At 38.0% G+C, this 57,671-nt stretch carries 67 protein-coding genes (1 of these 67 running past the window's edge); 51 read left to right on the top strand and 16 right to left on the bottom strand.

Going from position 1 to position 57,671, the window contains the following annotated elements:
- The 4 genes in view from HYG89_RS04895 to HYG89_RS04885 are tightly spaced (at most 1 nt apart) and all read right to left on the bottom strand, a layout consistent with a single transcriptional unit that may run on beyond the window.
- A protein-coding gene (locus tag HYG89_RS04895; protein ID WP_178866325.1) for a GspE/PulE family protein crosses the window boundary here: on the bottom strand, window positions 1-156 show its beginning. The gene continues 1,326 nt to the left of window position 1, outside the view; 156 of the gene's 1,482 nt are visible here — the first part of the coding sequence; it begins with the start codon at window positions 154-156; its stop codon lies off the left edge, out of view.
- Complete coding sequence (locus tag HYG89_RS15990) at window positions 153-284, bottom strand: hypothetical protein (protein WP_256733929.1); 132 nt, start codon at window positions 282-284, stop codon at window positions 153-155. The genes HYG89_RS04895 and HYG89_RS15990 overlap by 4 nt, the downstream gene beginning before the upstream one ends.
- A 1-nt stretch (window position 285) precedes the next feature.
- The gene (locus HYG89_RS04890; RefSeq protein WP_178866323.1) at window positions 286-672 is read right to left on the bottom strand and encodes a hypothetical protein; all 387 of its coding nucleotides are present in this window, start codon (window positions 670-672) and stop codon (window positions 286-288) included.
- Entirely contained in the window at window positions 669-1,382 is a 714-nt protein-coding gene (locus HYG89_RS04885) for a lytic transglycosylase domain-containing protein (RefSeq protein ID WP_178866321.1), read from the bottom strand. Before HYG89_RS04885 ends, HYG89_RS04890 begins: the two co-directional genes overlap by 4 nt.
- Window positions 1,383-3,696: 2,314 nt before the next feature.
- Here HYG89_RS04885 and HYG89_RS04880 point away from each other — a divergent pair.
- Window positions 3,697-5,055 carry a hypothetical protein gene (locus HYG89_RS04880; RefSeq protein ID WP_178866319.1) on the top strand — a complete coding sequence of 453 codons (1,359 nt, stop codon included), beginning with the start codon at window positions 3,697-3,699 and terminating at the stop codon, window positions 5,053-5,055.
- Between the two features lie 1,188 nt (window positions 5,056-6,243).
- Here HYG89_RS04880 and HYG89_RS04875 read toward each other — a convergent pair.
- Window positions 6,244-6,714: an IS5/IS1182 family transposase gene (locus HYG89_RS04875; protein ID WP_077165880.1), complete on the bottom strand. Its 471-nt coding sequence runs from the start codon at window positions 6,712-6,714 to the stop codon at window positions 6,244-6,246.
- Window positions 6,606-7,079, bottom strand: a complete 474-nt coding sequence (locus tag HYG89_RS04870) for a transposase family protein (RefSeq protein WP_139113568.1) — start codon at window positions 7,077-7,079, stop codon at window positions 6,606-6,608. Before HYG89_RS04870 ends, HYG89_RS04875 begins: the two co-directional genes overlap by 109 nt.
- A gap of 541 nt (window positions 7,080-7,620) precedes the next feature.
- Here HYG89_RS04870 and HYG89_RS04865 point away from each other — a divergent pair.
- From HYG89_RS04865 to HYG89_RS04670, 40 genes are all read left to right on the top strand, one after another.
- Entirely contained in the window at window positions 7,621-8,034 is a 414-nt protein-coding gene (locus HYG89_RS04865; RefSeq protein ID WP_178866317.1) for a hypothetical protein, read from the top strand.
- An 867-nt stretch (window positions 8,035-8,901) separates the two neighbouring features.
- Window positions 8,902-9,414: a hypothetical protein gene (locus tag HYG89_RS04860; protein WP_178866315.1), complete on the top strand. Its 513-nt coding sequence runs from the start codon at window positions 8,902-8,904 to the stop codon at window positions 9,412-9,414.
- A gap of 375 nt (window positions 9,415-9,789) precedes the next feature.
- The gene (locus HYG89_RS04855; protein ID WP_178866313.1) at window positions 9,790-10,098 is read left to right on the top strand and encodes a DUF2314 domain-containing protein; all 309 of its coding nucleotides are present in this window, start codon (window positions 9,790-9,792) and stop codon (window positions 10,096-10,098) included.
- 38 nt (window positions 10,099-10,136) lie between these two features.
- Window positions 10,137-10,583 (top strand): hypothetical protein, encoded by a 447-nt coding sequence (locus tag HYG89_RS04850; protein ID WP_178866311.1) that lies wholly within the window; start codon window positions 10,137-10,139, stop codon window positions 10,581-10,583.
- Between the two features lie 127 nt (window positions 10,584-10,710).
- Window positions 10,711-11,226 (top strand): hypothetical protein, encoded by a 516-nt coding sequence (locus HYG89_RS04845; RefSeq protein ID WP_178866309.1) that lies wholly within the window; start codon window positions 10,711-10,713, stop codon window positions 11,224-11,226.
- A 12-nt stretch (window positions 11,227-11,238) separates the two neighbouring features.
- A complete protein-coding gene (locus tag HYG89_RS04840; RefSeq protein ID WP_178866307.1) occupies window positions 11,239-11,658 on the top strand; it encodes a hypothetical protein in 420 nt (139 codons plus the stop codon).
- 156 nt (window positions 11,659-11,814) lie between these two features.
- Entirely contained in the window at window positions 11,815-12,732 is a 918-nt protein-coding gene (locus tag HYG89_RS04835; protein WP_178866305.1) for a DUF6685 family protein, read from the top strand.
- Between the two features lie 14 nt (window positions 12,733-12,746).
- Entirely contained in the window at window positions 12,747-13,493 is a 747-nt protein-coding gene (locus HYG89_RS04830) for a hypothetical protein (protein ID WP_178866303.1), read from the top strand.
- Window positions 13,494-14,396 carry a DUF6685 family protein gene (locus HYG89_RS04825; protein WP_178866301.1) on the top strand — a complete coding sequence of 301 codons (903 nt, stop codon included), beginning with the start codon at window positions 13,494-13,496 and terminating at the stop codon, window positions 14,394-14,396. It abuts the gene before it with no gap.
- Window positions 14,397-14,423: 27 nt separating this feature from the next.
- Window positions 14,424-14,642, top strand: coding sequence for a hypothetical protein (locus HYG89_RS04820; protein WP_178866300.1), 219 nt, complete (start codon window positions 14,424-14,426; stop codon window positions 14,640-14,642).
- A 341-nt stretch (window positions 14,643-14,983) separates the two neighbouring features.
- A complete protein-coding gene (locus HYG89_RS04815) occupies window positions 14,984-15,295 on the top strand; it encodes a hypothetical protein (protein WP_178866299.1) in 312 nt (103 codons plus the stop codon).
- Between the two features lie 232 nt (window positions 15,296-15,527).
- Window positions 15,528-15,950, top strand: a complete 423-nt coding sequence (locus HYG89_RS04810) for a hypothetical protein (RefSeq protein WP_178866298.1) — start codon at window positions 15,528-15,530, stop codon at window positions 15,948-15,950.
- A 207-nt stretch (window positions 15,951-16,157) separates the two neighbouring features.
- Window positions 16,158-16,694, top strand: coding sequence for a single-stranded DNA-binding protein (locus HYG89_RS04805; RefSeq protein WP_178866297.1), 537 nt, complete (start codon window positions 16,158-16,160; stop codon window positions 16,692-16,694).
- 489 nt (window positions 16,695-17,183) lie between these two features.
- Window positions 17,184-17,654: a hypothetical protein gene (locus HYG89_RS04800; protein ID WP_178866296.1), complete on the top strand. Its 471-nt coding sequence runs from the start codon at window positions 17,184-17,186 to the stop codon at window positions 17,652-17,654.
- Window positions 17,655-17,865: 211 nt separating this feature from the next.
- Window positions 17,866-18,210, top strand: coding sequence for a hypothetical protein (locus HYG89_RS04795; protein ID WP_178866295.1), 345 nt, complete (start codon window positions 17,866-17,868; stop codon window positions 18,208-18,210).
- A gap of 558 nt (window positions 18,211-18,768) precedes the next feature.
- The gene (locus HYG89_RS04790; protein ID WP_178866294.1) at window positions 18,769-19,275 is read left to right on the top strand and encodes a hypothetical protein; all 507 of its coding nucleotides are present in this window, start codon (window positions 18,769-18,771) and stop codon (window positions 19,273-19,275) included.
- A 462-nt stretch (window positions 19,276-19,737) separates the two neighbouring features.
- The gene (locus HYG89_RS04785) at window positions 19,738-20,379 is read left to right on the top strand and encodes a hypothetical protein (protein ID WP_178866293.1); all 642 of its coding nucleotides are present in this window, start codon (window positions 19,738-19,740) and stop codon (window positions 20,377-20,379) included.
- Window positions 20,380-20,636: 257 nt separating this feature from the next.
- Window positions 20,637-21,284 (top strand): hypothetical protein, encoded by a 648-nt coding sequence (locus HYG89_RS04780; RefSeq protein ID WP_178866291.1) that lies wholly within the window; start codon window positions 20,637-20,639, stop codon window positions 21,282-21,284.
- 347 nt (window positions 21,285-21,631) lie between these two features.
- On the top strand, window positions 21,632-22,180 hold the full coding sequence (locus HYG89_RS04775) for a hypothetical protein (protein ID WP_178866289.1): 549 nt from the start codon (window positions 21,632-21,634) through the stop codon (window positions 22,178-22,180).
- 21 nt (window positions 22,181-22,201) lie between these two features.
- A complete protein-coding gene (locus HYG89_RS04770; protein WP_178866288.1) occupies window positions 22,202-22,726 on the top strand; it encodes a hypothetical protein in 525 nt (174 codons plus the stop codon).
- Between the two features lie 221 nt (window positions 22,727-22,947).
- Window positions 22,948-23,496, top strand: coding sequence for a hypothetical protein (locus HYG89_RS04765; protein ID WP_178866286.1), 549 nt, complete (start codon window positions 22,948-22,950; stop codon window positions 23,494-23,496).
- Window positions 23,497-23,902: 406 nt separating this feature from the next.
- On the top strand, window positions 23,903-24,121 hold the full coding sequence (locus HYG89_RS04760) for a hypothetical protein (RefSeq protein ID WP_178866284.1): 219 nt from the start codon (window positions 23,903-23,905) through the stop codon (window positions 24,119-24,121).
- 13 nt (window positions 24,122-24,134) lie between these two features.
- Entirely contained in the window at window positions 24,135-24,698 is a 564-nt protein-coding gene (locus HYG89_RS04755; RefSeq protein ID WP_178866282.1) for a hypothetical protein, read from the top strand.
- A 325-nt stretch (window positions 24,699-25,023) separates the two neighbouring features.
- Window positions 25,024-25,821 (top strand): hypothetical protein, encoded by a 798-nt coding sequence (locus HYG89_RS04750; protein WP_178866280.1) that lies wholly within the window; start codon window positions 25,024-25,026, stop codon window positions 25,819-25,821.
- 208 nt (window positions 25,822-26,029) lie between these two features.
- Complete coding sequence (locus HYG89_RS04745) at window positions 26,030-26,746, top strand: hypothetical protein (RefSeq protein WP_178866278.1); 717 nt, start codon at window positions 26,030-26,032, stop codon at window positions 26,744-26,746.
- Window positions 26,747-26,757: 11 nt separating this feature from the next.
- On the top strand, window positions 26,758-27,369 hold the full coding sequence (locus HYG89_RS04740) for a hypothetical protein (protein WP_178866276.1): 612 nt from the start codon (window positions 26,758-26,760) through the stop codon (window positions 27,367-27,369).
- Window positions 27,370-27,451: 82 nt separating this feature from the next.
- A complete protein-coding gene (locus HYG89_RS04735; protein WP_178866274.1) occupies window positions 27,452-27,676 on the top strand; it encodes an Arc family DNA-binding protein in 225 nt (74 codons plus the stop codon).
- Window positions 27,677-28,124: 448 nt separating this feature from the next.
- On the top strand, window positions 28,125-28,553 hold the full coding sequence (locus tag HYG89_RS04730; RefSeq protein ID WP_178866273.1) for a hypothetical protein: 429 nt from the start codon (window positions 28,125-28,127) through the stop codon (window positions 28,551-28,553).
- A gap of 137 nt (window positions 28,554-28,690) precedes the next feature.
- Window positions 28,691-29,494 carry a single-stranded DNA-binding protein gene (locus HYG89_RS04725; protein WP_178866272.1) on the top strand — a complete coding sequence of 268 codons (804 nt, stop codon included), beginning with the start codon at window positions 28,691-28,693 and terminating at the stop codon, window positions 29,492-29,494.
- A gap of 129 nt (window positions 29,495-29,623) precedes the next feature.
- Window positions 29,624-30,112 carry a hypothetical protein gene (locus HYG89_RS04720; RefSeq protein WP_178866271.1) on the top strand — a complete coding sequence of 163 codons (489 nt, stop codon included), beginning with the start codon at window positions 29,624-29,626 and terminating at the stop codon, window positions 30,110-30,112.
- A 377-nt stretch (window positions 30,113-30,489) separates the two neighbouring features.
- Complete coding sequence (locus HYG89_RS04715) at window positions 30,490-30,930, top strand: hypothetical protein (protein WP_178866270.1); 441 nt, start codon at window positions 30,490-30,492, stop codon at window positions 30,928-30,930.
- A 9-nt stretch (window positions 30,931-30,939) separates the two neighbouring features.
- On the top strand, window positions 30,940-31,773 hold the full coding sequence (locus HYG89_RS04710) for a hypothetical protein (RefSeq protein ID WP_178866269.1): 834 nt from the start codon (window positions 30,940-30,942) through the stop codon (window positions 31,771-31,773).
- A gap of 364 nt (window positions 31,774-32,137) precedes the next feature.
- Entirely contained in the window at window positions 32,138-32,449 is a 312-nt protein-coding gene (locus HYG89_RS04705; protein WP_178866268.1) for a hypothetical protein, read from the top strand.
- 32 nt (window positions 32,450-32,481) lie between these two features.
- Window positions 32,482-33,114: a hypothetical protein gene (locus tag HYG89_RS04700; protein WP_178866267.1), complete on the top strand. Its 633-nt coding sequence runs from the start codon at window positions 32,482-32,484 to the stop codon at window positions 33,112-33,114.
- Window positions 33,115-33,470: 356 nt separating this feature from the next.
- Window positions 33,471-34,265 carry a hypothetical protein gene (locus HYG89_RS04695; protein ID WP_178866266.1) on the top strand — a complete coding sequence of 265 codons (795 nt, stop codon included), beginning with the start codon at window positions 33,471-33,473 and terminating at the stop codon, window positions 34,263-34,265.
- 328 nt (window positions 34,266-34,593) lie between these two features.
- Window positions 34,594-34,917, top strand: coding sequence for a hypothetical protein (locus HYG89_RS04690; protein WP_178866263.1), 324 nt, complete (start codon window positions 34,594-34,596; stop codon window positions 34,915-34,917).
- Window positions 34,918-35,008: 91 nt separating this feature from the next.
- On the top strand, window positions 35,009-35,419 hold the full coding sequence (locus HYG89_RS04685; protein WP_178866261.1) for a hypothetical protein: 411 nt from the start codon (window positions 35,009-35,011) through the stop codon (window positions 35,417-35,419).
- Window positions 35,420-35,433: 14 nt separating this feature from the next.
- Window positions 35,434-35,997 (top strand): hypothetical protein, encoded by a 564-nt coding sequence (locus HYG89_RS04680; protein ID WP_178866259.1) that lies wholly within the window; start codon window positions 35,434-35,436, stop codon window positions 35,995-35,997.
- Between the two features lie 187 nt (window positions 35,998-36,184).
- The gene (locus tag HYG89_RS04675) at window positions 36,185-37,567 is read left to right on the top strand and encodes a hypothetical protein (protein ID WP_178866257.1); all 1,383 of its coding nucleotides are present in this window, start codon (window positions 36,185-36,187) and stop codon (window positions 37,565-37,567) included.
- Between the two features lie 111 nt (window positions 37,568-37,678).
- A complete protein-coding gene (locus HYG89_RS04670) occupies window positions 37,679-37,816 on the top strand; it encodes a hypothetical protein (protein ID WP_178866255.1) in 138 nt (45 codons plus the stop codon).
- 141 nt (window positions 37,817-37,957) lie between these two features.
- Here HYG89_RS04670 and HYG89_RS04665 read toward each other — a convergent pair whose 3' ends face one another.
- On the bottom strand, window positions 37,958-38,233 hold the full coding sequence (locus HYG89_RS04665; RefSeq protein ID WP_178866253.1) for a hypothetical protein: 276 nt from the start codon (window positions 38,231-38,233) through the stop codon (window positions 37,958-37,960).
- A gap of 501 nt (window positions 38,234-38,734) precedes the next feature.
- Here HYG89_RS04665 and HYG89_RS04660 point away from each other — a divergent pair.
- The 5 genes from HYG89_RS04660 (at window position 38,735) to HYG89_RS04640 (ending at window position 42,811) form a co-directional block, all read left to right on the top strand.
- On the top strand, window positions 38,735-39,352 hold the full coding sequence (locus HYG89_RS04660; protein ID WP_178866251.1) for a hypothetical protein: 618 nt from the start codon (window positions 38,735-38,737) through the stop codon (window positions 39,350-39,352).
- 143 nt (window positions 39,353-39,495) lie between these two features.
- The gene (locus tag HYG89_RS04655; protein WP_178866249.1) at window positions 39,496-39,804 is read left to right on the top strand and encodes a hypothetical protein; all 309 of its coding nucleotides are present in this window, start codon (window positions 39,496-39,498) and stop codon (window positions 39,802-39,804) included.
- 868 nt (window positions 39,805-40,672) lie between these two features.
- The gene (locus HYG89_RS04650; protein WP_178866247.1) at window positions 40,673-41,461 is read left to right on the top strand and encodes a hypothetical protein; all 789 of its coding nucleotides are present in this window, start codon (window positions 40,673-40,675) and stop codon (window positions 41,459-41,461) included.
- 505 nt (window positions 41,462-41,966) lie between these two features.
- On the top strand, window positions 41,967-42,293 hold the full coding sequence (locus HYG89_RS04645) for a hypothetical protein (RefSeq protein WP_178866245.1): 327 nt from the start codon (window positions 41,967-41,969) through the stop codon (window positions 42,291-42,293).
- Window positions 42,294-42,331: 38 nt separating this feature from the next.
- The gene (locus HYG89_RS04640; protein ID WP_178866243.1) at window positions 42,332-42,811 is read left to right on the top strand and encodes a hypothetical protein; all 480 of its coding nucleotides are present in this window, start codon (window positions 42,332-42,334) and stop codon (window positions 42,809-42,811) included.
- Between the two features lie 466 nt (window positions 42,812-43,277).
- On the opposite strand, the gene HYG89_RS04635 is transcribed toward HYG89_RS04640, so the two are convergent.
- From HYG89_RS04635 to HYG89_RS04600, 8 genes are all read right to left on the bottom strand, one after another.
- On the bottom strand, window positions 43,278-43,745 hold the full coding sequence (locus HYG89_RS04635; protein ID WP_178866241.1) for a hypothetical protein: 468 nt from the start codon (window positions 43,743-43,745) through the stop codon (window positions 43,278-43,280).
- 332 nt (window positions 43,746-44,077) lie between these two features.
- Window positions 44,078-45,373 (bottom strand): hypothetical protein, encoded by a 1,296-nt coding sequence (locus HYG89_RS04630; protein ID WP_178866239.1) that lies wholly within the window; start codon window positions 45,371-45,373, stop codon window positions 44,078-44,080.
- A 398-nt stretch (window positions 45,374-45,771) separates the two neighbouring features.
- The gene (locus HYG89_RS04625) at window positions 45,772-46,371 is read right to left on the bottom strand and encodes a TerD family protein (protein ID WP_178866237.1); all 600 of its coding nucleotides are present in this window, start codon (window positions 46,369-46,371) and stop codon (window positions 45,772-45,774) included.
- 27 nt (window positions 46,372-46,398) lie between these two features.
- Entirely contained in the window at window positions 46,399-47,115 is a 717-nt protein-coding gene (locus HYG89_RS04620) for a TIGR00266 family protein (protein ID WP_178866235.1), read from the bottom strand.
- Between the two features lie 18 nt (window positions 47,116-47,133).
- Complete coding sequence (locus HYG89_RS04615; RefSeq protein ID WP_178866233.1) at window positions 47,134-48,351, bottom strand: TerD family protein; 1,218 nt, start codon at window positions 48,349-48,351, stop codon at window positions 47,134-47,136.
- 112 nt (window positions 48,352-48,463) lie between these two features.
- Entirely contained in the window at window positions 48,464-49,042 is a 579-nt protein-coding gene (locus tag HYG89_RS04610; protein ID WP_178866231.1) for a TerD family protein, read from the bottom strand.
- Between the two features lie 20 nt (window positions 49,043-49,062).
- Window positions 49,063-50,166, bottom strand: a complete 1,104-nt coding sequence (locus HYG89_RS04605) for a DUF475 domain-containing protein (RefSeq protein ID WP_178866229.1) — start codon at window positions 50,164-50,166, stop codon at window positions 49,063-49,065.
- An 18-nt stretch (window positions 50,167-50,184) separates the two neighbouring features.
- Window positions 50,185-50,760 carry a TerD family protein gene (locus HYG89_RS04600; RefSeq protein ID WP_178866226.1) on the bottom strand — a complete coding sequence of 192 codons (576 nt, stop codon included), beginning with the start codon at window positions 50,758-50,760 and terminating at the stop codon, window positions 50,185-50,187.
- Window positions 50,761-51,147: 387 nt separating this feature from the next.
- Between HYG89_RS04600 and HYG89_RS04595 the strand changes: the two genes are divergently transcribed.
- The 4 genes from HYG89_RS04595 to HYG89_RS04580 are packed head-to-tail and all read left to right on the top strand — an operon-like array spanning window position 51,148 to window position 55,119.
- Entirely contained in the window at window positions 51,148-52,269 is a 1,122-nt protein-coding gene (locus tag HYG89_RS04595) for a phosphoribosyltransferase domain-containing protein (protein WP_178866224.1), read from the top strand.
- Window positions 52,262-53,041 carry a hypothetical protein gene (locus tag HYG89_RS04590; protein ID WP_178866222.1) on the top strand — a complete coding sequence of 260 codons (780 nt, stop codon included), beginning with the start codon at window positions 52,262-52,264 and terminating at the stop codon, window positions 53,039-53,041. Before HYG89_RS04595 ends, HYG89_RS04590 begins: the two co-directional genes overlap by 8 nt.
- Complete coding sequence (locus tag HYG89_RS04585) at window positions 53,034-54,197, top strand: cysteine protease StiP family protein (RefSeq protein WP_178866517.1); 1,164 nt, start codon at window positions 53,034-53,036, stop codon at window positions 54,195-54,197. Before HYG89_RS04590 ends, HYG89_RS04585 begins: the two co-directional genes overlap by 8 nt.
- Window positions 54,184-55,119 (top strand): HpcH/HpaI aldolase/citrate lyase family protein, encoded by a 936-nt coding sequence (locus HYG89_RS04580; RefSeq protein WP_178866220.1) that lies wholly within the window; start codon window positions 54,184-54,186, stop codon window positions 55,117-55,119. Before HYG89_RS04585 ends, HYG89_RS04580 begins: the two co-directional genes overlap by 14 nt.
- Before the next feature lie 94 nt (window positions 55,120-55,213).
- Here the strand turns inward: HYG89_RS04580 and tnpA are convergent, their stop codons facing one another.
- Window positions 55,214-55,603, bottom strand: coding sequence for an IS200/IS605 family transposase (tnpA, locus tag HYG89_RS04575; RefSeq protein ID WP_178866218.1), 390 nt, complete (start codon window positions 55,601-55,603; stop codon window positions 55,214-55,216).
- Window positions 55,604-56,480: 877 nt separating this feature from the next.
- Between tnpA and HYG89_RS04570 the strand changes: the two genes are divergently transcribed.
- Window positions 56,481-57,080, top strand: coding sequence for a DUF262 domain-containing protein (locus HYG89_RS04570; RefSeq protein WP_178866216.1), 600 nt, complete (start codon window positions 56,481-56,483; stop codon window positions 57,078-57,080).
- Window positions 57,081-57,671: the final 591 nt, after the last annotated feature.

Below are 57,671 nucleotides of genomic sequence, written 5' to 3'. Positions count from 1 at the left end.
CAGGTAGTCAACAGCAAATTTTTCAGACGAATCCTTCGCACGGGTCATTACAAAAGTGGATGGAATACGATCTGTAGAATTTAACCCATCTTGAGTAGGTTGTTCGCTTTCAAGCAATTCACTATCAATTGGTGCTGTGGTTGCAATACTGTTCATGCTGCTTCACCTTCAACTTCTTCGTTGTCGTGAGATTCAAGGTTGAATACATTCCGGTTATTACCTGATGAAATTTCTTTCACGATTAGGCTTAAAAGTTCATCATTAAAGATAGGGTTAGTATTCATATTAGTTATTCCCCGCTTGATCGTTTTGCATTCTTTCAGCTTCTTTAGCGCGTTCTTTTTCGATTAGTCCGTTATCAGAACCCAATACCTGTTCTTTATAGATGTCCCAATCACAGCGGATAGGAGGAACATGATCGGAATAAAATTGGATACGGAATAAGATGGCCAAACGTAAACGCTGTTTAGCACTCCACTGATCAATCCCGTTCAGGGTTTCAGGTTGTGACCAAGGTTTAGCCATGGTCTTAGCAAATTCACTTGCGTAACGAACCGGTACAGTCGCTCTATCAATGCGAGTACAAGGATTGCTTGTGATCAAAACAAAACATGCGTAGATGATGATGAATAACAAAACAATCGCTGTAATAATGGTTCGTAAAATAATCATATTTGCCCCGCGTGAAGCTTTTTCAAATTAGCAGCGACTTTGTTGATATAGCGCACCCGTTTCCATTCGGTCACGGCGTTATAAGCCCCTACTGCTCTCCATGAATATCCAAACTGGACAAAGTTATGTGCAAGAATCCAACTTGCGATTTCTATATTTGTGCAAGGCTCATAAATGTCTGAAAGAGTAATATTGAAGCGCTTGCGCAGTTTCGGAACCCAATAATCATTAATCTGCATTAGGCCGTGATCTGCACCATAGCCAAGCTTGCCTGTGACTTTATGGTTAAAAGATGATTCAGTCTGAGCAATTGCCATAAGCAAATCGACTGGCACACCGTACTTACGTGATGAGGAATAAAAGCAACCAACGTAGTAAGGTGGTTTTTTAAGTTTGATGCCTGCTGAGTAATTCGGAATCTGTGCATTGAATACACCTTTATTAGCTGCACTAACCGAGGTGGCATAGCTCGGTGCATCAAAGTCGCCATCTTCAACAGACTCTTTAATCGTTTCACGTACAACAGTAGAAGCCGATGGCGTTACAGAAGTAGTAGCAGCGTCCGGCTGCGGTGTAGTCGATATTGTCGTTGTTGTAGTTATTTTGGATTGTGAGTAGTTACGAACAATTTGAATTTCAGCCATAGCTTGTCCTGCAAACAACGCAGTAGTAGCTAGTGCCAAGGCTGATTTCATCAGAGTCTTTTTCACGATCGAAACCTATAATGTCAAAATAAATGTTTCATTAAACTTTCGTTATTATAATCAAAAAATAAATGTTTTAAATATTATTTATTATATTTTTAATAAATAATTTATTAATACTTTCATTTTTAAAATAGGTAATCATTTTCTTATCGTTTGGTTTGTTGTATAGACACAAATTCTTAATCGTTTTAAGGATTTAGCTTGCCTTCAACTCTAGGCCTGAAAGCACAAAAAATGAGTACAGGATGAAAGCCTGAATCAACTATATCGGGCTGACAGGAAAAACCTAACGAAGTAAGGAGGTTGATCTAGGACCACAGGCCAGTGATGCCACACCTAGATATGTGATCTATCACCTACTCCGACCTCAAGAATGACCCAACAGTACAGGTGTGATGATACGAACTGACGGTCTGTATAGAAATGGAATAATAGTGTGGGTGGATTATGGATTTATTATCTAATGAACAATTCAATTAACAAACATTTATTTTCTTATTCTAAAAAAGGAACAGGGCTAACTCCTATGGAGAAAGCCCTGTAGTGTTGAATTTGTACGTGTTCAATTCACGAAGCTAACGCGCTTAACGCTAATCATTTATTCAATTCGCGACTAGAACGAATTCGTAGTTATCAACTTACGACATCTTCACCCAAAAAAAGTGGAAGCGACTCTAATGTGTACTCCACATCTACCAAGCCTGTAGACATTTCGACATACACAAAATACACACTTCGATCACGTTTTAGTACCGTGAACACGTTTTCATATAACGTCATCCCACTAGCAGTCTTACGACTACATCATTGCGAAAATCAGTCATTAGCAGTTCAGATCGAGCAAGCCCAATATGAACAACTAGGATGTTGAAAGGCGCAAACCTTTACGGAGCCACCGCATGATTTCTTAGTAGATACTTATTGATTATTTGTATTAATGATTGCTAGTCAAAAACCAAACGTACATCAACTTTCACTCGCGCCAAATAAGTTCATAACATTTCATAGCTATAGAGGTTGCCACACCTCACTATAAAATTTGCTTTATTGCATCTAAATATACACCGTATTGCCTTTCGTTCAGTTACACCGCTTACGTTTTTATTCGCTCGAAGTGACCTAATTAAATCAGAATAAATCCTAACTTAAACCTACTCAGCAATTCTCCCTCTCTCATTAATCAGTTCTTATAGCACCCTCTAGGAGTGTTTTCGATCTGAAAAGCCTATATTACGGAGCCACCGTATATAATCATCGACTTGAGAGATTCCCACTTTAGCATTAACAGTCTTTGTCAAATTAAATAATCCATAAACAGCAATTAATTAAAATGACGGACAGTACGCTTATCCGTTCCACCTAATATCAGCTATTCCCTTTTTTTGAGGTAAGAGTTCCAAAAACCCTCATTAGTAACCGATATTAAATTTCATTACGGGTAAAGCACTTATCCTACACAAAGCAACATGCTTAATAATATGAAGTACAACATTTACTAATCATGATTAATTACATAACTAATAACACAACATATTATTTCCTTAGTGTCACCTTTACTGGCTTGAGCTATCCATAGATCACAGCAGCCAACCGAATATGTCATCACGACAAGTCAATTCGGCCAACCCCTGTGTACCAAGCGTTCCAGATTTCTCCTCACGCCCCTGTTATGTCACCATAACCTCATAAGCCCACCAGTGTGCAACGCATTTAGCCCTATTAAGGAATTGAAGCTAAAAACGTGTGTTCCTAACGCATCTATCATTCCGTGAAGATACTCACACTCTCTGTTAAGCAGGGTTTGTCCTTGTCACCAAGGTTCCCGTTTCAGTGTCGCCCAACTATTTGATCGGCTCACAGCGATTTCATACGCCAAAGCCAATTAAGAGTGATTGGGTCAAAGAACGGAATCTCACCGTCCAGTGCCCTTCGCAGCCGCACCAACTACCTTTCGGACGTATGCAGCTACACGGTCTTTAGCATGAGATGGCTGTCCCATGCACATAGATACAATTTATAAGCAAATTTTAGAAAGTTTTGCCTTTCTGCACGGCTAACGCAGCAAAGCTCATTTCATATTTTGGCAGGCCAAGAATAAAGCTAAAAAACTATGTTCAGCAAGTTACTCAGCCCTCAAAATCGCTCAGGTCAGGAACTCTTATTTATAGAACAGCCATGTTCATTGAGTTTTAAGCTAAATTCACAAAAAAAACTTTGTGAAATATTGTATTTCTCTAGGGGTACTTTTATAGTCTAGGTGTATTTCTTACGAATTGTTTATTTTATGATCATCTATACAATTAAAACATCACATTGTATGCAAGCCATTCTAAATTGCGTTTCTGTAGGGAATTGTCGTTACTGGATGACTTCAACTATCCCTACGGAAAAAGTGAATTCTGTTATTCCTAAGCTCATTTCAAAGTATTCTCTTGATCTCAATCAAGACCAACGCTATCAACTTTCACGCCAAGGGAAGCCTATATGGACCCTTATAGTGAACTATAATCCTAGTGAGGTTGGATATCTGACGTTTTGGTTATTTACTACCGGATTCAAATCCACTGATCGTAGTAGTAAAAAATTAAATGAAGATGTCGGTCTACTGAACACTCGACTCAAGCGTGAAGAAAACTTGATGAATGTGATTACTCAGAATCCTAATGAGCTGATCAAATTCAAAGAGTACGTTTTGGGCCAGTACGTCATCTATGACGATATGAAAGATAGCCTGTCCAAAGAGTATCTTACCCCTTCTCGATTCGGTGTCCCCCTAGTCCAATCCAAATTTAATGCACAAGGCAAATCCGATGCTGCTCTGTCAATTAGGTCAATTGATGGATCGAATGACAGCATTTCACTTGGTAGCGCCGTGGCTAAATCTGATGAGCAAAAGTACGAATCTATCAAGAAGAACTTTGGTTTCCTTTACCTTAAAGATATGGATAAGGACAAGTCTTATAACTATGATCAGGCCATTGCTGAACTTCATAAATCCTATGGGGTGAAGGTGGAGCCGAATACTCCATACAATGAAGTAATGCGATTATTGTTCAAACATTACAATCGCACCAATAACCGCTATCTTCATATTTTTAAACGAAAATCTAAAAAATCTGTACGATTTACTTGGTACTTTACCCAAGAATATCTTGATCGTTTGGCCCTAGAAATGCGCCGTAAACTGATCGATATTCCGAAAAATCCGGATGGCTTTGAGCAGAGTTTTAAACGACTTTATTCTCGCGGGAACTTCCACGGCGTACGTCATCAGATTGGCTTAATCAATGCTAAGGTCCGTAGTGACCTTAAACGGAATTATCCTAATATTTACAGTAAGTTATCATTCCCTACTAAATTGCACTATGTACGCTTTTCTCCAAATCCTTATACAAAATTTAAGGAGTTCCATAATGATTGTATTATAGCAAGCATTACCTTGGAGAAAATGAAGCAGCAAGAGGAATTAAGAAAAGTACATAATCGTAAGCTAAGAAAAGTAATACGTGCATCTAGTGATGAATTAAAGGAAGCAAGTGTTACTACGATTAATATGCTTATTAATCAAACTGAGCCAAATAAATATGAAAATTTTGATATTACAGCTGAGGATATAATTAATTTTATTCAGCGCTATAAAGTAATGGACCCTATTTTTATATCTGATACTTTCTAATTTTTATAATTAGAATAAATTTTGTACAGGTCCCAATAGGGTACTTTCACCAAAATTTTTTCCATTGGTGAAACTTTGGTGAAACTTATCGCTACGGCGCTTTAATGGAGCGCCGTTGCTGTTTCTGTTGATTTGGTGAAATTTGGTGAAACTTTTTGGCATTTTTTTGACCTAGTTTCACTCTTTTCTATGCCCACTGGTGATTTTGGTACATTCTTTACTTAATTTCACTTCTTATCCCATTGTAATTCAATGTATTTTTTATGAATCCTTGTGGTGTGCGCCGTCTCAAAATTTGGTGAAACTTTTTCACGGGATATTTTTATTATTATTGTGCACTGTCTTAAAATGCTAGTGGCATTTTAAGCCTGTCATATACCGGAGGGAATGCTACGCTGACGCTGCATTATTTTCGCTAATGCTCAAATAAATATTCAACTGGATTGATTTAATCAAAGTATGTGCTTGGTTAAATATGATGAACTCTGAAAATATAGGATGCTTGACGCATCTCAGAACTACGCTGACGCTTGTTCTGTACTCTGCCCACCTGATTGATATGAGCCTATACACTCCCGCACCCACTGGCTTTTGTGATCTGATTAATAATTTTTACCTATTAAGGCTATGGCCATGAATACCCCTGATCCGGATGCTGCCCTTCTTTTTATATAGACATCTATAAGGGTCATTGATTTAATTTTGAACATTGTAGTTTGCTATGATCACCCGCGCTAGCGTATGCACTCTAACGGATTGTCCAATGGATTTGACATCTAAAGGACATGAAGTGAGATCACCTTATCGTGGTTGGACCTTCATTGGACTCTATACCACCCCATAAGAAGGAACCATTCTTGAAGTGGTTTTTGGTATCAGGTCTTGGGTAGTCAGACTTGTTACGGCGTTACTGAGTGGTCCTTTTATTACATTTGTTTTGTGCAATACAGGCTATGGATAAATTATTTTCTGTGTTTTTTTTGATGTACTGGCACACAAATAGGCAAGATCATTTCTTCGGGAAGTATCGAGTCAGAGCATAGAATTTGGCTAACGCCGTGGCCGACCATTTGAGTTTTTATAGGTTTCTATAATCTTGGTTCTTATTATCAATTCTTGTTCATTGGATTATATATTTATTATCTAATAATGTATGTCATTAGACTTCCTTCATAAATCATTTTTCAATCAATTTAATAGTTTATCTTTCACCCAATCTAAATTGTATATGCCAGCAAGTAAATTAAACCGCAGGTTTAATCGTTTACGACGATTTCTATATACACAAGATAAAATCTTAAAACATTTCATCCTTCCAAATACATGCTCTACTTGAATTCGTCTACGACCAATCTCTTTATTTAACTTTTTTAATTCAGAATCTAGTTTTTCAGTTTTCTTTGCTTTAGATGGCATGAGGCATCCAAAACCCAATTTCTTTATCCCTAAATACCCCTTATCAACGATAAAAAAGGGCTTAAATTTTAATTTCCTCATGCTTTTTTTGAATATTTTAAAATCATGCATGCTTCCATGACTTCCACATACACTCAGTATTTCACCTGTTGTATAGTGCATAGATAGCTGAAATTTAAAGGTATGTCGCTTTTTTTTACCGCTATACCATTTCTTCTGTTTTTTTTTGGACGTTGAACTAATATTTCAGTTGCATCAATCACAACAACTTCCCAATCCACTTCATCTCGATTAGGAAGTTGTTTTGGCAAGTTAAATTTTCCAGAACGGATTAAGGTATCTTCAATAACACGTGTGATACGAATTGCACTCGTTTCAGATACACCGTAACTCATACCAAGATGAAAAAATGTTCGATATTCTCTCCAATATTCTATACATAAGAGCAAACGATCTTCCAACGGTAATTTATGCGGTCGTCCTTTACCAATATGACAAGGTAAATGCTTATTTAGCTCGGCCAACATGAGGTTAAATGTAGCCCAACTAACACCAGTAAGCCTACGAAACTTAACGTCTGATAATTTTTGAATATCTTTGAATTTCATCCAAGGATTATCCCTTGAATTAAATAATTTTGCTGATTAATTTAAGATCAAATAAATTGTACGTTTTTTGATTTATGAAGGAAGTCTATTGATGAACTTTTACGAATTGATCTCTGCTCAAGAATGATCTATTGTGACAATTGTATGAATAGTATCCTTGGCACTATTCATCCAGTATGGTTGTTTTGAATGGATAATGATTAGATTGTCTTGTGGCCTTATCACGTTGTTCCTTCGTGAACTTAGGTCATAGTATTGACCTATGGGCCATCAAAGATACAAAGAATAAGATGTTTGATTGAATGAGCACTTTGCTTCAATGAGTATGTCTCAATTCTTAGTCTATTCCCCATTGTATTTATTAACCATTACGAAAGATTAGTAAATTAAATTATTATATGGGCATATACTTGATGTTTATTAACTACAATCAATTTTAGAATACTCTCTAAAGAGGAATCACCTTTTCATGGTTGAATTGGTTTTTGTGGTTTTCGTCTGCTTACTTGGTATTTGCTACTTATATAAGGTAGGACGGAATATGGCCTTTTTATGGGATATGGAACCGGACGGTTATTTAGGCCTTGAGGTCAAAATGCTGCGGATCGATGCCTTGGCCAAGATTGTAGCGATTGGTTTTGTCACATTGGCTTTTTGGGTTGTATTGACTGTAGGCCTGCTGATCGACATTAACTACATGCTTAATCCCTTCCGTAATATTCCACGCGATTTTACTGATAAGTTTCTGTTCATACTTATCGGTATTGGAGCAGTATGCCTATTTGGTTATGAAAATGGTCAGAAGCAATTTGACAAATTACCACGTAGAGCTACGGCGATCATTCCTCGTGAAAAATACAAAAGTATTTTGTGGTTCCACTCTATATACAATATTGGCTTTGTCGCATTCGGAATTGATTTGGCCGTTCATTTCTTGTTCCGTGCATTCTTATAAGCTTTGTACCTTCCTATATACCCTTTCCATAATTTTCCACTTCTACTGATGCAGTAATGCGATTTCTTATAGTGACCTATACCGATATATCCATAGATGTCTATATACAGCTATGTCCTCATAGATAGGATTGCGCCGTAGGATTGACCTTTCTTGTCATTGAATATGCTGTGTGACCACTACAAGGAATAGGAAAAACCTAATCTCATTTTGTTATCTGTATAATCAACGAATATTAATTCAGCTCTTTCTGTATGGGTTGGCCAAGGGTTTAGTTGTATTCCTATATACAGCAAAAGTAGACCAAGCACCCATAGAGCTGCTTTTTTATGGACTAAAGTGATACTGGTGGTTCAAATTTATTACTGGACTTAGGTTAATATAGATATAAAATTTGAAAGATGAACGAAATTGCATAATCGTTTTTCCATTTTATAAAGCGCTTAACTCGGCGCTTTCTTTTTGTCTGCTGAATCCCCTTCCCTCTATAGTGCTCTATATAGACTGGAACCTTGTTATTTCCCTGTATGTACTTATTGGTATTCAACTGATCATGTTTCTTGGCGCGATTTTGGGAACGCCGTGGATGTCTGCATTTTTTCTGATTCAAGATTTTGAAAAGCGTAATCTGCCGACCTCAGTAACTATTGATCACAAACTCCTTCATCCTGTTTATAGTGGTATATGTTATAATTGATTCAACATCAGCAAATAGAGTATCCATCTATGGAAACCTTTGCTCAAATTTCTATCGAGATCATGCGTTCTATTCTTATCGTGACCCTATGTGCTTTCTGTATAGGATTGCGTCACCACTTAGACGAAAGAGCGAAAAAAGCCGGTATTCGTTAAGTCAGGAGTTATTTTATGCGACTTAGTACCATCCAAGATTTTGCACCTTTTACATCATTCGATTTGCATGAACTGAGTGATCCATCCCTGTACCAATCTTTTTTTGAACCGCTGACATTCATTCATTTATATGAAGTCAGAAGATCACAAGAAAATCAGGCTGAATTTGATCAAGTGAATCTTGGTAAAGCGATTTCCGTGAACTTCAATCTGTTCCGTAACGATAAGCTATGCGCCGTAGTTTCATTTCCGGATGGCATTAAAGCTGTCGAATTGGAGCAGCTGCCGGAAGGTGCTTACGATATGTTTCTAAAAATCGTGAACCGTATCTTTCAGTGGTATTTACCTGAATGTCATTTGGAAATGCGTGAAGCGACCATCTTTAAATTCAGTGTATTGCTGAACCTACTGGAAACAAGGTTGATTATGAATGGCATGGTAGGTGCAAATGATAGTCTGATCTTTAATCAGGTTGAACACTACTATCGGCTTTGGATGAAGTCTCCCTTAGATATGGTTGAGGGATAAACATCGGTGTATAGCTCCCTATATACAGATCAAGCACCCAAAGCGGTGCTTTTTTTCTGCCTGATCCGGTTCCAGTTTTCACAGCTGCGAACTGGTGGCCGGTATTCAAAAATGGATGCGCAAATTTTTCGGTAAAAGGAAGGTCTGATACTGCGGGTACTAACCAAATGCAGTTTTTTTAAAAGCAGATCAATACGCCGTCTGTCACTATCACTAACTGTTTTAACGTGGTATATGTAAAAAAATCTAAAGTCTGCTACGGCGTTTATTTTTTATAAAATAACAAATATATAAGCGTAATATTACATACAATTACTATGTTAATTTGTGGTATATGTTATTATTTATAACATCAACACCTAGAGGTTATTAATCATGTATTCACTACTAGATTGTATTGCACAAAATAATGAACACCCTACAACATTCCATATTCCGGATGCAGAAGATATCGCTCAACTCAAAGTTGGTGATTTCGCAAAAATCGTGTTTCTTTATGATGAAACAGTTCATACTCCCCACGGCGTACCTGTGAATTCTGAACGTATGTGGATCAAAATCACTGAAATTAATAATAGTGAATTCAAGGGTGAACTCGACAATGAGCCTAACAATAAAAAATTAAGCTTGGGTATGGATATCAAATTTGAAACAAAGCATATCTGTAACGTCAATTTCAATTAATTCACGGGATTAAGGGGGCATCTATGGGAATCTGTATCATGCTAGTGGTTATTGTTTCTCTAGCCTTTTATATCGAAACCTCTATTCGGGGTCTAAACGTCAATCGATCTTCAAGCTATCTTGGTAGCTTGGATCGTTTGAGTGACCAATACAAAATTATGGCAGCGACCCCCGCCCTCCTTATAGCAATCTATATTCTGATGATGAGTGTATTCGGTGATACCAATTACGCTGAAAATATCTTTAATCACAATACAGCCAGTATTGAATATTTACTGGTATGGTTCTTATCCATCACTTGTCTGTACCTGATGACTGACTATCTTGCCCGTAAACGCAAAAATACCCTTGAATATGGGACTGGCATTATCGATGCACAGCGATTGTTTAAGACAGCCAAGCTCTATACCAATATCAACGGCGTATCTCTAATCAGTCTAGGGGTGATTTACACCGGTTTTTTGTATCTCAAAGTATTCAGCTAAAGGCGTAGTGTCTTTTCCCTGTATATAGGAAGTACAACACATGGCTCTTATGAGCCGATACCTACAAAATGTTGGATTGGTTCACTTGCTAGGGTTTATAAAAATTTAAAATCAGGGGTTTTTCTATATGAGTTCAATCGCAACGCGGTTTAGTGATTTTTTGCAATACGGCGATACCACCCTACTTGCTATCATGGGTATCGGTATTCTGACCATCATCATTGTAGCTATCCGTGCCTACCTGATCCGAAAAGCCCATCCTATGACTCATAGCAGTCAGATATCCGCTAAAGCTTACTGCCTTTTTGTAGCGGGTGTACTTGTGGGTGTATTTATTTCTTATACGAATGCAGTTACAACAGAAAAGGCTATCCTTTTTAGCGAAGCTCAAATCATCTTATCTGACTGCGCTATTAAAGACATTTGTTATGGTCCGGAAAGACGGCTGACTGTCAAAGCAATCAATGATATTCAAGCCATGAAGGAAAAAGGCTATTACTCAAATATCAATGTGCGTCATGTTCTTGGGCTACTGGAACAGATCACTGAGATAACTAACCAAATGAAGCTTGATATCGTGAATGAAAAAGCCGATGAAATTTTGAAAAAGGGCAAAAAGCCTTCAAGTAATATTGAAATCTAAAAGGAATCAATGATGGATGAAAAAAATAAAATGATGATTGCCTACGTGTTTATGTATATCACGGAAGCAAGTAAGTACCCCAATGCCGAAACGGAAGAATTTGCCTGCTACCTGTTTGGCCATGGAATTGAAGAAGTTAAACGATTATTTGCCACGGCGATCCATGAAACCGGTATCCCTGCCGATGATTTAACTATCGTATCTTTAATGGTGAGTAATAATGCGGATCAAGAAACCGTTATGACTCACCTGAAAGTGGCTGAATTTGAGGAAAAAGCAATATTCACCCCTCAAGATATAGACCCTACCCAAACCATCAGCAACGCCGTTATGAATGCCTTTCTGACTGACCTTTATCAGACTGCAAAAACAACATCCATAGCCAGTAGCAATTTTGATAAAATCTATGCTGAACAGCCAATCGCCGTATAAGCAAAATATCTAATAACAATTTTTGTAAAAAAGCCCGAATCCTTGGGCTTTTATTTTGATCTTAATAAGATAAAAAACACAAATATACAAAACACATAGAATAAATAATTGTGGTATATGGTATAATTAATTTAATGTTTTTAAGCGAACAAAATAATGAATATACTGAATCGAATACCTATAGCTATCGCAGCTGCACTAAAAGCCTTCTTGGATACTTTTTCTGAACCTTCATCTTCGTATGATCACTCCAAACATAATGGAGTGAACAAAAAAATGGTATGGAATAACCGTCCTAGTTTTTCAATGCGGGGTATCGCTAAATATGAAACCCTGAAATCTGCGCGGGTGGCCTTTTCAACAACCCACTTTCCCGACCTAAATATAATCCTTAAAAATTTATTCACCATTGATACAGTCAAAGTACCAATATTTCTTACCGACATTTCAGGTGTGGTAAGTGCAGGCCAAGAGCAATCTGATAATGAATTGGATTATGTCGATTTAGATCAGTTCGTTGAAGCTGAATCCATGTTCTATGCTGATAAAGTGACTATGGAGAACTTAACAAACCTTTTAAAACAATGCGAAAAAGTATTTAAAAGGGAAAATACTTTTGTGATCTATGGGTGGAGCAATCAGCTTTTTCATAATGCCGGTGATCTTTCACACAGACTTTGTTCTGCGGTTTATATTGCCCGAAAGCTCGGTTACAACAAGGTAATGGTAGATTCACTACAAATGATCCTTATTGATCCACACGTATTAGATATTTTTAATCAAAAATATCATTCTTTTATCGTCCCTAAGTATGAAACTGATTATATCGATAACTACCTAGAAAAACGTAAAGTCGGTTATGTTGCTCTCAGATACGATGAATATTTCCCATGCGGAAGCTATATTTATATTGTTGAGCGTAATTCATTACCAAAAGATCATCAGCTCAAAAAAATCACCATTAACCATCTTGAGCGTGTCTATACCGACTTTAACCGTGTTTTGATTGCACAATACAATGTCCAAAAGCGCAATTCACTACTTAACAACTATCTAGCAATCAAATCAAAATAATAAGGAAAAATAGCATGAGACAACAATCAATTTTTGGGTGCAGACCTGACACCGCAGAAAAACTTGTCGAATACGGCAATGCGCTAATGGATGGCGTTAACAATGTCGAGCAAAGCATCTTGGATCAAACCAAGCAGCTTGGTGCTGAGTTTCAACAGATCATGCTGCTAGATTGCGCTACGATGGCCAAATTCAAAGAATTGCGTCAATCTGCTATCCATGCGCAACTTTGGGAGAGACTGCTAAATCTGATCAATTTTGACACCTTCTATGACCATTCTGCGATTCTAGGTTTTAAGTCTGAACGTCCATTGCCGTTTACTGTAGAAAATGTCAATGAATTCCTACTGGAATTTGGAACCGTATGCGACAAATTTAAAGACCGCCTTTCCAAAGACATCACAGCATGGGTTGATGCCGGTAAATGGGAAATGGACTTTTTGGAAAATGGCCGCGCCATCGGTATGCGGTTTAAGTATGAAGCGGTCGTCAAAAGTGGTGATCATTACGTTTTAAATGACGAATTAAAGCCGTTCCTGACCCGACTAGATTTTCTGTCACATGCAGAAGCCGGAACCCGTTTTAGTGCGCAAAAAGTGAAGTTAAATTTGAGTAGTGAACGTGTACTACCTGAGCTGCATTTCAATATCGGGGATAATGGCCATCTGATCCAATTGTTAGCCTACCCTACCTATTTCACTCTCATAGCACCAAATCACATGGAAGCACTGATCGCCAGTGAAGAATCAGAAGGGATATAAATGACCAGTATATTCAACAAGGTTAAGTCAGCATTAAAACCAAACCCAATGGCTAAATATTTAGGCAAACAGGCCTTGGTCAGTGACTTAAAACTTGAACTCATATTTGCAGACAATTTCAATTCTGAAAGCATCCCGCAGCTGCACGACCTTTACAATATGACTCATGACATTAACGTCAATGTGATCAAGTCTCGTAATCATGATATTGGGGTTGAGATCGCTTCGGCTGCATCACTGTTATTTACAGAAATAAGCCTGCACCGGACTGATATTTCAATTGCTGATGTAAATGCTTTTAAAATGGGGATAGCCGATCTCGGTAATATGTCCATGTATGACAGCATTGAAAGTTTCCATGCTCATTCCGAAAAATATCCTGATCCTTTTGATGCCAATATCAAAACTAAATATCTGACTAGCGCCCAAACTGGTATAGATTTTGAGATTGATGATATTGATCGTTTCAAACTCTTTGGATGGTCAAACCGCTTGATCCTTGAGTCAAGAAATGGCCATAACCGGTTTGCTCATGCTGCGGCACTGGCCAAAAAGCTTGGCAAGGATTTAAAGGTGAAGGCTCCACTTGAAGCAGTTGTTTTCAATGAATTAGAATTTAACGACTTCACTGATATGTATGCTCAATTCTTGGTTCCATTGCAGCAGAATTACGAGATCACAGAAATTTTGGATGAACTGGACATACCCTACATTTCAGTCAAAAAAGAAGAAATCACCGGTGAAGATTATCTATTGATAGTGCAACGTGCGAACTGTCCAAAGGATATACTTGCTGTACTATCAAAAGAATTGACGGATTTTAACGAGATTCTTTCCGATCTATTGCAAGCTCAGATCAGCTCACCGATCTATCAGAAATACATTAAAGAAAATACAGTCTAAACTTGAACAATTTAGGAGATAAAAACAATGTTTGTGATTAAACACTTAGAGTTCGGATACATTGTTCAAAATGGCTCAACCCACGACACGCGATTACTTGGTGAATGTAACTTTCTAAAATTTGAACGTATTCATCAAGCGATCAAGTTTTATAAAAAGGCTAAAATGAAAAGCAGCGAATTTAAAATTCTAAAACTTGAAAACGTCAAAAATGGAGAATATGAAATGAACCTGAAAGCTGCTTAAACTGCAAACAGCCATAGCTATGATGGAAAAACCGGTTAATCCGGTTTTTTTGTGCTTGGAACTAGGTGCTTTTTAGAGGTCGCTCCGCTGACGCTACGTGCCAATGCTTACACATCGGCTCTCTATTCCCCTTTGCTTACGCGGCGGCCACAGGTGCTTGCGCGACCAGTGGGGCTTCGCCGGTTTTCAGAAAATGTGGGGCCGGCAAAAAATCTGCCTATGGATTTGGTTGCTGCATCTAATTAAATCATGTAATTTTAAAAGCATAACTTACATATTTTTACTTTTTTTATTGTGGTATATGGTTATAATAACCACATCAGCAAACAGAGTACATTAGAATGAATACAGTAGCAGTTAATAAAAAAGAATACAAAGTTCAGTTACGCAATATCGGCTTGGAAGGCTATGAATATGATGCACTTCTAGCGGAAGCAACTTGCCGCACAGCTCAGATTCACAACGCCGTGAGCCGCCTGAACTATCGTGAAATTTTGGAAAACCACGGTATTGAATTGGGTGATTGCATAGTAGGCTGCATCATTGAACATTACAACAATCGTGCCATTGTGGGCCACGAAGGTGATGATTGGATTGGCAACATCAAGACTGTCGAGCAGTTTGAAATCACATGGGAAGAAATCGCTAAATAAGCGATCCCCTTTAAAAATACCGGCATTTAAGCCGGTTTTTTTATGTCTGTCTTAAATACCTCTGAAAAAGACTGGTAATTTTATAGTGTGAGTTTTTTAATAAATTATTCATTCAACGAAAAATTATAACTTACACTTGGTTTTAACATTTAAAATCATATATTTACAGAATAAAACCAACAAATTGTGGTATATGCTATAAAATATAAATAATTATAAATTGGGGCATGTTATGGAATATTTACTATTAGTTATAAGTGATACATTTCACTTTCTTTCAGCTTGGGATAAGGTCATTTTAGGCTGCATTTTAATCCCTGCATTAGCGCTTACAGTCGCATATTTTCGCTCAAGTGATCACAGTTTTGAGAAAGCCTTGTTCAGTTTCTTGTGTTTCGGCATCACTGGTATTTTATTTGCCGGTCTGACCCAAGAATGCGAAAACTATCATGCGTCTTATATTAATCAGGTCGTCACAGAAATCCATGAAGATTATCAAAATGGCATCATTCCCGACCTCAAAAAAGATCAGGCATTATCACTGGCACTTGAGATTAAGAAGATGAAATACAAAGGCTACTATTCAAATGCCAATTACAACCATGTGAAATACAAAGTTAAAAAACTGGCCGAGCCAATAAGCAAATCCGTTTAAACAAGTTTACCCTTTCAGAGCAGATTCACACCCTGCTCTTTTTTTCATATATCTTCTTGTTTTTTAAAAGCAATCTTTACACTACACAACATTTGTTCACACTTCATCACTATTTTATTTGTGGTATATGGTTATAATATTATACATAAGGTTGAGATACTGAATGCATCTCAAGTTTCGGCTTTTTGCATATTTGGAGAACCTGCCATGCAAACATTTAACTCAGTTCAATTACTCGGTCATGTTGGCCAACCGCCTGAAATGTTCCAATTCGATGATGGTAACTGGAAAGCTACTTTGAAAATTGCTACGAACTCAGGTTCGGGCGATAACAAAAAGACCCAATGGCACACGTTGGTTTTTTATAACCAAGCAGCACAGCTCGTATCAGCGCTTAAATCAGGTGATGCGATCCTTGTTGAAGGTGCTCTTGAATATCGCCAGTGGACTGATCCACACAATCAAAGTCGTCACTCGGCTGAGATCAAAGTGAACCGTTTCAGTATCGTGAAAGGTGAACTCGGTCAGGTGCAAGGCAATACCAATCAAGGCCAGCAGTTCTATGGAAACCCTGAACCGCACGGCTACGACAATAGCGCTCCTTCTCAGGGTGGCTATGGCAACCAAGGTGGCTACCCAAATCCACCGCAGCAAGGTGGCTATAACAACCAAAATCAAGGGGGTCGCGGTTATAACCAAAGTGGTTACAACAACCGCAATAATGGACGCAAGACATCGGCGTAAGCCACTCAGATTCCGCAGCCTGCTCTGTTGCTGATACTCCGTAAATGGCTGCGGATTTTAATATCGGTACTCTTTTACTCCGATTGTGAGTACCGATTTTTATCAAGTTTTGGCCTGCCGACACCCCAACGGCAGGCTTTTTTTTATCTGTGATTCCGTGATTGTCCATAATCTGACATCCAAAAATCCGCTGTGCTTACGCTACGCACCAATGCTTACTCATTGGCTTTCTACACCCCATAGCTTACGCACTGGCTCCAAATCGCTTGCGCGATCCGTAGAGCTTCGCCGGTATTTAAATAAGAATGCGCCCAAAATTTAGTGCATCAACAAGCCGACCTAAATCAACTAATCAATTCACGATATTTAAAAGCATTCATTAGTGTTTTTATTAATACAATACACTTTAAATCAATAATTTACATTAAGTAACAGCACAAAATGCGGTATATGGTTATAATTTATTTATCAGCAATAGAGTGTATAACCATGAAATTTCAAACTACAGATATCAAAAACTTCATCAGCAAAATTCAGCATCCAAATCTCAATACTGTTGGCCTTCTTGAGCGTATCAAGGATAAAAAAATGCTGATTCAATCTTATGTCCAGTCACAACACTTTAAGGCGTTATTCCTTGCCAAAATCAGCGGATATAGCTCTGATTTAGCACCTGATCTGAATGCTAAAAACCTGAAAACTGGACAGTTGGTAACTTTTACCAATGAATACGGCAATGCTTTCATTAACTGTGAAATTTTGGGGTTCGATAACGATCCTGATTATGGTCGCTGCGTCTATTTAGATTCTAGCTCTTACTGGTTCGCTGTTACTGTAGATTCATTGACGGTTCAGGATGGATACATTGGCCTGACTCAAGATGACCTAGATACGGTATCTGATGACTACGTTGATTCCCTTATGCCATGGGATTTAAAAATCCTCAAAAATGCTGTTTAACACTCAATAGCCTGTCAAATGACAGGTTTTTTTATGTCCATAGAAAAGTGCTGACAAAAAAAAGAGAGCCAATAGCTCCCTTCATTATGACTGGCTGACTTAGTTCAAAAGTTTTAAAAGCGACAATCAATGACGCATAAAACACTAATAAACATCTATTTATCAGCAACTTGATATAAAATATACACATCAACAAACGGAGTTCAAAACCATGTATAACTATCTTGATCAAGCAAAAGTTAAAGCACACTTTGAAAAAAATCCATTAAGCATCACGGCGATCCGGATTCTAAAATCTGATGCAATTACCAATATCTTGAGCTTTAGCGGTGATCGTGATGTTTGCTTTTCAGAAGTTTATGACTACCTTATGAATGCTGATCTTTCAGCTGATGATTTTGAAGAATTATTTGAAAGTGCTTTTGGAGAAGAATTTACTCCAATCGAACAGTTAGAAGGCAATTCACCGGATTATTTAGTTCACTTAATTTCAGAAGGTTTTGAATCGGCTTTGAAAACTTTGAAAGTGATTCTTGCTGAACGTGAAATCGGTTAAATTTCATTCCCTGCACGTTACTTGAAATATCTCAAAGTTTTAGCTCAAGGATTTTGAGCAGTTAGCGGCTGTCCCGCAGCCGCTAATGGCGCTTCGCGCTGTTCAATGATCGTGTCCCTCCACGATCTGAAAACATTTTAAAATTCTATGGCTTTGGCCATGAATTTTATTGTTTTCGCGGCGCTGCTTTCGCAGCTAATCTCTGCTGCAATTTTTTCCCAATTAAATCCTAGCCCCCCCATATAAACGAACTGCCTACAGTTGCACTCGCCTAATGGCTCAACCTTATAGCATGAAGAACAGATGCTTCGCTAACGCTACGATCCGCTGCTGACACACCGGATATCTACTCCCCTTCGCTTACGCTGCGGCCACCGGCGCTTACGCCACCGGTGGGGCTGTGCCGTATTCAGAAAAAGGGAGCGCTGATCAGTACCGGTAAAACGGACAAATGAAAGGTATATATCGAATACTTTTTGAAAAGCATACTTACATAAATTTACTTTTATATTTGTGGTATATGGTTATAATTAATATATCAGCAAATAGAGTATCAACATGATGATTTCAAAACTTAAAAAACTGGATTTAGGCGTAGGATTTTTAGGCGGCTCTCCTGTTGTTTTTGCCCGTAACATTCTTCAAGATGGCGATTATGCAAAAGTGGCTTTCCTTACTGGAAAATCAAATATAAATCTAAAAGAAAACGATAAAATTCTTATTGAAATGCTGTCTGAATTTGATCAACAGAACTATCTTGAACAAGTTAAAGCATTCATTCTTGCGGGAAATTCAACCATTACTTTCGCCAATGACTGTCCTACTGGTAGTTTCATTGATGCAGAAAAACTGTTGGCTGAAACACTGGTCAAATATCCAAAGCTTATGAGCTTTGAGAAAACAGCTATCTTGAATGAAAAACGCATGTTACATAAAATTTATTTAGCCGCTTTAGTTCAAGATGAAGATCGATACGGGATGCCTAATGAGTTCAATTATGAAATTAATTCAGGTCACTTATACCCAATCATTCCTGTCTATAAAACTATTAAAAACATGATTTAAAAATTAATAGGTTGGATCAACTCTGCTGATCATTTGGAAGAAAAATGTATCAGCCTGACCGATGCGTTGGAAGAACTTGGTTTTGATTTACGTCTAGCAGACGATACAAATTTTTGTACTAATCTTGATTTTCATATTCTGTGCTGTACTGATTGCGGATATTGGTATTTGCCCTGCCTTATGCTGAAATCCATAACTGTAGTTTGGCATCCTGTCTTACTTTTTCAAAAAATCCGCTACGCTTACGCTCCGGCCATGGTCGTTTACACAGACCATGGGGCTTCGCCGGTATTCGGAAAAAGGTCCCGAATTTTTTCGTCAGCTGCACCGATGCTTGGCATTTAAATAAAGCTTATCGAAAAGCTCAAAGCGCGTCACTCTATGTCGTTCTAAATTATAAATAAATTGCCTTATTTGTGGTATATGGTTATAATGTACATATCAGCAAATGGAGTATTAATCATGTACGATGAAGTATTATCTTTAGAGTCAGCTCAACATATTTTTAAACTGCAATACGATGAGTATTCTGAAAATCCGCGTAGTGGTGAGTACGGAGATAACATTAGCCATTTTGTTATTCCCTCACATAAATACTCTACTGGTGAATGCCAAGACAAAGTTAATGATGTTCTGCGTAAAGTAGCAAAAGCGCTTGGTTTTGCAGTTTATGGAAAAACAAACCGCGAACTCGTAGAAGCATTTTTGGAAAGTAAAAATAAGCAAATTGGCCGCTATATCGAAATCCAACCGCTTTATGTTTATGATCATAGCGGCGTGACTTATTCAACCTCCCCTTTCCACTGTCGTTGGGATAGTGGCCAAATCGGATGGGTATTCACAACTCGATACGATTATCAAAATTTTGGATTAAAAGAAAAATTCAATCCTGAATCGGCACGGGAAAAAATCGAACAAGAAGTTGAATTTTGGGATAATTATGCTCAAGGCAATACTTATTGCTTCACTGTTGAAGATCGTGAAGGCGAAACACTTGAATCAGTAGGCGGCTTCATTGGTCATTATCGAGAAGTTACCAAAATGATCATTGATGAATATCTATTAGACTACCCTGATCTTGTCGCACTTAAAGACACTATCTGATGATATAGGGATCAAGTCTTATGACTTGATCCCTTCAAAAAATCCCTTCGCTGACGCTACCACCCCTATGCTTTCGCTAGGGGTTTTGGTTTTCCGGATCAAAGAGCAAAAATTTTAAGGCCTGCGTTACCCGACCTTTATATTACTTATTCACTATGTCTTGAAAAGCAATAAATAACATTAAATTACAGTGTTTTACTTAACTATTTGTGGTATATGCAATAAAATATATACATCAGCAAATAGAGTATAAAATCATGGCTAATATCAAAGTAACAGATACCCAAGACATCAAACTTGATCACGGATCATTATTTAATACAGAAGAAGCCCGTGAAAAATATATCAATATGAACGGTAAATTCTGTTTTTATAATAAGGTAGAACTAACAACAGATAAGACTGTAATCGCATCAGCTTGGTATCAAATCGAGTACAACGGCATTCCTTTGAGCCTGCACATCCAAACTAATTTCTTATTAAAGCTCACTCATAATCAAAAAACTAATGTGGTAAAAAACCGTGTTATGGGTGTAGTGAATGAAAATGAACATAGCTTATCCATTCATTCAGTAGATGAAGATTTTGATGGTGACTTGCCTTTTGAGCTAGATCGTAACTACCATTATCGCATCGGGTTGAAGATCAATGGTGAAGTTTTAGAAATCATTGATTTTATTATGGAAAACTTTAAGAAACGTGTGCATGTCGCAGTTAATTATTATTTTATGAACTTACCTTTTTACGCATTTTTAAAATGCCAAAATAAGATCATTGATAAAGTCATTGATGAGAATATCGGTACAGGTTGGGATAATTACCTTGCATGTTCAGTTGACCCATCAGCAAGTCATTACACCTATCAACACCTTTATCCTGAACGACAATACGAATTCTGTGCTTAAACAGTCAGGGAATAGACTACAGTTTATTCCCTTTTTTTTGGGGAGCGCCCCGCTTACGCTCTTGGGCCATCTGCTTACGCAGCTGCCATCCACATCACCCTTTGCTTACGCTACGGCCACCAGTGCTTACGCCACCGGTGGGGCTTCGCCTGTAATCAGATAAAGGATCGCAAATTAATTGCTTCTTTTAAGCAAAAACCATCATTTAAATAAGTAATTTTTAAAAAGCAATAGTGCGACAAGTCTTGTCGTTTTATTAATTAAAACAATAGTTTAATGCATGAAAATAATGGTTTAATCATTTTTAAAATGGTAAAATAACCTTATCAACAAACGGAGTTTAAACCATGTCAAATGCAGCAGAAAAACAAGCCATTCAATTTGAAATGAGCCTGATCCCATTAGAAAAAATGAATGAAACTTATGGTTATAGTGACCTTAACGGCAAATTATTTAATGCCTTATTTTTAGATCATGGTCCTCACCAGTTTGATTTTTTAGAAAAACATTTGCCGATTTTCCTTGTAAAATTTCAAGCGTATTTTGGAATCATCCAACGACTTGTGCACAACGAAGATCGAATTTTGATGCGCGTTGAAAGTACCCCGCGCAATGGCATCCCGTTCCTACTGATCAAGTCCGATCAGGAAAAGATTCGCCTAATCAATCCAATGAATTACAGTGATGAAGTTCTAACAGTTCAAGAAGCTTCACTGGCGCTTTCAGTTTTTACCTACAACTATTTTTATGAAATGGCTAAAACTGAAACCGAGCAAGACTTTTGTATTTTCATGATGGAATACCTCAAGCGCTTGGCTGATTTCAACTATAAAGAGGGCTTAGATCGTGAGCAGCAGCCGCATAATGTTCTTGGCATTTTTTCGCTGATCGATTGATCAGCGCAGGAGTGTAGAAACATGGCTATCAAAACCAGTGAACAAGCAAATGCCTATGCAATGCGTATGTATAACGAAGATTATTGGGAAAAAAAATACATTCCTGATGTCACAGGATTAAAGAAAATTTTGCATCCGGATGCTGAATATACCGAGTACGAATATCGCTACCAGTTACCCGTTAACTTAATCCTAGAGCGTATTTATGTCGGTGATGATGATACTGATCAGTATCCGGACGGTATACCGGACGAATTAGCACCGGATGACCAAGGCAAAATCACATTAGAATTTTATGTCGCAATCGATGAACCGTTTGGCGCGGTAGATTCTAAAAAGATGGATTACCTGAAATTAGTTGATGATTTACATTCTTGTGTGAACTATAAAACAAATGCCACCATGGACGGTGGGATTAACTTATCGCAGAGAGCCACAGACCACCTCCTATATCGCATTTCAGACCTTTACCTATGTTCTGATACCTTTAATCAAAATAAAGGGCTTTTAAGCGCAATTCAGAGCAAAATATGTGAGGGTTTATAAATCGCCTATTGAAGTCATGATCAGCTGAGAGTCAGCTGATCCGACAGCGCTCCGCTTACGCTTCGGGCAATGTTGCTTGCGCAAATTGCTTTTACTGTTTTCAAAGGAGGTGGATTTTTTTTATTTTTCATGATTAGTCATAATACCCCAATTATCTGATGTCATTAATTTTAAAAGCATAACAAAGACTTACATAATATTACTTTTTAAATATGTGGTATATGGTTATAATAACTCTATCAGCAAATGGAGTTAAAAGCATGTCAGCATTTCTAGTTTCAGCAAAACATATCGCTATCGTCTGCAATGCAGTAGTTTTTGATCAGACCAATCAAAGAATTTTCTTTAAATGGCTTGATGACATCAAAAAGTCAGTCCATTTTCCTGACTCGGTTGTTGAGTTTGAAAAACAGTTCATTCAAGAAATCCAAGACTTTGAAGATGAGCTATCTCAGCTTGATAATTTCAAATTACTTGCCAAAATTTTGGCTAATGCGAATTTTGTAAGTCTGCAATATCGCTATCCTAAACATGATCATGGAGATATTGAACTTTATTTATCAAGAGTGCATAAATTCAGTATGCGCGATGATCTTGGAGGGAAAGATTTGAATGTCATTCAATTCCTGAAATTTGTTCATTGCCTGAATTACCAGTCGTGTGAGCACCCTGATTATAAAAAATCATTCGCTTATAAGTTCATCAAGTTAGTTGAAGAATTGGCAATTTATAATAGTCCTGAATACAGCAAAGCGGAATGGTGTGCATAACACCAAGAGCAGTCCGAAAGGACTGCTTTAAAAACCGGCTCCGCTTACGCTTCGGGCAATGTTGCTTGCGCAAATTGCATTCATTCCCCTTTGCTTACGCTGCGGCCCCCTGCGCTTACGCCACCGGTGGGGCTTCGCCTGTTTTCAGGAACAAGGACTCGAAAAAATTGCTGACAACCTATTCGATCTAGCTGCTGATATCAGATTCTTTTTAAAAGCGGTACTGGTGTCATTAATAGGGCATCCTGAACATTTAAAAAATTAAATATTTTCTTTTTTTAATAACTAAATTTAAGTTTTATTACATAAAATTACGATGCTAAAATGTGGTATATGTTATATTAATTACATCAACAATAGAGCTACTTAACTAATTGTTAGTTAAGGTGTAATTGGAGTAACAATCATGAGCTATGTTTGGTTCTTAGTCATCATTCTTAATGAAGGTAGTGTTCACGCTTTTCCAAGTGATTCAGAAGCAGAATGTATGCAGGCCAGTCAAATTTTTCACGATGCAGATACTAACGCTTACCTAACTAAATCTGTTTCATGTATTCCGTCATCAGAATACTTAATTACGGCAGAAAACAAAGATAAAACTGTTAAGCAAGAATTTTTTTATTGATTGGGGAAGTCGAATGAATACTTTGCTAACGAAACCACTTTTTGCTGTTATTTCTGCTGAAACCGCTGCCGAAAATAAGGCACGTTTAACCGAAATTCTCAAAAAAAATGCTGCCAACGCTTCATATCCATTCACGTTAAAATATCCGAAATCCCTACATGGGAAATTGCTACTGGCAACTTATGAATTAAGTTACCAGTATGATCAATCACAGAACATTTTCTTTATAGATGAGGGCATTGATTTCTGCGGAAAGCAGGCAATCTTCATTAAGTCGAATGCTGATGCAACAATTGCCGATCTGTTCCAAAAATTAGAAAAAGACCCATTTAAAGGTGCAGATATTTACGGATCATTTCTTGCGAACTTGATACTGGCGGTACTGGAATATATTGAGAATAACCCTGATCAGGAAACACTAAATAATTTTGATGATTACGAATGTATCCATGCAGTTTATACGTGCGTTTATTGTCAGAAATTGAATTATGAAGCTGACATGGTGCTTGGCTCTATCAAGCCATATTGCTTAGAGTGTGAAAGTTACCAATCAGACCATGATGATTCTGACGACTAAATCGAAAAATGAATAACAGCCCCTTGTGGGCTGTTTTATATGGGCGCTCCGCTAACGCTACGAGCCAATGCTTACACATCGGCTATCTACTCCCCTTTGCTTACGCTGCGGCCACCAGTGCTTACGCCACCGGCGGGGCTTCGCCTGTATTCGGATAAAAGGAGTCGCTATTTGAATAGTATCTTTACCCCGACCTATATCCCATTGTTTGTATGGTTAATTGTAAAAGCAATACTATATTTAACATTAAATTACTAAATTTATATGTGGTATATGTTATATTTATAAGCATCAACAATAGAGATTAATACACGGAGTTACATCAATGAACCTGTTTGAACCTAATAAATTTGCACAGGGTACTTTGGTAGGCTGCAACGGTAATGCAGTTTCACTAATATCACATTTTAGCCAGTGCGCAAGAGACTCAGGATGGTCATCGGACGAAATTTTAAAGGTTGCTAATAAAGCGCGTGAAGCCGATTACAACCACCTTGTTGCTTGTTTAATGGCTCACTTATCAACCAATCCTGATGATTTTAAGGTCGGTATCCTTTTTGATCATGTATCTGCTGAACAGTTTGAAGCAAGCCTGTCCAAACTGGAACAGTATCTATGTGAGCAGTCTAAAAACGGTGATGGCTACCCGTACAATCTCACTAATCCAAACTCACACCATTGCAAGATTGCTATGGCTGTATCCGAACTTATAGACCGCTTCGATAGTGGTGAATGTTTTTATCAAGATGATGGTATTGAAAGTGTTGGCTCTCAAGCAGTTTTCCTTGAGCGAAACACCAATACAGCTATCAGTGAAATGTTTGGCAAGTTGCGCAGCCACATGATCGAAGATGCCAATCTTTATGAAAACTTCTTGGCCAATCTTCTCAATCAAGTATTGTATATCATTGACTCAGAAGATGATAAGGACACCAATGATGATATACATGATTACGAATGTGATTATGGCCTTCGGACTTGTGAGTGTTGTGGTGTGATTCTACACAAAGACCAGTTTGATGATGAATATGGTGAATGGCGCTGTCAGGATTGTATAGAGGAAGTTGAGAGCGATGCAGAGCACGACTTTGAAGAAGATCGAGAATACGATTATGAACCGTAATATTTGATGAAACTGTCAAGTGATGTACCAGTTAAAAATTGATACCCTTCAAGCCCCTTTTCACTAAAGGGGCTTTTATTTCAGCCACCAATTTGTATTGTGCAATATAATAATACTTACATTGCGGCTACATAATTCAACATAATCCAATTTCCTGAAATGTGGTATATGGTATAATTATATTATCAACAACAAATAGAGTAAGACCATGGGTATCAGTGCATTACAATCAATCTTAAATTCTTCAACTGTTAAACTTTCTTTATTTGGTTGTGGCTTATATACAACAGCCGGCTACCGTCCAAATGAAATGATTGTCGATGAACCTTGGCTACTAAGTTCAGAAGATGAGCACCTTGTTCACACTGGCAATCTAGTCTCAATTGATCAAGCTCTTTTAGTGCCAAACGCGGCATCAGCAGATTTCAAAACTGTAAGCGACAACTTTAAGAAATATGTAATGGAAGCTTATGAATCATCTGTAACAGACAGCTTAGATATACAGGATAAAGTTGAAGTACCAGTTCTTACGCATGGTCGTTTTACAGCAGCTCAGGCCTTTAGACTAGATATTGTGCTTGCCGGCGCTGTAGTTAAATTCAAAGATGCTGACATGGCTTATGATTTCCTGATGGATAAAATTGGTGAAGGCCATGCCGAATTTTTACAAGAAAACGGAAAGGAACATCTGCATCCGTTTTACCCTGCTTATGCAGTCCCAACAGTTACCTTTAAAAATACATACAGTGATCAGTTCATTCCATTCTGTTTGTTCAACCGTTATGGCGAATTCATCGGTAATAGTGAGTATGAAATTGAATCAATGGAGATCACTGGCGTTGAACAGGACATTATTCCGGATTTGGGGCTATCCCCTAGTCTGGACGAATCGATCAGCAATTATGAACTGTACCTGACAGTATAGGAGGTCACTTCATGAAAACAGTATTGAAATTCTCTGATGTACTTAAAACAAGAGCTTTTGTTAGCAACATCAACAGTAATCCGGTTGATGATAACTATGAGGTAGAAGCCAGTGAGGTATTTTCTGACCCTACTGGCAAGCCGGATAGCTTAATGCAATACAATTTTGTCGATCCATCTTTAAGACCGATCATTATTGATATTAACTCCGAACTGAAAAAGTTACCGGATAACTCACATCATTCGGGATCATATTCAGTCATGGATGCCTTCGGTGAATGCGTTTACCTTGATTTGGCCAACACAGTTCCTTTCTGTTCTGAGTCACTGGAAGCAAAAATAAAAGGGGTAAGATTCTACAAGTTTTTCATTTCTTATAATGAGGGTGAAACCAGTTATAACGCGCCAAGCGTGATCACTTTGGCTGATTCGGAGGAAAATCTGAATCTTCAAATTCTGAAAATAATTGCTGATGATTTGAACTTAACTCTTGAAGATGATGGCCAACATTACGCTACCACCCCAAACTTTATGGCAGCTTCAATCGGGATCATTGAAGAAATCAACTTCCAACAATTCCATCATTTTAAAGAACTGTTTCCTAACCACGCCTATTGCGGGTGAAGATTTGAGTGGAAATTAAAGTCATTAACTAGACATTAATACTTTAAACTCTAACAATGCAGTTGTGTACTAGGCTTATCTTATGACTAAAAATTCATCAAAAGACTTTGAGCAATTAAACATTCGTTTAAATTCAGGCTTGAGAGATAAATTGAAAGAAATGGCGAAGAAAAATAATCGCTCATTGAATGGTCATGTTGAGTTTATCTTAGAGAAAAGCATAACCGATGATGAAAACCAAGTGATAAAGTATCTGCTTTACCGTATTAAACAATTGGAATCAGAACTGGAAGCAACAAAACCTTAATATCAACTGTTGATTCTAAGATTTGATTTTATGAAAGCATAGTTTAGAGCTATTTTGTTTAGCTGTACTTATTGACAGATCAAAAGTAAAAAAACCGCAATAAGCGGTTTTTTTATTTCCAAATTCTCGACCCGTTCAGCAAGATCGGCAAATAACATGGTCTATCGCCGCGCTACGCTTACGCTTCGATTCGCTGCTAACACAGCGAATATCTACTCCCCTTTGCTTACGCTGCGGCCACCGGCGCTTACGCGACCAGTGGGGCTTCGCCGTTCCTCAGATAAAAGATGCTCGAATTTTTACGGGTCTGCATTCATGGAATATCACTGTCCGGATGCTTTTTGAAAAGCACTTAAACGACATTCCTTGACGCGATAGCGCTGACTACACAACAGCTCAACTTATTGAACTGTTATAATAGAAATATCAACAATATAGAGTTACAACTATGAGCACTTACATTGATATAGATTTAGCTATAGAGCAAGAAAATAAAGACAAAGTAATTGAACTTTTTACTGGTGCAGGGATTGAATTTACCCTAGAAGAAAGCAGCTCATTCTTTACTGGTGATTACTTGGCTATCTTCACGCTGCCTAATCGAGAATTTGCAGTTATAGATGATGAAGAAACTATCTTGATGGATCATAAAATCCAGTTTTCAGCATATAACTATGGCTTTTATGATGAAGTCGATGAGCAAGTCCGTAATTTCCGCATCAAAGACAATACCCCTATTTATAAAACCTTAGATTTAGCTGAATCAAAAATCAGCTATACCGACCTTGAAGGCCTGATAGACCAGTCTAAAAACCTTGAAATCCTCAAGACTCTGATTAAGGAGTACCGAGATCAGGTACGTGTTCTTGAGTGGTAATTATTACAAGACTTAACACTTAATTACAGCTATTTACTATGCTTAAATGTGGTATATGGTTATAATGTAAGACATAAGGTAAACAATAGTAAAGCTTTATTAAATAGGTGATTTGCATACTTTTAGGAGAACCCGCCATGCAAACAATGAACAGCGTTAATCTATTAGGCAATGTTGGTCAGGATGTAGAAATTCATCAGTTTCCTGATGGTGGCCGCAAAGCAACTCTTAAAATCGCTACAAATAGCGGCACTGGCGATAACAAAAAAACCCAGTGGCATACACTTATTTTTTATAACAATGCTGCCGACATCGTTTCACTGTTAAAACGCGGTGATGCAATTTGTGTCAGTGGCTCACTGGAATACCGTCAATGGGTTGACCAGTATCAACAAACACGCTTCACCCCTGAAATTATCGTTGACCGATTCAGCATCATTAAAGGTGATGTTGGTCAGATTCAAGGCGCTGAACAGCAGAATTATCAAGGTGCTCACCAACAAGGCCATAGCCAAGGTAGCTACCAAAACATTAAAGGCAATGGTGGCTTTGATAACCGCAACCGTAATAATCAGGCTCCACAAAACCAAGGCGGTTATAACAACCAACCGCAAAATGGCGGTTATAACAATCGCTCGAATAACCAAAATCAAGGCGGTTATAACAACCAACCGCAAAATGGTGGTTACAACAATCGCCAAAACAACCAAGGCCAAGGCGGTTATAACAACCAACCGCAAAATGGTGGTTACAACAATCGCCAAAACAACCAAGGTCAAGGCCAAGGCCAAGGCCAAGGCGGTTATAACAACCAACCGCAAAATGGCGGTTATAACAATCGCCAAAACAACCAAGGTCAAGGCGGTTATAACAATCGCTCGAATAACCAAAGCCAAGGCGGTTATAACAACCGTCAGAATGCACCAAGCGATATGGCCTAAAGGCCCACAGCTTACCGCAGCCTGCTCTGTTGCTGATACCTCCGAAAATGGCTGCGGTTCTTAATTTCGGCACTCTTTTCTCCGATTGAAGTGCCGTTTTTTTTACATTGAATAAGAAGGAATAGAAAAATGATCGTACAAAATAACCCTGAAATTGCTTTCGATCTATTAACAGAGTCACCAATCTGCGCGGGTCGTTACCGCCCTTCTGAGGAATTTAAAAAAGGTCATAGTCTAGGCATCACTATCAATGGTGAACCAATCCTGATGCTCGGTTATGCGGAAGATCAAGAAAATCACGACATTGCTGACCGACTACTGGCATGTGAAGGCTTCAAAAAACTGGTCAAAACTGTTTTTGGTACTCATGAAGGTTTAGAAAAAGGCGTGATCATTAATCAATTGGCCTGCCCTGATCCTGAATATCTGTGTCTGACTGAAAGTGAACAAGGGGTGGTTGAAACTGGTATCGGCACGGGCCTACTGGTGGCGGTACTGCCGCAAGACCGACAAGATTTTGCTTTTGGGTTATGTGCTATGAATGATGTCATGCTGTGCTTATACCCAAATGCCAAACCTCTATCTAAGCAAATCATTCTGTCGGAATCATATTGCTAAATAAATAGATTAATTTTTATACTAATGCTGCCCCTGTAGCCCCTCTATTACAGGGGTTTTTTTTGCCTGTCATTACCAAAATCATGTAGCGCCAAAACCGCGCTGCGCTGACGCTACGTGCCGTGGGCTTACGCTACGGCATTTTTCACATCCCCTGTGCTCACGCATGGCCATAATCCGCTAACGCAGATCATGGAGCTTCGCCGGTATTCGGATATGGATGGCCAAATTTCAGCTGCATCAACAACCCGACCTCTATCATTTGATCTATAAGTTATTTCTTAAAAGCATTTTATAACAATAACTTACTTAATATTACAGTCTGATTTGTGGTATATGTTATATTTATATCATATCAACAAATTAGAGTTTCAGTGATGTCTAACCCGCCTTTAATTGCAATGCAAACATTAAGCAATCTTCTTCAAGACCCTCAATTTCTTTATAAGAATATGCTGAATGACAGTTTTGAGGTGATGAATGCTACTGAGTCCCCTTGTGGTCAGGATTATGTAATTGGTTTTACAGTTCAATATAAATCCTATGAAGAATTTGATCTTCGGTTCTTAATTCAGTTCTTAATTCGTACCAAGTACGCAGACAACACTTACCAAATTTTGTTCATGACCTACCATAACAATAAGATTGTTGAAATCACTTTGAATGATGATTCTGATCTTGTTGAAGGCATGACGACAATGGAGGTAGAGGATTTCTTAACTGAAAACATGATGATTTCAAAAAATGCCGAACAACTGCTGATTCACAAGCTGTTCGAGCGCCTTTCTGAAAACCGTATTTACCACATGCAAGGTTAGGAGATATCTATGTTAGTTGCTTTCACTGGTCCGGAAGGACAATTACAAACTCTGAACCTGAATTCAAGCCCTGCTCTTTTTTTGAATTTAGTGGGTAGTTTAATTCAGCATAAGTCAGCAAAATATTTTAAAATTGAGCTAAAAGGATGTGAAAAAATAAAGGGGTTGGACACCAAAAGTCTATTTTTCCCAACCACCAGTTTTGAGAAGAACACGGCATTAAATTACGCTTGCAGTTATGGTTATGCACGAATGACCAAAGTGATATTGCGTTTTTTGCAGACTAACTATTTTAGCCCCCGTAAATATATCCCTTTCTTTATGGAAGATATATGTATTACGAACCAATGCCTTCGGAGTAATCGGCCTCAAACTAAAGAATTCATCAATTTTTTCAATATAAAACGAAGTTATGTCTCTTTAGTTTTTGTTCCTAAAGAATTGGTTAAAACTTTTGAAAATAATCGTGCTTTAAATCTGTCTAATCCTAAATATCCAAAAGTAACTATCAGATTTAAAAATCCTATTTTTTCGAGTATGACCGAGATAGAAACCATGAAGCAACTCAACAATGTGGTCGTTGTCGAAGATGATTTATGTGAATTGGATAAGGAGCGCTATTTCATAGCAGAGTTCAAATCAGGAAAAAAAGGCTTACTTTTGAGTGATGATCTGAGTGATCTGACCGATCAAAAGCTTCTGAACCAAATCAACAAAGCCTTGACCACAGAAACCTATAAATCGGTTAAGGATGATTTTAAAAAAGTGGTTAGTCTTGAAGAAATTGAGCTACCAAAGTACGTGGAGCTAAGTAAGCATTCAGAATTCACCTATAGAATCTAAAAATCGTTTAGATTCCCCCAAAGGCTCATAGCTTCGCGCTATGGGCCTTTTTATGTCTATTAGCCCCATAGACTAGCCTGCACATCAAAACACGCGCTGCGCTAACGCTACGGGCCAATGCTCACACATTGGCTATCCACTCCCCTTTGCTTGCGCGGCGGCCACCAGTGCTTACGCCACCGGTGGGGCTTCGCCTGTATTCAAAAAAAAGGATGCGCGAATTTTTGAGCATCCGTACCACCGACTGAAATTCCAATATCAGATAGATATTTTTAAAAGCAAAAACAAAATATTACATAACTTAACTGTTTTATTTGTGGTATATGTTTATAATTAGATTTATCAGCAAACGGAGTTTAAAATTATGTCAACAAGTCCTTTATCAGTTGCACAAACCACAGTAAATCAAATGGGTGGAACTCAACGCCTATCCTTAATGATTGGTGCTCGAAATTTTATGGCTGACGGTAATTCTTTGAGTTTCCGTTTCCCGAATAATGGAAAAATTAAAGCAAATTATTGCAAAGTCACTCTAAATTACAGTGATTTATACGATATGGAAATCGGTTATATACACGGTGAAAATTATAAAATCGTTGAAACAACAGAAAACATCTATGCAGATGGTTTAGTTAATTCTTTTGAAAGTAAAACAGGCTTATACCTAAGCCTATAACTACAAGAAAAATTAAATATAAGAGGTTTATTGTGAGCGCATTACTAGCCAATTTTTTTCAAAATTATGATGATTTCTGTTGGAGAAGCAATCAGGCTTATTTGGTTATCATCCAATATACAGATGGTGTCAAATCACTTGCCTATTTGACTGCTATGGACAGTGAAGATGGAGGATTAAATATTTCCGTTCAACACTTCAATATAGACCCTACCCAATTTCGCAATTGGTCGGATTTTGAAATTTTAAAGATTGCAAACTTAGACGATCTAAACTCACATATAACTTCAAAATCTTTTTTACTTGACTTCAAGGATTCAAATCTTTGGCAAGACGTAAAAAATGTTTTAGATGATGGGGATTCTATATCAGATTTTGGATGGAGTTTAGTAAGAATAGAATCTCCTGAGACGGAGCTACATGAACGTGATCATGGTTCAACAGTTGGTTATTTTGATGACAAAATCCGTACTGATTTTTATCTTGCTCATGTTGGTTATGACTTGATGGACGATAATAAAATTTTAGGGTTAGAGCTAGATATTTATAATGATGATTTTGATTTAAAAAAAATCACACTAGAAAATCCTAACCATGCAATTTTTGAAAATGCGTTGTCTAAAAAAATTATAAAGCTTGATGTTGAAACAATTTTGAATAGTTAAGCACCGGCTTTAAATCAATGATCTAAATATAAAAAAATAGTCAAAATGGCTATTTTTTTATCAAATCAGCTCCGCTGACGCTCTCGGCCATGTTGCTTGCGCAAATGGCATTTACCCCACCCTTTGCTTACGCAGGGACCATAGATCGCTCGCGCAATCTATGTGGCTTCGCCTGTATTCAAATAGTTGTTGTCATTTTTTTCAGCTGTGATTTTGCGTTTTATTTAGTCCACTTTTCAACAAAAAAACCTTTAAAATCAAGAACGTCAAGCTATGTCGCAAAGCGTCTTTACTTTATTTAATTCTGTTCTTTTTTTGGTTATATTATTAATTCATCAACAAGTAGAGTTACTAATATGCCTAACCACGTTACTACGTCAATTTTAGTGCATTCCCCAAATTTTGCAGAAGCACTAGCGTTCATGCATGGTACAAATGAAAATGGGGAAACCACTTCTCATTTTGATTTATCAAAAATCGTCCCTGAACCTGTTGAACTTGATTTAATCAGCAATGCACATGCCGAAATCAGCTTGGCTTATTATCTGACTGATCGGGGGCAAAAAGACTTTGATATTGTGGAATACTACAAATATCAAAGTAAACCGCATGTGCAAATGGGTGCTAATGAAGTCATGGAAAAGCTACATACAGAGCTTGCCAAATATGATGCAGATGGAAACAGCACCGAAAAATTAGAGCCAAATCCTTTTTTTGACCTTAGTTTGCCGAAAACGCTTGATGATTTGTATAAATCAGGCGAAGCGATCGTAAAACTAACGAATGAATACGGCGTATCTAATTGGTATGACTTCCACTGTAAGTTTTGGGATACCAAATGGAATACTTATGATAGTTTCTTGGCTTCCGATAATGAGGTGCGTTTTGATAGTGCTTGGTCAAGCCCTGAATGTATTATCGATAAATGGGCGAAAATGTTTAAACTCGATATGACAGTAAAAGCATTTGATGAAGGTCATTGTTTTTGGTTTGTACGTGAATATGTTAAAGGTGAATTGGTTGAAAGCCGTGATAATGATGAAGCCGATCATGCTGAACTATGTCTTGATCTTAAAGGTTACGACTATTCAGAATGTGAAGATGAATCAGTAGAAGAAACTGTTGAAGAAAATCCAATTCGCCCTAGTTAAAATATAAATCAACAAAAAAGCAGAATTCGTTCTGCTTTTTTTTATCAAATATATAAAAAAAATCGCTCCGCTGACGCTCTCGGCCATGTTGCTTGCGCAAATGGCTTCTACCCCACCCCTTAGCTCACGCACGGGCCACCGGTGCTTACGCAACCAGTGGGGCTTCGCCGGTAATCAGAGATAAAGGACTCGATTTTTTTCAGCCATAAATCTAATGAATGCTCTTGTCTAGCTAATGTAATTTAAAAAACCATATTTTTACATACTTTTACTTTTCTTTTTTGTGGTATATGGTTATAATTAAATCAAATAAATCGGAGTAATAATTATGAAATCAGCATCAAAGTTTCCAAAACCTAAAACAGTGAAACTTACCCATCAGGGTAAACAAATTGTTTTGCGTGAAGTTCGCAACAAGGTTAGCCATGACTGTAGTTACGAGCTAAATTGCCGTACTTACATCGGTAAAGTTAAGTTGAACGATCAGGATAAAACCGCTGTTCGCATTTTCCTTAGTAATTTAGGCCAAGCTCATACTGTGCGTTGTGAGCATGAGTTTGATTGCTGTGGTCAAATCTATCATACAGGTCGTGCATTCCGACTGAGCCGCAACCGTATCAAGTTGCGTATCAGTGAATATGCAAATATCTAATTCAGTAAGCAGGCAGGACTTTGACTAATCAGAGTCCTGTCTGCTTTTCAGGTGGTTTTTAATATCCCTACCATAAACAGGCTACGGCGCTATGATTACTCTATATATAACCATTGGCTTTTTCGCTTTGCTGACAGGCTTTCTAATCTATAAGAAGAAAAAGGTCGCAGCGCTCATTTTTGGCGTGATTACAGCGGTATCCGTACTAAGTACCGTGCAGATGTATAAAAGCGCTGTAGAACTCAATGACCAACCGATCTCACAGCGCCGTGGGCAGATTATAAGTGTGGCATTGATGACGGCCACTCAGTCACCAGCAGGGCTTAATTTCATTAAACTGGTGGAATTCGCTTCAAAAGACAACGTGATCACCAATGCTGAATACAATCAACTTCGTCCATTCATTCCAAATGAAGTGATAGCAGAAGTAAACAGCAAGTATCCGGATGCAGAAGCAGAAGAACGCCACTATTCCCGCACTACACTATTACAAGAGCAATAAGCAGGCAGCCTACCATGGAAAAACTAATGAGCTTTGTGAACAAGCCAAATAGCTATATTGCAGGCTTCACATATCTTATTGCTTTAAATGTAGTTTTACTGATCATTCTTCTGACTACCAAAGCCATCGTCTATTACATAGGCATGGGGAGTTCAAACTTAGATTACCTGATAATTTACCTGTTAAACCTGACTCTATTCAGTAAACATTTATACGCACTGGTAGCAACACGGGTAGCAAAAGCGAAATTGATCAAAATGGATATTGGCGCTTTTATTGCCAGTCTGCTCATGTTGTGCATCGTCATTACCCTGTCTGTTCATAAATTTGAGCTATTTCCAGTAACAGACACAAATCGGTTTTTAGTGACATTTTTAGCGCTAATATCTTTAATCAGCATTGGTTATACAGGTTATACAAGATCGCAAACAATCAGTAATACCCGCGTGACAGGCAATAAAGAAGATGTAGACGGGTATTCTGTTTATCTTGATAGAAAGACACTTAGAGTTCTCAATGCAGCGTTTTTTATTACACCATTTATCATTGTAGCTGTAGCCTTGAAGTTTGTATTTTAAGCCGCTATCTCTAATTTATAGATCACTATTCCAAAGACACCCCTGCGGTGCTTTTTTTATTCTATTTAATTACTTATAATAACAATTAATTAATCAAATTATCAGTTTAACATCTATGTTTGTGGTATATTTTAATAACAAATAAGCCATGGCTTATTTAAATCTATCAACAAATATGAGGTTCACCATGTCAATTCGTGCGCAGCACTTAACTGTTCAGCTCAGTAAGCGGGTCTTTGAAAGTGAAGAATTCGGTATCGTACGTTCACAAGATATGCTCTACGGCGTTGAAAGCTTCAATATGCAACCTTTACTGATCGTGGGCGTATCATACGAGCAACTTCCTATTCACTATCGCCAGTATGCCCGTGTAGGCGAATCAATCTGCCTTGAAAAATTCCTTATGGATTTTTGGGCCTATAAACATGAAAACCCTGCCTGCCCTGAACATCCTGTGACTGGTAAACCGGATGTACTAATCATTGATCATCGTCTTGAGAATGTATTAGCGCCGTCTTTTCTGTCATGGTTGACCAATAACGGGATTCAGTATGATTATTCAACTTCAAAAAGTCGTAAGTTCTCTGCCGTGGCGCGTCAGCACCAAGTCTATCCTGATGTAAAAATCGAGCATCATACTCCGACCGAATCCACAGACGGCGCAGCAGAACGCTTCAAGTTAACGCTTGAGAACCTGAATACTGAAATGAAGCATCAGCAGTTCACATATTCTATGATCTCCAAACCAATGCGATCTCTATTGCAATCGTCTGTTTGGGAACCAAACGCTGAAATTGAAACAGTGGTCGAACCAGTGGTATATACACAGACATTTGTTGATCCGGAAATTATGGCGCGGCATACCCAAAATGACCTCAACATCTATAACCCGCATTGGCACAAATCAACCAATACGCCCTATTTCCAATATGGATATCTAATCAATAATTTTGTTAGTGAAAGTGCACTGGCAGATATAGATCATCAGCGGGAATTATCACTTGGGCTAGTTGCCATGGAATACTTATGGCCATCATTTGATGAAGGTATCCAGTTACGTTTAAAGCAGTTCAAAAATAAAGGCTGCCGTAACTTAGATTCTTTAAGCAAAAGCGATTACAACAAACTTCTGTACCTGACTGGTATTGATACCGAAGCCCATATCAATGAGCTGAAAGCTAATGGCTTGATCCTGAAAGATGAGGTTAAGTCCTTTGTATACGATATCTCCAAAATGGATGTTAACGACATTAGCCATTTATGGCGTAGCGTGGTTCCGGCCAGTGCTAAGACTTTTGAGGTTGTTCCCGTCCTGATGGAGAAAAAACAAAAGTATCGTGTTTTTGCAGCTCAAACTACTGGTGCGCAATTTATCTTTATCTGCTCATGCCGATACAAGAAAGCAGCGGCTTTTGACCAAGGCATGTGCCGTGGGTACAAGAATGGCAATGTCGTACCTTTGAATAAGGCTCAGTTCGATACCATGGTAAATGAAGCTTTAGCGGGTCAGCCAAGCGTATTTGATGAACTGAGAACAACAGCAAAAAAGCATATCGATCGCGTAGCGTAAAAGGGAAAAAATGATGGTAAAGCATCTATCATTTTTCGCCATTGTCAGCGGCATGATCTTTTCTGCCGCGATCGGTGCTGTCATCAACTTATAGGTATATTTCAACCTAAAGTGGGTGCATATATTCGCCATGCGAAAGAAGATGGCAAAATCACCAAAGATGAATCCAATTTGATTTATCAGCTCATTGATGAAGCTGCAAAGAAGCGGGAGAATCTTGAATCGACAGATTTAGTGAACCAACTTTAAGCCCGTGTTCATGATCAAGTTGTCCGACCTTCCTAAAGCTAAAAAAATCGGAAGTCGATAAATTTAAATTGATATCAGAGGATGTCGATGATGCAGCTATCTACAAAGTAAAGATGTAATAACAGATGCGCCGTAGACTCCTTATAAATAGGACTCTATATGGCGATATAGATGCTCAATAATTTCAGCGCTGAAATTTTTCAGAAGAAATACGTTATATTCACAGATAAATAGGACGACCCATGCCCCGATCATGGTCAATAATGCCGTTAAAGGCCCATGCGCATAGGCAGTAGAGCTTTGCAGATAGAATGTAATGCACAATGCAATAAACGTAACAATGCCCAATGCTCGGTACACTGTATTTCTTACAAAGCGAATTATGACTGTCCTTTTGGTTTCAACATCTGCATTCATTTCGGAAATATCTCATAATTGATTTTATTATCTAATAATAAATAATACAGAAATATTTACTTTTTTAAAATTATAAAAGATAATAAAAAGTATCAAGAATCTGAGCAGAGTCTCCAATCTTGATTAATCCCTCAGTTTTAATAAGCAGCTCTAGTCTCATGGAGCTGCTTTTTTTTATATATATTTAGATACTTAGAACCCCTTCCACTGTCTGAAAGACTACAGATCAAACAAGACGGCGTTATAACGATTAGAGCAAAGCCCCCCTTTTGCTTACGCGCCAAATGATCCGCACACGCGGATCATTACTACGTTTACACTCCGTACGCCCTGCTTACTCAGGACTCATTTGCCGTCAGAGACGGATTTCGCAAAATCCGATAATTGGCTATCAAGCTAATACCTTAACCTATTCTATTTTGGAAATATAAAAGCATTATTTTATTAATAATAGTTCTGATATAATAAATAAAATATTATTTATAACGAGTGGTTATACCCATGTCACACGATATTCAAATGGACATTACCGACCGAATAAAAAGAAATAACGCAATCTTCAAACCGTTAGTGAAGTACATGAAGTTTGCCCTTTGGATGCTATTTGGCTTCTCAATGGGTGCTTTCGTATTATTTACTGTTTTAGCTTTGCAGTTAAAAACCATTCCCCAAGAAGATTATTTTTACTATTTAATGAATCTCCCACCTTTGGGCCTTATTCTCACTTTCGGATTAATGAACTTAACTGCATCAGTTGGTCAAAAACGTAATTTGAAACTGTTAGCACAATCTCCTGAATATCAGGAGTGCAAATCTACCATGTTCATCGTTAATACAAGATTACGCCATGCTAACCTAAATATTGTTGCTCATAGCTGTCTGATCGCATCAGTAGTGTGCTTGGCTGATTTTCTGATAAAGCATGGAATGAAAGAAGTTTCATTAGTGAGCTTTATGAGTGAACCATCCATGATTCTATGCGTCATACTGACCTTGGTATTCTCTGTTGCTTTTTTAACTCATGCGATTCTGAACAGCCGTTTAGATAATGCCATCCTAGATATTCAGATAGAACTGTTCAGAAAACAGTATGAACAGAATAAAAACAACGACCTGTAATACAGGATCAGAGGCCTAGCCCGACATTAAGTTGGGCTTTTTTATGCCTAATTACGACAAATATTGTCGTTATTTGTTGTATTTATCCCTGTTTATTTGTGGTATATGTTATAATTACCACATCAGCAAATGGAGTAAATAATATGTCTAACCAATCTAATATAGTGACTACTAAAGATATCTTCCAAGCCATTAAAGATGAATACCTCAAGTCAGGTGATTGGTACGAAATCTCTGAAAAAGAAATCCACAAAGATGTAGAGGACGGGCGATCAGTAATGATTCGTTTAGACGGCAACTTGATAGACATGCGCCTTTCCCATACAGGTTACTACACAAGCATGGGTTTCAACCCTCACGACCGCACGGAATTCCGAGAATCGGTAGAACAGGTAAAACATCAGTTCAGAAATACCGAAGCTAAGTGGCGTGATAACCCGACAGGTTGGTAAGCCGATCCCCCGTGTTCCGACCCTAAAACTTTCCTTACATGAAAGTTTTCAGGTCGGCTAATTTTAAAATTTATCATTAAAGGAAAGTGGTATATATAAAATTTATTGATTATGAAAACGCCATTAAAAAAGACAAATATCTTCCTTTCCGTCTAGTGGCTATAATTCAAAACATGATATGCAGTAAACAGAATTCACCATTCACCTATAAACCTTTGCTGATCTCATTTTTTTGTAAGGACTAGACTTATCGGGATAATTATCTACTGCAATAACTATTAAGCGTTAATGGTCGTGTTGATAAATCCAACTTGGAAGAATTAACCCATGAAGCAGACTAAACCTAAAGCAAATATCCGAATCCGTCTTATTGTTTCCATTGATTTGAGCTTGCAAAAGTCGCTCAAGAGTTTGGGTAAATACCTAAACCCCGTGAACTTCTTCATTGCAGTCTATCTTTACCTGATTATCATTGGGTTCAATACCTATTTGTCGTTTAATATTTAAGACCGGCAAGGATGATCCACTTAACCGCCACACGGCGGTTTTTTTTAATCTATGCTTGTTTCCGCGCGGAAATAAAAATCGCGCCACGCTTACGCTTTCGGGTAGTCTGCTGACACAGACAACATCTACTCGCCTGCGCTTGCGCTGCGGACACCTGTGCTTACGCTACCGGTGATGCTTCGCCGTGGCAAAAGATGGAAGCATTTTTTATTAATATTCGGATTATTATTTTATTATCTAATTTATCGATTATTTATTATTGAAAAGCACACATATTCAAATTGTTAGGATATGTAATTTAATATTTATTATGTGTGGTATATGCCGTAAAATATATGTCATCAACAGATGGAGTTTTACCATGGCTAATATCGTCATTCATAAAATTGAAGTATCTAATTGCCCAAACCTTGCAGAAGTATTGGAAGCTGTAACAACACCGGCTGACGATCCTAAAATTGATGATCCAAATTACTTCGACTTCAATACCATTATTCCTGAACCACCTGAATTAAAAATTATCAATGCACCTCATAGTGCGGCGAGTCTCGCCTATTTCCTTACCGACCGAGCGACTAGCCCCCTGAGCCGTATTAACCTGAATCGTTATGATCCGGCCGTTTATGGATCATCAGATTACAAAACTGTCCTGAATGATATGCGTGAAATCCTCACCATGTACGATCAAAATGGCAATGTTATTGAAACAACAAACAATCGTTATTCAGGTCACTACGCTTTACCTCCTACCCTTGATGCACTGTATGAGTCAGGTAAAGCCATAACAACACTTGCTGACAATCATGGCTTTACCAACTGGTATTCAACTCGTATGGCAATATGGGGAACACGATTTAACTGTTCGAGTTCCATCCGTGTTGAAGATGGAGTGATTTTCGATACCGCATGGAGTAGTCCACGATCGGTCATTGATGCTTTTGCTGAAAAGTTCAATCTCACCATGACCGTAAAAATTGCCGAAGAAGGACACTTTTTTTGGTATGTCCTGAATTACGAAAACGGTGAGCTTGTTGAAGAACGTGATTGCGAAGATGATGATAAATACAACCTGTATTTAGAGCTTTTCGGATACGAGATTGAGGAAGAAAGTGAAGAAGATGAAAATACTGATGAGGTAACTAGCTCATAACTTTATGCGTGGCTAAAGTTACTTACTTTAGCCACCGATCTAGCGAATAAGAATTAGTATTCTGCTAATGCAATATCTTTTCAAAAATCCGCTACGCTTACGCTTCGTGCCAATGCTTACACATTGGCATTCCCTTTGCTTGCGCTACGGCCACCGGTGCTTACGCGACCAGTGGGCCTTCGCCGGTATCCGGATCATTGAACTCAAATTTTTAAAATCCCCCACATCCCGACCTTAATCAATTTATTCTATTGAGTGACCTTAAAAGCATAAATCTGTCTACGAAGCTACTGTGAATGTGGAAGCCATGATTCAGACCAAACTTAAAAATATTGGAGTCCATGCCATTCAAAATGGTCACTATAACCTCTTGGACAACATTGATGATTCTGAACCTTTAGCCGAAACGAATGATAATACAAAATAAACAATAGGTTACATCAAGTTACTCCATTTTGTGTGGTATATGTTATAATAATCATATCAGCAAATGGAGTAAAAACTAATGTCTGCCCTATTCTTACATTGCGAATTCAGTCATTTTGACAACGGTACAATTCACACCCTTTCATATAACAAGGACGAACTTTTTGCTGTGAAACAGGGGTTCATTCATGCTGTAGGTACTGAGCTGAGTGATGAAAACTATGATGCCGCAACAGACAAAATTGAAGCGGCGAACAGCATTGAAGAACTAAAAAAACTAGAAATCAATTACAACAGTCGCTTTTACCGCCGTGTTATTAGACTACGTTCGATCCAACACATCACAGAACAAGAATACAACTGTCTCATGAAAGCCAATGAGAACACAGAAGGTTGGGCGTACTAAGTACGCCTTTGCCCCTCAACTTTTTTGGAGATAGTGATATGAGCCTGTATACCCGCTTAAAAATGACCAGTAAGCAAAATCATGAAATTGGTTTTAATGAAATGTGGCGTGAACTCATGATGGCCATGTTGTACTACAACATCTATACTGAGATCACGGAAGATAAGAGACTAAGTTTCTCTAATGAGGTCCGCTTACGGGTCTTAGATCAAAAGCTTGTTGGTAGTGTTAATGTCATTGCCGATATCAATGAAAATGACACTACCAAAACCGAAAAACATGAAATATTTTTCGAGTACGGTAACGGCCGTGGGAAGCAATTTGATTCAAACAACAGTGTTGAATATCTTGAACTGTATATCCCTATCAATGGTAATGCTGACCGGATTCTACTAAATATCGCTGAACGCTACTATTGCACATATAAAGTTGAGTTCAAGCATAGCTGCTTATGCGATTATCAAAGTCTGGCCACTTTTGATGATATTGAAGATGTACGATCAGAAATAACTTTCTAATCACTAACTGGCGGCTGTCCCGCAGCCGCCAATGGCGCTTCGCGCTGTTCAATGATCGTGTCCCTTCACGATCTGAAAACTTAATAAACTCAAAACCCAAGAGGTTAGAATTTATATGTTTTCGCGCCGCTGCTAACGCAGCTCACATCTGCCGCAAAATACCCCCATTTACCCCCTAGTCCCGACCTTTAATGATCTGCCTACAGCTACGCTCGTTCAATACACCTTCTTAGGGCGCTCCGCTAACGCTACGAGCCAATGCTTACACATCGGCTATCTACTCCCCTTTGCTTACGCTGCGGCCACAGGTGCTTACGCGACCAGTGGGGCTTCGCCTGTATTCAAATAAGGATGCGCATAAAATTATGATCCGGCTCAATCCGACCTATCATTCGGGAGGAATACCTGATATTGAAAAGCAAAAAAAAGCCGTTCATATAAGAACGGCCATATTCGGTATTTAATTTTAAAAATAGGTTTCCTGTTCTGCCACATTAAATGATTCAACACTAACAAGACGACCATTTTCATAAGTTTCATAGATGGCTTGGATTGGATGGGTATTAATAGCATGACCCTGAAAAATACTTAAAAAATTAAAGTATTCTCCCATCACGTAGACGGGTGTTTCAAAAAAGTTATCTTGTTGTTGGATCATGGCCGCAACAAGACCGCCATCTGTATGAATATCCAAAGTCAAAGTTTCATTATCATAGGAATAAATAGTCTCTAAACCTTCTATTTTTGTGCTTTCAGCATAAAACCGGTCCCGTGCGCGTTGCTGCAATTCTGCATCAGCTAAATGTGGACGATTTACATATTCCTTATAATCAATATTCGTTAGTCGAACCTTATCCAAATAGACGATCGCATCCATTAATTCATTACGACTTTTAAATTGGATGGTAGATAGTTTGATTTTATATGTAGTCATTTTAAAACTCTGTTTGCTGATAGACCACAATTATAACATATACCACATATTAAATTGTTATTGTATGTAGTTATTTTTATTATATTTTTTCCCTTACGCGCCCCGCTTACGCTTCGGGCAATATTGCTTGCGCAAATTGCTTCTCCCCCTTTGCTTGCGCGGCGGCCACCAGTGCTTACGCCACCGGTGGGGCTGCGCCGGTATTCGGATAAGGATGCGCCGATTTTGTTATCAGGATTAAAGTCGGATTGCTTCAAATATTACAAGGTCTGAAAATTTAAAAGCAAAAAAAACCGCCCTTATCACAGGACGGTTCTGATTGTTGGATTAGATCAGCTGTAAAAGTTCAAGTACGGTTTAAGAACATCTTTAGTATCGGTCAGCGTATTCAGGTCATTATAAATTGCCTTGATATAAGCGACCAGTTGAGTAGGCAGAAACTCGCTTGCATGTTCACCAGTGCTATTATTGGCAATGATCCGGCTATGAATTTTAGCCAATCCTTGCTCATAGCTCATGCGTTCCGCATGTTGCAGATAACGGAATATGATCTTTTTCATATCTTGAATACCAACTTTCAATGTCACTCGGCCATACATATCCATTGTGAGTTCATCGATAGACACATCATCACGCATTTTTCTTTCAGGTTTTGTTTCGGCATAAATCTGATGAAAGGCTTTGGCAAATTCCAAACCGTAGTAGGACACAAAATATTGATCAAATAGATCGTGGTCGAATGTAATCACCTGATCATCATTGTTCACATTATTTTTATAACGCGCACACGTTTTAAAATAATCATTTGAAAGATTCGGCTTGAAGTGTTTCAAGTTATTCAGTGCAACATTGATCAAGCTGCGATTTAGTGTACGTTGCTTGGCCATCTTTTCAATATTCAAGCGACCGAGGTACTGAATAATAAATAGGGCTACATCGGTCTTAATGTCGTACTGGATAAATTGTTCATGTGCGAGGAAGTTATAGGTTAAAAGATCAAAGCGGTGTTCAGGATTCTTGATATTGCCATTAAAGAATGAACTAACATGATGGTGATACCAACGTAGTTCAAAGCATTCAGGTTTCAGGTATTCATTATTATTAAAGCGAACAGCCCCCAATTCCATATAGTCTGTGCGTTCTAACGCGATTGCCACTTTATAGTATTCAATCAAGAAGTATGGATGAACATATAGATCAGCATCAATATTATTGATGTTATCGTACTGAATGAGTGCCTGAGTGATTTGATGATTAACTGGACGAATGATCATGGCATTCAAAATAAAACTTATGCCGTTATTATTTTCAAGGTAAATATATTCAAACATTTGAATTGCAAACTGTTTGCTTTCTTCACATTGGAAATTTCCAATCGGGAATGATGCTTTGTAATGGTCCACGCCGTAGGTCTTATCACCGATACAGGTATCTTCATCAAGGTTCAAAATATCGTTATAAGAATTGAATCCACTAACCGCAGCAAACTCAGAACGTATATTATAAATATCAGGGAGTTTAACACCTGAAAATGGATAGCCAATTGACTCTGCAAGACGAAATAGATTGTCTAGGGCAGTAGCTTTTTCAATTAGATTTTTTCTATAAAGACGAATTGTTCTATTCATGGTAGGCTCCATTTGCTGATAAATTAATTATAACATATACCACATTAAAAACAGTTAAGTTAAGTAAAGATTTATGTTTAAATATTAATTACTTATAAGCAGCCCCGCTTTCGCTCTTGGGGTAACTGCTTGCGCAGCTACCATCTACCTCCCCCTTTTTCTTACGCTACGGCCACCAGTGCTTGCGCCACCGATGGGGCTTCGCCGTATTCAGAAAAGGAGCCGATAATTTAAGAAGCAAGTCAAACCCGACCTACATTCTTTACACTGTATGTATTGAAATTTAAAAGCAAAAAAGCACAGCTTTGCGCTGTGCTTTTAGAGTAGCTATATTGGTTTTCTATTAACTCAATGGATAATAAAAAAGCTATCCGGAGATAGCTTTTATTAACCTAATATTAGATGAAATTCATAATTGTAGGTTTCATTTGATCTAGTGTACGACCTTGGCAAGTTTCACCAATTGCTTTCATTTTCCATTCACCATTATGACGGTAAATTTTAGCAATGATCAGGGCTGTATAATCGCCTTGCTGAGAAAGGTTGTATTTGGCAATTTCAGTATTATTAGTCGCATCAACTAAACGACAGAAGGCATTTGATACATTTTTAAATGTTTGGCCACGGAAACTGCTGATAGTGAATACCAAGCTGCTTACATTCGCAGGTACGCGAGTTAAATCAACATTGATTACTTCATCATCCCCATCACCTTCACCAGTCAAGTTATCACCTGAATGAACCACGCTACCGTCACGGCTTTTTAATTGACCGAAATATACGTTATCAACGAATTGTTTGTTTGCATCAAACATGATTACTGACGCATCAAGGTCAATACTGTCACCACCGCCTGCACCACCAAACAATTTACCTAAGAAGCCACCACCTGATGAATTAGCGACATCCCATCCAGTGCCTAAGAAAACTTTAGTCAGTGAAGTACCGTCATTCTTTTTTAGAGAAATACCTTGACCTTTTTGTAAGCTGATAGTCATTTTGTTTTTTCCTTTGTTTTGAAAAGTTTAGTTTTGACGAGTAACGCCTAATGCACTACCCAACCATTTGATATAGTTGCCACGATTACGTGAATTGATAACAACTTTTCCGCTTCCACGGAATTTGAGCACCATCATTTCGCCGCTAGTCAGGCTGTTAAATACATTGCCCAAAATGCCGCCACTATTTGAATTTGGAACACTAATGCTGTAATTAAGTGACTGATCCCAACAGACGACATGACCATTATCGATAGTTACTTCACCCTGTTCAGGGGTAATGTCCATGATCATCAAAGAGCCGCTACCGGATACACAGACCTTACCTTGTCCTTTTGTTTGCATGACTACAAACCCGCCAGTACCACCAAAAAGTGCACCGCCAATATTGGTTTGAACTTTTGCCGTGATCTCTACATTTTCAGTCGCAGCCAAGAAAGATTCATCAGACAAAATATATTGCTGCGGACCTACATCTAAAATTTGCAGGCATCCGTCAATATTTGGAGATAACAAACAATCACCATCCCCTCTTTCAGCTTTAATTTCTTGTTGAAATAAAGATTCGCCATTGGTGAATTTGCGCATCATAGACTGGAAAAAACCACCGCGTAGCTTTCCATCAATGGTCAAATTACTTTCCATCATCACCATCGAATCGGATTCACAGAAAATCTTTTCGCCTTTTTTCATGCTGACTAAAAGCATCGGCTCATTTTCGCCAACAATCTGAAAGTCACTCATTTTATATAGTCCTTATTATTATTTAGAGCCGTTCACAATACGGAAGCCATAGCTATAGTGACGATCCATAGCTCCGATGTCATGGAAATAACGGACTTCACGGTTTGCCTTAATGGTTCCACCTTGGTTATGCAATTCAATGATTGCGCATATATTCGCATTACTATTATCTGCAAGTCTGACTTCTAGTTCAGGCTGACTCGGAATTTTGATGTTGATTACACCATCTGTATCCGACCAAGATGCAACACCTTCATAAATGGCAGCAAATACAAGGACACGCTCGATGTTGTCCCATTTATCACCATTGATATACAGGTTTTCACCTTGCGAAATTGAACCGGCACGGTCATCACCATCAAGAAATACAAATGGGTAGCGATCAAAATCACCAAAGCGTTTGCCTAAAGCCTGAATCGCGTACTTTGAACCATCTTTAAATTTGATTAAAGCGCATAAATCCAAATCAACCGCCTGATTGCGATTGAAAAAGCTTTTTACAAGACTTGGAGGGGTTTGGTTCCAATTTAGATTGATTCCAATACGCCCAAATCCTGATGATTTTTTAGTTAAGCTGATTGTAGGATTGTTCTTATCCAGTTTGATTTTGGACAAGTTAATATTTGATGGTGCGCTTTGTACTGGATTAGGTGTTGCCGCAGGCTTAACCGGAGTAGGAACAGGAGTCTGCTGTGGAGTTGTTTTTGGTGGCTCAGGTTCTACTTCACCGCCAAAATGCTCAACCAATGCTTTTAAACCACCATTAAAGCCCTGTGCTATTGCTCCGAACCGCCACTCATTTTTAAAGTAAACCTGTCCTAACATTACCGCTTTTTCTAACAAGAAGTGAGTACGGCTGATCGGAAAACTAGCAACGACATTACCATTGGCAATTATTTCAACATTCCCACTTCGGATTTCACTCATTGTATGATTTGGAGAATCAACAGATGCACAGATGACGAACTTTTCAACAGCAGTAAGATTGTGACGGCTTAAATCAAATTTGAATCGTGTGGTTTGGCCAGATTTAGATAGAACAACGGCGTTATTCGGAGAGACAGGCTGATTGAAATAAATCATATAGTCATCAGAAAACAGCTTTTCATTACGATTTAGACCAAATGCGGTAACATCAATATCAAACGGTGCGACCAATGTAACCCGCACTTCAAATTGTAAAGAAGGCCCCATAAGGCTTGCTAAAGTTGTTTTTTGACCCGCTTGTAAATTCATAGTGAAACCCGACCCCTTATAAATCATTATTTTGGTTTTTAGCACTCAGCAAAAATTTACGACAATCTTTGGTGAGTGCTAAAAGACCGAAGCCTTTTAGCAAATGAAGTGATTAAACACTTACACCATAGTTTTGAGCCAATGGACCAAGACCGCCGGCAAAACCTTGACCTACAGCTTTAAATTTCCACTCGCCGTTGTGACGGTATAATTCACCGAAGATCATTGCAGTTTCAACGCTGCCATCTTCTGACAAGTCAAAACGTGCAAGTTCTTCATCATTGTTATTTTTATTGATTACGCGGATATACGCTTTATCAACCTGACCAAAGTTTTGACCATTTTGCTGACCTTCATGGATCGTTACAGCAAAGATCACTTTTTCAATGTTTGCAGGCACTTTAGTGATATCTACAGAAATAGATTCATCATCACCATCACCTTCGCCAGTGCGGTTGTCACCGTTATGCGTAACTGAACCGCTTGCATCAGTTACATTGTTGTAGAAGATAAAGTCTTTGTCTTGAGTTACTTTACCGTTTGCATCAACAAGGAATGCAACAGCATCAAGGTCAAACGCTTTACCATCAGTAGCGCGAGGATTCCAACCTAAACCTAGATCAACTTGAGTCATGGTTGGTGCAGTTTTAGAAAGGTTTACATTACCGCCTTTAGATAATGAAATAGCCATTTTTATATTTCCTTTTAGGTTTATTTATCTGAGCCGATCTCAGCGTTACGTTTACTATATGCGATAGACGACATGACCGCCCACACGATGAATACAATACCAATAAAACCAGTTACCAGTTCAGGTACATGCAGACCTGTACCACTTACAAGCATAATGATCGCTAATGCACCGATAGCGTAATGCGCCCCGTGTTCCAAGTAGATATAAGCTTCTAAAGTACCTTTCTCTACAAGGTAAATCGTCATAGATCGCACGAACATTGCACCAATTGCCAAACCGAGCATGATGATTACGACATCACTTGTAATCGCGAAAGCACCGATCACACCATCAAAGCTGAATGAAGCATCAAGAACTTCTAAGTAGAGGAAACCACCAATTCCCGCTTTTACAATATTCCCTTTGGTATTAGATGTAGGTTGAGCATCGGAACCTTCTTTCTCAGCGTCATCTTCATCTTTGTCTGAGCCTTCTAATAAGTGGCTTACAACTTGAACACCAACATAGACCACGATACCCCAAATACCGGCAATCACTACAGCTAGACGGCTTTGATCAGGAACATAAGATGACATTACAAGGATAGTGATCAATGCAAGGAATACTGACATTGCCGGTACACTTGCAAAGGATGCCAACTTATTTTCGAGCCAATGAAACCAATGAGTATCCTTTTCATCATCGAACAAAAAGTTAAGGAATACTAATAGTAAGAAAGCGCCACCGAAAGCTGCGATTTCACCATGGTGTTCCATAAGTTTTGCAGAATAAGTTGCAGGATCATTCAGGGCTAATTTAGCCACTTCGATCATGCCCATGTCAGCTGTAACGCCTACGATTAAAAGTGGGAATACAAGTCGCATACCAAAAACAGCAACAAGAATACCCACAGTTAAGAAAAGAGTTCGCCAAAACTTGTCCCAATGACGAAGTACGGAAGCATTGACTACAGCATTATCGAAAGAAAGAGACACTTCCATAACTGCAAGAATTGCTGTGATGGCTAGTGCTTTAAGCATGGTGGAAATGCCGGCATCAGGGCCATGGGTATACCCCCAATAAGCCGATACTGCCAAGCAGATCAGGGTAAAGATTATTGAAAAACGGAAATGCTTTAACATATTAGTGAGTGCTCAGGTTTAGATGTTGATGCCATATTGGTTACACATCGCTTTTAAACCGCCTGAAAAACCTTGGCCTACAGCACGGAATTTCCATTCACCGTTATGGCGATATAATTCTGCGAAAATCATTGCTGTTTCAACTGAATAATCTTCATTCAGGTCATAACGAACGATTTCATTTTGATTTAGGTCATTGACGATACGAACAAAAGCATTTTGAACTTGGCCAAAGTTTTGACGGCGTTGCTCAGCGTCATGGATAGTTACAGTGATTATGACTTTTTGAATATCAGCAGGCACTTTAGAAAGATTAATTTTTACTGATTCATCATCACCATCGCCTTCACCTGTACGGTTATCGCCTGTATGTTCTACAGCACCTTCAGGAGAACGTGGTTGGTTATAGAAAATAAAATCATGTTCGCCACGAACTTTATCGTTAGCGCCCAATAAGAAAATAGAAGCATCCAAATCGAAGTCAGCGCCATCAGTAGCGCGGGCATCCCACCCCAAGCCAACTAGAACATTATTCAGAGTTGGATCGGTTTTAGTTAAAGATAAGTTGCCACCTTTAGATAATGATAAAGCCATACAAACCTCAAATAGTTATTTCCGTCTTTAGCAGACTGGATGTTGTTGAAAAAATAAGTAAATAATATTTTGTGAAACATCATTATTATTAAAAATAAATGTTTCATTAACCTTTCCATTATTAAGCTATCAATGATTTGGACAGGTGTAAAGCAAAATAACATTTATTTTTAATAAACACCATTTCGTTAAAGATAGCATAAATCACTGTAATGAATGGTAATATAGCTTTGATACCAATTCGATATCGGTTTAAGATGATTTCGTAAAGTTTATTATATTTATAATAAATGCTTAATTTAAAAAATTATTTTCAATAATATAAAAGTGATTATCTAACCTTGTTATTGAAAGTAAATACCTTTATAAAGCCCCATGGAGACCTGTATGGAGCGCAATGTTGAACTCAGCCGAGGAAATTTATCGGTATCAGTTACACAACATCATCAAAGTTGGGAATTAGATTCTCTTTTGGATTTTGCAGAGCGTATTAATCCGAAACGCGCTTTTCTATTCGTATCCAAAGTATTAGGTAAACACATCCCTGTTACGCCGGCATTAATGAATGAATCGTATAAAAGTCTTTCAGCGATTATTCCTAAAAACTTAGCTACACCTTTAACAGTTGTTGGGATGGCAGAAACAGCCGTGTGTTTAGGTGCCGGTGTATATCGTGAAATTAAGAATCAATATGGCCGAGAAGCTGTATTTGTTACTACTACTCGCCACCCTGCTAAACACCTTCCAGTTTTAAGCGAATTCTTAGAAGAACATAGTCATGCTCAAGATCAGCTGATTTATGGCTCTAATGACAAAGACATTCAGAAGCATATTGAATCAAGTAAGACTTTGATCTTGGTAGATGATGAGATTTCAACCGGTAAGACTTTTAAAAACTTGATTCAAAGCCTTCTTAACGCCGATCTAAAGAATGTTGAGCGAATCGTATTGGTCAGCTTGGTAAATTGGAATGATGGCAATTTAGAAGATACCTTTATGGGTCTCCCTATTGAGTCCATAGCCCTCTTACATGGCAATTGGTCATGGGAATCCAATAATACTGCTTTAAATCAAACCATGCCTAATGTGTCCACTACAGCGCAAGGCGCACATGAGATCATTGCACCGACCACTTGGGGCCGTGAACCAAGTTATTTAGATCACCACCCTATGCCTGCATTCAAACCTATTCAAGAAGGTGAAAAAGTCTTAGTTCTTGGATCGGGCGAATTTCTATGGCTACCTTTCTTAGTGGCTGAAAAACTTGAGCTAGATGGACATGATGTTTATTTTAGTTCAACTACACGCTCCCCGATCATGCAAGGTAAGGCTATTAAATCCATTTGTTCATTTCAGGACAATTATGGTTTAGGCATTGTGAATTACGCATACAACGTAAAGGACAAAGACTTTGATCGCGTTCTTTTAATTGTAGAAACGCCTAAAGACAGTATTGATCCCGCCCTATTCTCAGAAATTAAAAATTTGGAAGTTGTATCGTATGAATAAGCCTATCGTTTTTATTGATTTGGATGACACATTGTTCCAAACACACCGCAGAATCAAACCTGAACCACACTTTAAGGTGGCTACAGTTGATAAAAATCAGTCTCCGTTGTCATTTATGACATCCAAGCAACAAGCCATGGTTGAATGGCTTGGTCGTAGTGCAGATTTGGTTCCGGTAACTGCACGTTCAATCGAAGCATTAAGCCGCGTCAAGATCGACTTCAATTATGGTGCAATCTGCTCACATGGCGGCACAATACTTAACTCTGATAAAGAGATCGACTTGGAATGGTTTGAGATACAAAAGGGTCATATTGAATCACTCAATTCAATGATGAGCGATCTCCCCGATCTATTACATTACCTAGCCAAATATTTAGGCTCTATCCGAACATGGGCTGTTGAAGAAAACTCACTGAAAATCTATACCGTGGCCAAACAAAATGAACCTGAACAAGGTTTGTTTCTAACTGAATTGGTAAGTTTGCTTCCAGTGGAAATTAAGGAAAATTTTTATGTTCATGCCAATGGCAATAACTTGGCCATTATTCCAAATGCAATATCAAAGAAAAATGCCGTTGAGTTTTATCTTTCCAAGTCGGACCCGCATAACGAGCGTGTTATTTTAGGATTGGGGGACAGCCTATCAGACTTCCATTTCTTAACTTGCTGTGATTGGTTCGGTATGCCGAAAAACAGCCAACTGCACAAATTTACTGATCTATCCCTTCAATCCGATTACGCAGTACGCGGCTTCTATGGGAATGTTTAATATGAATAGTCAGCTTAACACTATTGGTTTTCATGGTTCTTATCGTCCTCATGATGTCGTTTTTCTTCTTAACGTAGACACGATTGAACCCATTGATGTACATGAAAAGGAACGTCTGATTCAGTCAGGTAAAGCGCATTATTCTCAAATGATTAGTGCTGAAAAAAAGCCTTCTGATGAACACCTCAAACATTATCATCAGGCGCTCAAAATTGGCGCGGCACGTATGGCTAATGACATTCAGATGATCGGCAATTCATTGATGCAGCGCTTCAAAAATCAGCCAATTATTCTAGTTAGCTTGGTTCGCGCGGGTGTGCCAGTAGGGGTTCTATTGAAGCATCACATTAGCCAGTTTCAATCCTGTTTTCACTATGGTATTAGCATTATCCGAGATCGCGGGATTGATCATAGTGCGTTAACTGCCATCATCAAGGAGCATGGTGCTGAGAACATCGTATTCGTGGATGGATGGACTGGTAAAGGGGCTATTTGCAAAGAATTGACAGCGACTTTAAGTAATTATCCTGATCTATTCGATAAAGGTTGGGATATACCGCGACTGGTTACTTTAGCTGATTTAGGTGGTTGCTCATGGCTAAGTGCAAGCTGTGAGGACTGGTTGATTCCATCAGGCATTCTAGGTTCTGTTATTTCAGGTTTGACTTCACGCAGTATTCTTTTAGAGGATGTGCCGGAAGATCAGGCTAAATCTGAATATATGAATACCGAGCTTTGGCATAAATGTATTATCTATGATGAGTTGGTAGAACATGACATTTCAGTAGAATTCGTAGAACATATCCTCGCAATTATGAAGGAAAATCCAACTACTGAAACGGCAGACTGGTCTGATGTAATTAGAAAAAATCAGTATGCTTTATGCCAAGACACTATCAAATGGGTAAGTGATACTTACAGCATTCAGAATATTAACCATATAAAGCCAAGCATTGCAGAAGCTACAAGAGCTGTGCTGCGCCGTGTTCCTGAACGGATTTTAGTCCGCAATACCATAGATGAGAACGTGCAGTTAATCCTACATTTCGCTAAACAACATAATGTTCCTGTTGATGTTCTTGGTGACAAAATCGGCCCTTATCAAGCCATTACGCTGATCAAACGAGTAAAGGAAAATAATAATGAAAATTCTTAAAAATGCCTTGGAATTGGGGGCAACAATGTATGTGCCTGCTACTCATGATCAGCTTTGGGATGTTACCCAAGGAGTGAAATATCCTGATTTAAAATCGGTCGTGGTTTGTCTTGAGGATTCAGTTAGAGAAGATGATTACCGAAAAGCATTCAATAATTTAAAAAATTTATTGAAGCGAATCGAAATGGGTGGTCAATCAAATGGTCCTGCTGTTTTCGTCCGTCCACGTAATCTAACTTCGGCACAAGAAATTGCTGAATTGGGACTGCACCATTGTTTCAATGGTTATGTGGTTCCGAAATTCACTTTGGAATCATTAAGAAAGTGGCAAACCTGTACAACTGCACAAAGCAATGTCATGTTGACTTTGGAAACAGGTGAATACTTTGATTCAGGCTATGTTTCAGAAGTAAAAAATGCCCTGCTTTCTGACTTTAATGAAAATGTCCTGTGTCTGCGGATCGGTGGTAATGACCTACTTTCAAGCATCAATCTACGCCGACCCCGTGAATGTACAATTTACGATACTCCACTAGGTTCTCTGATTCCTAAATTGGTTGGGCAATTTGTACCAAAAGGCTTTCAATTGAGTTCGCCAGTCTTTGAACATTATTCAAATACGCATCTACTTAAACAAGAGTTGTCACTGGATAAGGCAAATGGCTTAACTACAAAAACGGCGATCCACCCTACACAAATCAAAATAATCCATGAAGCATATAAAGTTAGTTCAATTGACTATTATGAAGCTCAGATGATTGTTGATGCAGAAGCTAAAAGTGTATTTAAAAGTAATGGTTCAATGTTAGAACCGGCTACACACAGGAATTGGGCAAATGAAATTTTGTTACGTGCTAAGATTTATGGCGTAATTGAAAATCATATTCAAGTTTTCAACCACCCGACAAAAGAAGCAGTATAAAAACCCAAAACAGTAGACGTATGACTACGTTTACTGTTTGAAATTTCAATTATTTAGGTTTATGACCATTATCTATATGGATATATCAAATTTTTTATATTTCATTATTTAAATAAGTATCAATGGTATGACCAAAATCACCGGAAGTTACCAAGCAATATCCACGATCCCAAATTACCCTTTCCTTATAATAAAACTGGCTTTGCTGAATAGGAAACTCTTTGCGTAAATGTCGGCTTGTGACAGTTTTTAAAGTATTTATAAATTTGCTAGGAGTTAGATTTGGGTGCATCAATAAGTTGAGCTTGATATGGTTTTCGTGGCCATCAAATCCGGTCAGCTCGATATCATTTTCGGAAGATAATTTCTTAACGATTTCTTTGACTCGACAAAGCATAGCTTCATCAAAGAAAGATTTATTATCTTTAGTTTTTAAAACCAAAGTAAAATCTAAATTGTATTTGCAATGTGGATGTGCAGTCATTGTATTAAAAATCTTATCCCTTTATTAAAATTAATCATAACATATTGTCTAATGTTTCATACCTTGAAATAAGAAAAATATTATTATCTACTGCTTATAAATATTATTTTACCAAGTTTTTTAAAATGATTCACACTTCTTAATTTATCTACAAACATCCTTAGAGATAGGGTTAAACAAGTAACTATAAATTTCAAATTATTAAAGCTAAATTATTCTAAATGTTATAGTTAAAAAATATTATTCAAGAAATATTCAACAATTTTTATGAAAAATTCTAAACAAGAATTTACAAAATCACTTTATTTAAAATGTGGTATATGGTTTATAATTTTATTATTCAATGAGAGAAAACACCCTATCATATAATTAGCAATTAAAATGGATATATCAGTTGTAAAATATGCTTTTCTTATCACTATATATTGGTTAAATAACCATATTAATAATTCCTAAACCACATTAACAAGGACTTAATAATGAGTAAGGTATTTAATTCTGAAATGGAAAAATCTATTAGATTTGGTCAATATTACTGCTCCCCTTGCGCTAAAGCCTATGACAAGAATATGGTAGCAAAGCTATCGGGCGCTACTGGTATCCATATTAACTTTACAACTCTTACCACGCTTACGCTGCGGACAACAGTGCTTACGTCACTGGTAGGGCTTCGCCTGTTTTCATAGAAAAGGGTGTGTTTTTTTACATTGGGATGTCCCTACTTACATCTACTGTTTTAATGCCTTTAATTTAAAAGCACTGATTTCACTATCTACAGTATAGAAGCACAATTTATATAAAAAATTATACTCAATATTATAATTATAATTTGTGGTATATGTTATACTTATGGTTATTAATTATTTTGAGCTATCTAATGGATTTCGTAGAAAATAATAATATTCTTGCTTTGATAAATCCCGTGCGAACCACTGTTAAAACCGGTACTTACCGCATAGCCAATATGGAACGATTTATAAAAGACTTGGAAAAGGAGAGTCCTTTAAATTTATATCCTGAATTTCAACGTGGTTTGGAGTGGACTTTAGAACATCAAACCAAATTCATTGAAAATATTCTTCGTGGTTTAGTGCCACATGAAACGAATCTGATCAGATTTAATGATCCAAGTTTAGGATTAATCAATAGTAATTATATGGCCAAGGACTCCGACCTTCCTGTGGAAACTCAATGTATTGATGGTTTGCAGAGATTTAATGCAATGTTTTGCTATATGCGGGGAGAACTAAAACCTTTTGGATTATCTAGGGATCAGATTGAATCAACTTACCACGGCGTACGCGCTCAGGGTTTATGCTTTACTGCTGCTTGGTATGACTTTCAGTATGAAAGCGACTTGCTTGAATTTTATCGAGACTTGAATTGGGGTGGTATCCCCCACTCTGATAAAGAACTAATACGCATTAATGGCCTAATTGTTGAGTCTAAGAAAAAACGTGGTATAGCTTTAGCATGAAAAGAATATCAAGGCGTTAAATCGGCCGAGCTGAACTTTTTTTGCGGCCGCTTGGTAAAAACACCCTTATGTATTGTACATTACAAATTCTGTTGGCTTATTAAGTAAAATAAATCAATTTGATGTTTTTAAAGACCCAATAAATATAGATTTTGCAGATCAATTAGACTTATCTTCTTGTGGATTTATCTAATAAACAATCAGTTAGGCGACAAGCTATGTCGCACATTCGTTAGTCAATATAGATTAATTTGTGGTATATGCTTACAATGTGGTTATCAATAAAATAGAGTTTAATGCTAATGAAACGACTTCCAGTATGTGCCGGCTTCACAAATGGCTCAATTATTAAAAAAGACAATACAGTAATTACTAACGTAATGTTCAATGGCATGGAATTCGTTCATGTGGACGGTAAACCGCCGTATGGATTTGATCGCGAGGATTTCCTAGACTTCCTGTATTGTCAACGGCATTCTAAAATTGACCCCTTTTACCTTACAAATGGCAAAGTAAAATTGACCCCTTTGATCTCGTATTAAGTTTCAACCTGGGGCTGAATCCCAATTCTTTTTTTATCCTTCAAACGAT

Source organism: Acinetobacter sp. SwsAc5 (genome assembly GCF_013391485.1).
GTDB classification, from domain to species: domain Bacteria; phylum Pseudomonadota; class Gammaproteobacteria; order Pseudomonadales; family Moraxellaceae; genus Acinetobacter; species Acinetobacter towneri.
The sequence above is the reverse complement of the archived record's forward strand: the minus strand, read 5'-3'. Positions and strand labels throughout refer to the sequence as shown.

Bases quoted from the DNA above. Each gene is read 5' to 3' on its own strand.
- HYG89_RS15990 (WP_256733929.1), bottom strand. From the start codon at position 284: ATGAATACTAACCCTATCTTTAATGATGAACTTTTAAGCCTAATCGTG.
- HYG89_RS04890 (WP_178866323.1), bottom strand. From the start codon at position 672: ATGATTATTTTACGAACCATTATTACAGCGATTGTTTTGTTATTCATC.
- HYG89_RS04880 (WP_178866319.1), top strand. From the start codon at position 3,697: ATGCAAGCCATTCTAAATTGCGTTTCTGTAGGGAATTGTCGTTACTGG.
- HYG89_RS04870 (WP_139113568.1), bottom strand. From the start codon at position 7,079: ATGAAATTCAAAGATATTCAAAAATTATCAGACGTTAAGTTTCGTAGG.
- HYG89_RS04865 (WP_178866317.1), top strand. From the start codon at position 7,621: ATGGCCTTTTTATGGGATATGGAACCGGACGGTTATTTAGGCCTTGAG.
- HYG89_RS04860 (WP_178866315.1), top strand. From the start codon at position 8,902: ATGCGACTTAGTACCATCCAAGATTTTGCACCTTTTACATCATTCGAT.
- HYG89_RS04855 (WP_178866313.1), top strand. From the start codon at position 9,790: ATGTATTCACTACTAGATTGTATTGCACAAAATAATGAACACCCTACA.
- HYG89_RS04850 (WP_178866311.1), top strand. From the start codon at position 10,137: ATGCTAGTGGTTATTGTTTCTCTAGCCTTTTATATCGAAACCTCTATT.
- HYG89_RS04845 (WP_178866309.1), top strand. From the start codon at position 10,711: ATGAGTTCAATCGCAACGCGGTTTAGTGATTTTTTGCAATACGGCGAT.
- HYG89_RS04840 (WP_178866307.1), top strand. From the start codon at position 11,239: ATGGATGAAAAAAATAAAATGATGATTGCCTACGTGTTTATGTATATC.
- HYG89_RS04835 (WP_178866305.1), top strand. From the start codon at position 11,815: ATGAATATACTGAATCGAATACCTATAGCTATCGCAGCTGCACTAAAA.
- HYG89_RS04830 (WP_178866303.1), top strand. From the start codon at position 12,747: ATGAGACAACAATCAATTTTTGGGTGCAGACCTGACACCGCAGAAAAA.
- HYG89_RS04825 (WP_178866301.1), top strand. From the start codon at position 13,494: ATGACCAGTATATTCAACAAGGTTAAGTCAGCATTAAAACCAAACCCA.
- HYG89_RS04820 (WP_178866300.1), top strand. From the start codon at position 14,424: ATGTTTGTGATTAAACACTTAGAGTTCGGATACATTGTTCAAAATGGC.
- HYG89_RS04815 (WP_178866299.1), top strand. From the start codon at position 14,984: ATGAATACAGTAGCAGTTAATAAAAAAGAATACAAAGTTCAGTTACGC.
- HYG89_RS04810 (WP_178866298.1), top strand. From the start codon at position 15,528: ATGGAATATTTACTATTAGTTATAAGTGATACATTTCACTTTCTTTCA.
- HYG89_RS04805 (WP_178866297.1), top strand. From the start codon at position 16,158: ATGCAAACATTTAACTCAGTTCAATTACTCGGTCATGTTGGCCAACCG.
- HYG89_RS04800 (WP_178866296.1), top strand. From the start codon at position 17,184: ATGAAATTTCAAACTACAGATATCAAAAACTTCATCAGCAAAATTCAG.
- HYG89_RS04795 (WP_178866295.1), top strand. From the start codon at position 17,866: ATGTATAACTATCTTGATCAAGCAAAAGTTAAAGCACACTTTGAAAAA.
- HYG89_RS04790 (WP_178866294.1), top strand. From the start codon at position 18,769: ATGATGATTTCAAAACTTAAAAAACTGGATTTAGGCGTAGGATTTTTA.
- HYG89_RS04785 (WP_178866293.1), top strand. From the start codon at position 19,738: ATGTACGATGAAGTATTATCTTTAGAGTCAGCTCAACATATTTTTAAA.
- HYG89_RS04780 (WP_178866291.1), top strand. From the start codon at position 20,637: ATGGCTAATATCAAAGTAACAGATACCCAAGACATCAAACTTGATCAC.
- HYG89_RS04775 (WP_178866289.1), top strand. From the start codon at position 21,632: ATGTCAAATGCAGCAGAAAAACAAGCCATTCAATTTGAAATGAGCCTG.
- HYG89_RS04770 (WP_178866288.1), top strand. From the start codon at position 22,202: ATGGCTATCAAAACCAGTGAACAAGCAAATGCCTATGCAATGCGTATG.
- HYG89_RS04765 (WP_178866286.1), top strand. From the start codon at position 22,948: ATGGTTATAATAACTCTATCAGCAAATGGAGTTAAAAGCATGTCAGCA.
- HYG89_RS04760 (WP_178866284.1), top strand. From the start codon at position 23,903: ATGAGCTATGTTTGGTTCTTAGTCATCATTCTTAATGAAGGTAGTGTT.
- HYG89_RS04755 (WP_178866282.1), top strand. From the start codon at position 24,135: ATGAATACTTTGCTAACGAAACCACTTTTTGCTGTTATTTCTGCTGAA.
- HYG89_RS04750 (WP_178866280.1), top strand. From the start codon at position 25,024: ATGAACCTGTTTGAACCTAATAAATTTGCACAGGGTACTTTGGTAGGC.
- HYG89_RS04745 (WP_178866278.1), top strand. From the start codon at position 26,030: ATGGGTATCAGTGCATTACAATCAATCTTAAATTCTTCAACTGTTAAA.
- HYG89_RS04740 (WP_178866276.1), top strand. From the start codon at position 26,758: ATGAAAACAGTATTGAAATTCTCTGATGTACTTAAAACAAGAGCTTTT.
- HYG89_RS04735 (WP_178866274.1), top strand. From the start codon at position 27,452: ATGACTAAAAATTCATCAAAAGACTTTGAGCAATTAAACATTCGTTTA.
- HYG89_RS04730 (WP_178866273.1), top strand. From the start codon at position 28,125: ATGAGCACTTACATTGATATAGATTTAGCTATAGAGCAAGAAAATAAA.
- HYG89_RS04725 (WP_178866272.1), top strand. From the start codon at position 28,691: ATGCAAACAATGAACAGCGTTAATCTATTAGGCAATGTTGGTCAGGAT.
- HYG89_RS04720 (WP_178866271.1), top strand. From the start codon at position 29,624: ATGATCGTACAAAATAACCCTGAAATTGCTTTCGATCTATTAACAGAG.
- HYG89_RS04715 (WP_178866270.1), top strand. From the start codon at position 30,490: ATGTCTAACCCGCCTTTAATTGCAATGCAAACATTAAGCAATCTTCTT.
- HYG89_RS04710 (WP_178866269.1), top strand. From the start codon at position 30,940: ATGTTAGTTGCTTTCACTGGTCCGGAAGGACAATTACAAACTCTGAAC.
- HYG89_RS04705 (WP_178866268.1), top strand. From the start codon at position 32,138: ATGTCAACAAGTCCTTTATCAGTTGCACAAACCACAGTAAATCAAATG.
- HYG89_RS04695 (WP_178866266.1), top strand. From the start codon at position 33,471: ATGCCTAACCACGTTACTACGTCAATTTTAGTGCATTCCCCAAATTTT.
- HYG89_RS04690 (WP_178866263.1), top strand. From the start codon at position 34,594: ATGAAATCAGCATCAAAGTTTCCAAAACCTAAAACAGTGAAACTTACC.
- HYG89_RS04685 (WP_178866261.1), top strand. From the start codon at position 35,009: ATGATTACTCTATATATAACCATTGGCTTTTTCGCTTTGCTGACAGGC.
- HYG89_RS04680 (WP_178866259.1), top strand. From the start codon at position 35,434: ATGGAAAAACTAATGAGCTTTGTGAACAAGCCAAATAGCTATATTGCA.
- HYG89_RS04675 (WP_178866257.1), top strand. From the start codon at position 36,185: ATGTCAATTCGTGCGCAGCACTTAACTGTTCAGCTCAGTAAGCGGGTC.
- HYG89_RS04665 (WP_178866253.1), bottom strand. From the start codon at position 38,233: ATGAATGCAGATGTTGAAACCAAAAGGACAGTCATAATTCGCTTTGTA.
- HYG89_RS04660 (WP_178866251.1), top strand. From the start codon at position 38,735: ATGTCACACGATATTCAAATGGACATTACCGACCGAATAAAAAGAAAT.
- HYG89_RS04655 (WP_178866249.1), top strand. From the start codon at position 39,496: ATGTCTAACCAATCTAATATAGTGACTACTAAAGATATCTTCCAAGCC.
- HYG89_RS04650 (WP_178866247.1), top strand. From the start codon at position 40,673: ATGGCTAATATCGTCATTCATAAAATTGAAGTATCTAATTGCCCAAAC.
- HYG89_RS04645 (WP_178866245.1), top strand. From the start codon at position 41,967: ATGTCTGCCCTATTCTTACATTGCGAATTCAGTCATTTTGACAACGGT.
- HYG89_RS04640 (WP_178866243.1), top strand. From the start codon at position 42,332: ATGAGCCTGTATACCCGCTTAAAAATGACCAGTAAGCAAAATCATGAA.
- HYG89_RS04635 (WP_178866241.1), bottom strand. From the start codon at position 43,745: ATGACTACATATAAAATCAAACTATCTACCATCCAATTTAAAAGTCGT.
- HYG89_RS04630 (WP_178866239.1), bottom strand. From the start codon at position 45,373: ATGAATAGAACAATTCGTCTTTATAGAAAAAATCTAATTGAAAAAGCT.
- HYG89_RS04625 (WP_178866237.1), bottom strand. From the start codon at position 46,371: ATGACTATCAGCTTACAAAAAGGTCAAGGTATTTCTCTAAAAAAGAAT.
- HYG89_RS04620 (WP_178866235.1), bottom strand. From the start codon at position 47,115: ATGAGTGACTTTCAGATTGTTGGCGAAAATGAGCCGATGCTTTTAGTC.
- HYG89_RS04615 (WP_178866233.1), bottom strand. From the start codon at position 48,351: ATGAATTTACAAGCGGGTCAAAAAACAACTTTAGCAAGCCTTATGGGG.
- HYG89_RS04610 (WP_178866231.1), bottom strand. From the start codon at position 49,042: ATGGCTATTTCATTATCTAAAGGCGGTAATGTAAACCTTTCTAAAACT.
- HYG89_RS04605 (WP_178866229.1), bottom strand. From the start codon at position 50,166: ATGTTAAAGCATTTCCGTTTTTCAATAATCTTTACCCTGATCTGCTTG.
- HYG89_RS04600 (WP_178866226.1), bottom strand. From the start codon at position 50,760: ATGGCTTTATCATTATCTAAAGGTGGCAACTTATCTTTAACTAAAACC.
- HYG89_RS04595 (WP_178866224.1), top strand. From the start codon at position 51,148: ATGGAGCGCAATGTTGAACTCAGCCGAGGAAATTTATCGGTATCAGTT.
- HYG89_RS04590 (WP_178866222.1), top strand. From the start codon at position 52,262: ATGAATAAGCCTATCGTTTTTATTGATTTGGATGACACATTGTTCCAA.
- HYG89_RS04585 (WP_178866517.1), top strand. From the start codon at position 53,034: ATGTTTAATATGAATAGTCAGCTTAACACTATTGGTTTTCATGGTTCT.
- HYG89_RS04580 (WP_178866220.1), top strand. From the start codon at position 54,184: ATGAAAATTCTTAAAAATGCCTTGGAATTGGGGGCAACAATGTATGTG.
- tnpA (WP_178866218.1), bottom strand. From the start codon at position 55,603: ATGACTGCACATCCACATTGCAAATACAATTTAGATTTTACTTTGGTT.
- HYG89_RS04570 (WP_178866216.1), top strand. From the start codon at position 56,481: ATGGATTTCGTAGAAAATAATAATATTCTTGCTTTGATAAATCCCGTG.